50 protein-coding genes and 1 pseudogene (1 of these 51 running past the window's edge) are annotated in these 57671 nt (G+C 56.1%); 22 read left to right on the plus strand and 29 right to left on the minus strand.

Annotated features, from left to right (window positions below; translation table 11 throughout):
- Positions 1-114: 114 nt before the first annotated feature.
- The 3 genes from OKC27_RS09745 to OKC27_RS09755 are packed head-to-tail and all read right to left on the minus strand — an operon-like array spanning position 115 to position 3919.
- Complete coding sequence (locus OKC27_RS09745; RefSeq protein WP_270806198.1) at positions 115-1332, minus strand: TniQ family protein; 1218 nt, start codon at positions 1330-1332, stop codon at positions 115-117.
- Positions 1329-2237 (minus strand): TniB family NTP-binding protein, encoded by a 909-nt coding sequence (locus OKC27_RS09750; RefSeq protein WP_043851122.1) that lies wholly within the window; start codon positions 2235-2237, stop codon positions 1329-1331. Before OKC27_RS09750 ends, OKC27_RS09745 begins: the two co-directional genes overlap by 4 nt.
- A gap of 2 nt (positions 2238-2239) precedes the next feature.
- Positions 2240-3919 (minus strand): Mu transposase C-terminal domain-containing protein, encoded by a 1680-nt coding sequence (locus tag OKC27_RS09755; RefSeq protein ID WP_043851131.1) that lies wholly within the window; start codon positions 3917-3919, stop codon positions 2240-2242.
- A gap of 197 nt (positions 3920-4116) precedes the next feature.
- Between OKC27_RS09755 and OKC27_RS09765 the strand changes: the two genes are divergently transcribed.
- From OKC27_RS09765 to OKC27_RS09790, 6 genes are all read left to right on the plus strand, one after another.
- Complete coding sequence (locus OKC27_RS09765) at positions 4117-4665, plus strand: recombinase family protein (protein WP_043851123.1); 549 nt, start codon at positions 4117-4119, stop codon at positions 4663-4665.
- Between the two features lie 55 nt (positions 4666-4720).
- On the plus strand, positions 4721-7045 hold the full coding sequence (locus OKC27_RS09770) for a hypothetical protein (protein ID WP_043851124.1): 2325 nt from the start codon (positions 4721-4723) through the stop codon (positions 7043-7045).
- An 85-nt stretch (positions 7046-7130) separates the two neighbouring features.
- Positions 7131-7709, plus strand: coding sequence for a lecithin retinol acyltransferase family protein (locus OKC27_RS09775; RefSeq protein ID WP_052497078.1), 579 nt, complete (start codon positions 7131-7133; stop codon positions 7707-7709).
- A 50-nt stretch (positions 7710-7759) separates the two neighbouring features.
- A complete protein-coding gene (locus OKC27_RS09780) occupies positions 7760-8185 on the plus strand; it encodes a DUF2787 domain-containing protein (RefSeq protein WP_043851125.1) in 426 nt (141 codons plus the stop codon).
- Between the two features lie 111 nt (positions 8186-8296).
- Entirely contained in the window at positions 8297-8794 is a 498-nt protein-coding gene (gene radC / locus OKC27_RS09785) for a RadC family protein (protein ID WP_043851126.1), read from the plus strand.
- Between the two features lie 98 nt (positions 8795-8892).
- A complete protein-coding gene (locus OKC27_RS09790) occupies positions 8893-9237 on the plus strand; it encodes a type IV toxin-antitoxin system YeeU family antitoxin (RefSeq protein ID WP_024945959.1) in 345 nt (114 codons plus the stop codon).
- A 163-nt stretch (positions 9238-9400) separates the two neighbouring features.
- On the opposite strand, the gene OKC27_RS09795 is transcribed toward OKC27_RS09790, so the two are convergent.
- The 12 genes from OKC27_RS09795 to OKC27_RS09850 form a co-directional block, all read right to left on the minus strand.
- Entirely contained in the window at positions 9401-12460 is a 3060-nt protein-coding gene (locus OKC27_RS09795) for a type III restriction-modification system endonuclease (RefSeq protein ID WP_024945960.1), read from the minus strand.
- A 2-nt stretch (positions 12461-12462) separates the two neighbouring features.
- Entirely contained in the window at positions 12463-13140 is a 678-nt protein-coding gene (locus OKC27_RS09800; RefSeq protein ID WP_024945961.1) for a DUF4276 family protein, read from the minus strand.
- A complete protein-coding gene (locus OKC27_RS09805; protein ID WP_024945962.1) occupies positions 13133-14257 on the minus strand; it encodes an AAA family ATPase in 1125 nt (374 codons plus the stop codon). The genes OKC27_RS09800 and OKC27_RS09805 overlap by 8 nt, the downstream gene beginning before the upstream one ends.
- 10 nt (positions 14258-14267) lie before the next feature.
- Positions 14268-16148 (minus strand): site-specific DNA-methyltransferase, encoded by a 1881-nt coding sequence (locus tag OKC27_RS09810; protein WP_232093650.1) that lies wholly within the window; start codon positions 16146-16148, stop codon positions 14268-14270.
- An 84-nt stretch (positions 16149-16232) separates the two neighbouring features.
- On the minus strand, positions 16233-18935 hold the full coding sequence (locus tag OKC27_RS09815; protein ID WP_024945964.1) for an ATP-binding domain-containing protein: 2703 nt from the start codon (positions 18933-18935) through the stop codon (positions 16233-16235).
- Entirely contained in the window at positions 18932-19666 is a 735-nt protein-coding gene (locus tag OKC27_RS09820) for a DUF4391 domain-containing protein (protein ID WP_024945965.1), read from the minus strand. The genes OKC27_RS09815 and OKC27_RS09820 overlap by 4 nt, the downstream gene beginning before the upstream one ends.
- Positions 19666-22956, minus strand: a complete 3291-nt coding sequence (locus OKC27_RS09825; RefSeq protein ID WP_024945966.1) for an SNF2-related protein — start codon at positions 22954-22956, stop codon at positions 19666-19668. The genes OKC27_RS09820 and OKC27_RS09825 overlap by 1 nt, the downstream gene beginning before the upstream one ends.
- A 29-nt stretch (positions 22957-22985) precedes the next feature.
- The gene (locus tag OKC27_RS09830; RefSeq protein ID WP_024945967.1) at positions 22986-24860 is read right to left on the minus strand and encodes a GmrSD restriction endonuclease domain-containing protein; all 1875 of its coding nucleotides are present in this window, start codon (positions 24858-24860) and stop codon (positions 22986-22988) included.
- 139 nt (positions 24861-24999) lie between these two features.
- Positions 25000-26184 carry an NUDIX domain-containing protein gene (locus OKC27_RS09835; RefSeq protein WP_024945968.1) on the minus strand — a complete coding sequence of 395 codons (1185 nt, stop codon included), beginning with the start codon at positions 26182-26184 and terminating at the stop codon, positions 25000-25002.
- A gap of 113 nt (positions 26185-26297) precedes the next feature.
- On the minus strand, positions 26298-26789 hold the full coding sequence (locus tag OKC27_RS09840) for a hypothetical protein (RefSeq protein ID WP_270693718.1): 492 nt from the start codon (positions 26787-26789) through the stop codon (positions 26298-26300).
- Between the two features lie 103 nt (positions 26790-26892).
- Positions 26893-27330, minus strand: coding sequence for an ADP-ribosylglycohydrolase (locus OKC27_RS09845; RefSeq protein WP_231556950.1), 438 nt, complete (start codon positions 27328-27330; stop codon positions 26893-26895).
- A 15-nt stretch (positions 27331-27345) separates the two neighbouring features.
- Entirely contained in the window at positions 27346-27567 is a 222-nt protein-coding gene (locus OKC27_RS09850; RefSeq protein WP_182939011.1) for a hypothetical protein, read from the minus strand.
- Positions 27568-27669: 102 nt separating this feature from the next.
- Here OKC27_RS09850 and OKC27_RS09855 point away from each other — a divergent pair, with 102 nt between their 5' ends.
- Positions 27670-28584, plus strand: coding sequence for a WYL domain-containing protein (locus OKC27_RS09855; RefSeq protein WP_024945971.1), 915 nt, complete (start codon positions 27670-27672; stop codon positions 28582-28584).
- Between the two features lie 37 nt (positions 28585-28621).
- Here OKC27_RS09855 and OKC27_RS09860 read toward each other — a convergent pair whose 3' ends face one another.
- The 4 genes from OKC27_RS09860 to OKC27_RS09875 all read right to left on the minus strand — a co-directional run bounded on the left by OKC27_RS09860 (position 28622) and on the right by OKC27_RS09875 (position 32609).
- A complete protein-coding gene (locus OKC27_RS09860) occupies positions 28622-30037 on the minus strand; it encodes a DUF6880 family protein (RefSeq protein ID WP_024945972.1) in 1416 nt (471 codons plus the stop codon).
- 185 nt (positions 30038-30222) lie between these two features.
- Entirely contained in the window at positions 30223-31266 is a 1044-nt protein-coding gene (locus OKC27_RS09865) for a Fic family protein (protein ID WP_182939010.1), read from the minus strand.
- 122 nt (positions 31267-31388) lie between these two features.
- A complete protein-coding gene (locus OKC27_RS09870) occupies positions 31389-32030 on the minus strand; it encodes a YagK/YfjJ domain-containing protein (RefSeq protein WP_182939009.1) in 642 nt (213 codons plus the stop codon).
- Between the two features lie 402 nt (positions 32031-32432).
- On the minus strand, positions 32433-32609 hold the full coding sequence (locus tag OKC27_RS09875; RefSeq protein ID WP_182939008.1) for a helix-turn-helix transcriptional regulator: 177 nt from the start codon (positions 32607-32609) through the stop codon (positions 32433-32435).
- Between the two features lie 446 nt (positions 32610-33055).
- Between OKC27_RS09875 and OKC27_RS09880 the strand changes: the two genes are divergently transcribed.
- The gene (locus OKC27_RS09880) at positions 33056-33994 is read left to right on the plus strand and encodes a hypothetical protein (RefSeq protein ID WP_182939007.1); all 939 of its coding nucleotides are present in this window, start codon (positions 33056-33058) and stop codon (positions 33992-33994) included.
- Positions 33995-34003: 9 nt separating this feature from the next.
- Here the strand turns inward: OKC27_RS09880 and OKC27_RS09885 are convergent, their stop codons facing one another.
- Positions 34004-35329, minus strand: a complete 1326-nt coding sequence (locus OKC27_RS09885) for a tyrosine-type recombinase/integrase (protein ID WP_182939006.1) — start codon at positions 35327-35329, stop codon at positions 34004-34006.
- Positions 35330-35719: 390 nt separating this feature from the next.
- On the opposite strand from OKC27_RS09885, the gene OKC27_RS09890 reads away from it, so the two are divergent.
- The 4 genes from OKC27_RS09890 to OKC27_RS09905 all read left to right on the plus strand — a co-directional run bounded on the left by OKC27_RS09890 (position 35720) and on the right by OKC27_RS09905 (position 41550).
- A complete protein-coding gene (locus tag OKC27_RS09890; RefSeq protein WP_182939005.1) occupies positions 35720-36604 on the plus strand; it encodes a DMT family transporter in 885 nt (294 codons plus the stop codon).
- Between the two features lie 106 nt (positions 36605-36710).
- Positions 36711-38648, plus strand: coding sequence for a methyl-accepting chemotaxis protein (locus tag OKC27_RS09895; RefSeq protein ID WP_182939004.1), 1938 nt, complete (start codon positions 36711-36713; stop codon positions 38646-38648).
- A gap of 505 nt (positions 38649-39153) precedes the next feature.
- Complete coding sequence (locus tag OKC27_RS09900) at positions 39154-40581, plus strand: OprD family outer membrane porin (RefSeq protein ID WP_182939003.1); 1428 nt, start codon at positions 39154-39156, stop codon at positions 40579-40581.
- Between the two features lie 141 nt (positions 40582-40722).
- Positions 40723-41550, plus strand: coding sequence for an SDR family oxidoreductase (locus tag OKC27_RS09905; RefSeq protein ID WP_182939002.1), 828 nt, complete (start codon positions 40723-40725; stop codon positions 41548-41550).
- A 91-nt stretch (positions 41551-41641) separates the two neighbouring features.
- Here OKC27_RS09905 and OKC27_RS09910 read toward each other — a convergent pair whose 3' ends face one another.
- Positions 41642-41974: a DUF1904 family protein gene (locus OKC27_RS09910; RefSeq protein WP_139407990.1), complete on the minus strand. Its 333-nt coding sequence runs from the start codon at positions 41972-41974 to the stop codon at positions 41642-41644.
- 88 nt (positions 41975-42062) lie between these two features.
- Between OKC27_RS09910 and OKC27_RS09915 the strand changes: the two genes are divergently transcribed.
- The 4 genes from OKC27_RS09915 (at position 42063) to OKC27_RS09930 (ending at position 45651) form a co-directional block, all read left to right on the plus strand.
- On the plus strand, positions 42063-42965 hold the full coding sequence (locus OKC27_RS09915; RefSeq protein WP_182939001.1) for a TraB/GumN family protein: 903 nt from the start codon (positions 42063-42065) through the stop codon (positions 42963-42965).
- 121 nt (positions 42966-43086) lie between these two features.
- A complete protein-coding gene (locus OKC27_RS09920) occupies positions 43087-43266 on the plus strand; it encodes a DUF3149 domain-containing protein (RefSeq protein WP_182939000.1) in 180 nt (59 codons plus the stop codon).
- Positions 43267-43452: 186 nt separating this feature from the next.
- Positions 43453-44034: a DNA endonuclease SmrA gene (gene smrA / locus OKC27_RS09925; RefSeq protein WP_005338734.1), complete on the plus strand. Its 582-nt coding sequence runs from the start codon at positions 43453-43455 to the stop codon at positions 44032-44034.
- 138 nt (positions 44035-44172) lie between these two features.
- Positions 44173-45651, plus strand: coding sequence for a carboxypeptidase M32 (locus OKC27_RS09930; RefSeq protein ID WP_182938999.1), 1479 nt, complete (start codon positions 44173-44175; stop codon positions 45649-45651).
- Between the two features lie 132 nt (positions 45652-45783).
- Here OKC27_RS09930 and OKC27_RS09935 read toward each other — a convergent pair whose 3' ends face one another.
- The 6 genes from OKC27_RS09935 to OKC27_RS09960 all read right to left on the minus strand — a co-directional run bounded on the left by OKC27_RS09935 (position 45784) and on the right by OKC27_RS09960 (position 49649).
- Positions 45784-46185 carry a VOC family protein gene (locus OKC27_RS09935; protein WP_182938998.1) on the minus strand — a complete coding sequence of 134 codons (402 nt, stop codon included), beginning with the start codon at positions 46183-46185 and terminating at the stop codon, positions 45784-45786.
- Positions 46186-46279: 94 nt separating this feature from the next.
- Positions 46280-47899, minus strand: a complete 1620-nt coding sequence (locus tag OKC27_RS09940; protein ID WP_182938997.1) for a DUF7305 domain-containing protein — start codon at positions 47897-47899, stop codon at positions 46280-46282.
- On the minus strand, positions 47896-48456 hold the full coding sequence (locus OKC27_RS09945) for a PilW family protein (RefSeq protein WP_182938996.1): 561 nt from the start codon (positions 48454-48456) through the stop codon (positions 47896-47898). Before OKC27_RS09945 ends, OKC27_RS09940 begins: the two co-directional genes overlap by 4 nt.
- A complete protein-coding gene (locus OKC27_RS09950; RefSeq protein WP_182938995.1) occupies positions 48450-48842 on the minus strand; it encodes a type IV pilus modification PilV family protein in 393 nt (130 codons plus the stop codon). The genes OKC27_RS09945 and OKC27_RS09950 overlap by 7 nt, the downstream gene beginning before the upstream one ends.
- Positions 48839-49258, minus strand: a complete 420-nt coding sequence (locus OKC27_RS09955) for a GspH/FimT family pseudopilin (RefSeq protein WP_182938994.1) — start codon at positions 49256-49258, stop codon at positions 48839-48841. Before OKC27_RS09955 ends, OKC27_RS09950 begins: the two co-directional genes overlap by 4 nt.
- Position 49259: 1 nt before the next feature.
- On the minus strand, positions 49260-49649 hold the full coding sequence (locus OKC27_RS09960) for a type IV pilin protein (RefSeq protein ID WP_182938993.1): 390 nt from the start codon (positions 49647-49649) through the stop codon (positions 49260-49262).
- A 349-nt stretch (positions 49650-49998) separates the two neighbouring features.
- Between OKC27_RS09960 and OKC27_RS09965 the strand changes: the two genes are divergently transcribed.
- From OKC27_RS09965 to rbsK, 6 genes and pseudogenes are all read left to right on the plus strand, one after another.
- Positions 49999-51543 (plus strand): DNA-3-methyladenine glycosylase 2, encoded by a 1545-nt coding sequence (locus OKC27_RS09965; protein ID WP_182938992.1) that lies wholly within the window; start codon positions 49999-50001, stop codon positions 51541-51543.
- Complete coding sequence (locus OKC27_RS09970) at positions 51540-52040, plus strand: methylated-DNA--[protein]-cysteine S-methyltransferase (RefSeq protein WP_182938991.1); 501 nt, start codon at positions 51540-51542, stop codon at positions 52038-52040. The genes OKC27_RS09965 and OKC27_RS09970 overlap by 4 nt, the downstream gene beginning before the upstream one ends.
- A gap of 273 nt (positions 52041-52313) precedes the next feature.
- Positions 52314-52865, plus strand: coding sequence for a PfkB family carbohydrate kinase (locus OKC27_RS09975; RefSeq protein ID WP_270806200.1), 552 nt, complete (start codon positions 52314-52316; stop codon positions 52863-52865).
- A complete protein-coding gene (locus OKC27_RS09980) occupies positions 52807-53532 on the plus strand; it encodes a ribokinase (protein WP_270806201.1) in 726 nt (241 codons plus the stop codon). Before OKC27_RS09975 ends, OKC27_RS09980 begins: the two co-directional genes overlap by 59 nt.
- Positions 53533-53726: 194 nt before the next feature.
- Positions 53727-54593 (plus strand): annotated as a pseudogene (locus OKC27_RS09985) (GRP family sugar transporter); the annotation flags it as partial.
- A 15-nt stretch (positions 54594-54608) separates the two neighbouring features.
- Positions 54609-55529, plus strand: coding sequence for a ribokinase (gene rbsK / locus OKC27_RS09990; protein WP_270806202.1), 921 nt, complete (start codon positions 54609-54611; stop codon positions 55527-55529).
- A gap of 89 nt (positions 55530-55618) precedes the next feature.
- Here rbsK and OKC27_RS09995 read toward each other — a convergent pair whose 3' ends face one another.
- A complete protein-coding gene (locus tag OKC27_RS09995; protein WP_182938987.1) occupies positions 55619-57478 on the minus strand; it encodes a peptidase U32 family protein in 1860 nt (619 codons plus the stop codon).
- 143 nt (positions 57479-57621) lie between these two features.
- On the minus strand, positions 57622-57671 hold the end of the coding sequence (locus tag OKC27_RS10000) for a LysE family translocator (protein ID WP_182938986.1). It continues 559 nt past the right edge of the window; the window shows 50 of its 609 coding nt (coding positions 560-609); its start codon lies beyond the right edge, outside the window; its stop codon occupies positions 57622-57624.

A 57671-nucleotide genomic window follows, 5' to 3' on the forward strand; every position in this document is an offset into this window, starting at 1 on the left:
TTGGTGGACTGGGATCCGTCCGCCTTCGATACCCGCATGTAGCCGATCAGCACCTTTTCACCCGTCACGTATACGTTCGATTATGTGACATTGTGTGCCGGAAAGCTCAGGCCGTCAAAATTCGTTACTTAACCCGTCATTCTGTCTAAGACACGCAAAGGGTCCGTCAGGCTCATAATGTGACAGAAATTCCGCGGGGATACCTTCCTTCGCGAAGGTGGCGCGCAACTGTTCCAGGGAAGCGGGGTCGCGCCTACCATAGGAAGCCAACGCGAACAGTGAGCGTGCCGTCTCGGGGTTGTGCCGCGCTTCAATGATGGCCTCGTCGATGGCCTGGACTGCACGCTGCCAGTGATTGATGGGTTCGGGCTTCGGCGTTTTCGTCGGCAGGCCACTGGTGAAACCTGTTTGGGGTTCTGACCAGAACAGCTTTGCCTGCTCGCCTGGCGGGCTGATGTCCCTCACCTCAATCAAGCTGATTGCCGTTGCCGCCGCCTCCAGCATCTGTAACCGTATTACCGGGTTCAAGGTTTCATACGGTCGCCACAAACTTTGCCCAGCACGCAGCGGATGCCCGCAGCCTTCCCAGACTTGGCGGAGATACCCCGCGCAGGTTCCGCACGCGGAAAGCGGGGTGTTCAGCTCATCGAGCAGCGTGCGAAGAAGTCGAAACCACAATCCGGCGTGGATGCGTCGGCGCGGCAGCTCCACGTGACCGGTCGTCAGTGCCTGCCAGGTACGCTGATCCATCGCCGCAATCGCGTCGCTGGCGGTGCGCGGTTCGGCGTCGGCGTTCTCCCAGCCGAGAAACCGCCCAGGCACTCCCCAATAGGATTCCAGCCAGCAGCCATGCAGCGGGCAGCTCAGCATCAGGGGCAGCTTCCAAGCGAGCAGTACGGCTTGGTTCTCTGGATCGTTTAGGCAGAGCGGACAGGCGCGGTGTATCGGCTGGCCGGGCAGCCAGGCACGCCAGCTCGTGATGGATCGTGTCTTTCGGCGGAGTCTTGGCAGCAGCACCGAGAGCTGAAATGCATAGGTTTCCAAGGCGTCTGGAATCTTGTCATCAAGGCTGTCCAGTAGCCAAGGCACCCATCCGGCGAAACTCATACAGCGCAGCCGGTCCAGCTCGATGCCGCTCCGCTGGGAGAGCATCGTCAGCAGCGACAGTGGTGGCGCAGTGTCCAAGTCATCGACCTGACCGTAGCCAAGATCGTGCTCCAGCAGCTCGGACAGTTCCATGTGATAGCAAAGGGCCACGCGGTTGAGCCACGAAGACAGGGCTTCGCCTTCCCTGGGAGCCGGATGCAATGGCCAGCGCAGCGCTGGCTTCACATCAGTTCCCGCTCGAATTGCCGACGCCGCTCGCTGGGTCCGGTGTAATCGGCCATGCCGAGCGTGCGGTGGTTGATCGCTTCCTCTCCGCTCTCCACGGCGGCGACGGCCGCTGCCATCAACAGGTGTGCCAACTCGCCAATGGTGCCCTCGCTACGCGTGAGCAGGTAGCGGGCCATATCCAGCGTGGCAATCGACGAAGGTCGCCGTAGCGGGAGCGAAGCCGCGAAGCTGGCCAGCAGTGAGCAGCAATCGTCGTTGGCCTCCCATACCGGCAGCAGCATCGGCTCGAACCGGTTCTCCAACTGATCGTCCGAACGGATGACCAGATAGGCGTCGCGTGTGCCGACCCCGGCCAGCGGAATGCGCAGCTCGTTGCCGAGAAAGCGCAGCAGGTTGAGAAATTCCCGGCGGTTGACGCTATTGCCGGCCAGGACGTTGTGCAGTTCGTCGATCACCAGCATACGCACACCGACCTTGCGCAGCAGTGCCAGAGCCAGTTGCTCCATTTCCGGCAACCGTGGGCGTGGGCGCAGCGGCGCGCCCATCGCGGCGAGCAGCGCGACGTAGAAGCGGATCACGGACGGCTCGGACGGCATCTGCACGACCAACACTGGGATGTACTCCTGGTCGGCGTCGGAGCTGGCCGGGTGGGTGCGGCGGAACTTCTCGACGATCATCGACTTGCCATTGTTGGTCGGGCCGACCAGCAGCAGGTTGGGCATGCGTTGCTTGTTTGGCCACGCATAAAGGGCTTCCAGCCGGTTCAGCGCCTCGACCGCGCGCGGATAGCCGATCCAGCGGTCGGCGCGAAGGCGCTGGATGCGCTCGTCCGCCGGCAGCCGAGCCAGCCCCTGCGCCGCCGGCAGCAGGTGGGACAGGTCGATGATGGGATATTGGTCCACGGCTACCACTCCTCAATCTGGTCGAACGGTTTGGCGGGCGGCAAGTTGTCTGCCTGCGGGTCGGCAATATCCGTATCCGGCGGAACGGGCTTGTCCGGCCGAGCTGATGTCTTGAGATGCTGGCGGCGATCCGCGTCACGCCGCGCCTTGCGTGTGGCCTTCTGCGCGCTGGTCACAATCTCACGCATCTGGCCGATCATGCGGAACAGCGCCGACTCATCCACCTGTTCGCGCCCTTGCTGCCGCAGTTTCGCCAGCGCCTGCCGTTGTTCCCACAAGGTGACAGCCGGATGTGACAAGGTACGGTAGGGAATTTCCAGGTAGTGCTGCCCCTCCGGTTCCAGCACCCAGATGCGGCTGATGTCGCGCTGGTCGCGCCGGATCAGGAAGGCGGGTAAACGGTCGCGCCGAGCGATCCACGGTTTGAGCGCGTCAGCGTAGTAGTGGATGTGGTCGATGACGAAGCCAGTGCGGGTCAGGGTGCGGCGGAGGATGGGCAGAAAATCGACCAGAAAAGCTGTGGCGCGAGTGACGACGGCCGGTACGCCGGCACGCGCCACGGCCTCGGCCCAGCGCGCGGCCGGCGGTTGGAGCAGGCCGTTGTGCACCGAACCGTGGTAGGTGCCGACCGCCAATGTGAGCCAGCGCTCTAGCTCGCGCAGCGTCAGGGCGGCCTTGTTTTCGGAATCGTAGTCGCCGCGCTGGTCAGGGTTGGAGAAGGTCGTTCCCGGCAGTTCGTCGTGAATCATCTGCATCGCCGTGCCGATGATCCGTTCCACGATGCCCCCATAGTGGGGCTGTCCCAGCGGGCGATAGTCCAGCCGGATGCCATGCTGCTCGCAGCCACGGCGCAGCGCTTCGCTCTTGAACTCGGCCGCGTTGTCCAAGTAAAGCAGTATGGGCTTGCCGCTCATCGGCCAGTCCATTTCCACGTTCAGCCCTTCCAGCCAGGGACGCTTGTCGCAGGCGATATGCGCCAGGCACAGACCGACCGAGACGGCAGACGGCGCTTCCAGCGTGACGACCATACCGAGCACGCAGCGGGTGAACACGTCGATGGCTAGGGTCAGGTACGGGCGGCCAATCGGTTGCCGGTCGCGCTCATCGACTACGATCAGGTCGATGACCGTATGGTCTATCTGCACCTGCTCCAGCGGCGCGGTCACGGCAGGAGGCTCGCCGCCAACACCTTGTAGGTCACGAGCGGCATCCTGGCCTTCCCGTCGGCGAATGACCTTGCGCGGGTCAAGGCTAGCGATCCGTAAGGCCACGGTATTGCGCGCCGGCACTCGCAGTTTTTGAGCCTTGCACACCTGAGTGACTTCGCGGTGAAAGGCCGCTAGGCTGCGCTTCTGCTTGGTCAGGAACCGCTTTTGCAGTAGCTCGTGGATGACGCGCTCGACCGGTTCCGGCAAGCGCCCCTTGCCTTTACCTCCACCGGACTGGCCGGGCACCAGATCCGTCACGAGGCCGCTGCCTTGCCGGGCACGCCGGATCAGAACGTACACCTGCCGCCGAGACAAGCCCAGCGCCTGAGCCGCCATATCGGCCGCTTCGTGCCCGACCGTCTCCGACTGCGCCAACGGGCCGATGATCTCCGCACGACGGCGCGCACGCTCCCAAGCCTCATCAGGCAGAGTGGCCACGCCTTGTTCTGGAATCCGTGGGGTGTCCGTCGCCATGCTCACCTCGCTTTGGTGCACACGAGTATTGAGCATAGTCGAGATTGGTGCAGATCACTTCTGATATTGAACTGTCAGGAGCTGGCTGCACAACAGCCATTATGCCCAATCAACTGGTGCAGTCGTCTTCTGAAAATGACAAAGGTGCCTATTTCGTGAGTGTCACTAGGGCTTGCCCTATTGACCGGGAGGAGACCATGGCACTGGTAGGTTATGCACGCGTGAGCACGGTAGGCCAGAGCCTGGATACCCAGCTTCAAGCGCTGGCCGAGTGCAGCAAGATTTTCCAAGAGAAGGTGAGCGGCGCCAGCGATGACCGGCCCCAACTCGCCCTGCTGTTGGATTGTGTGAATGAGGGGGATGTGGTGATGGTGACCAAGCTGGATCGCCTGGCACGCAACACTCGCCACCTGTTGGAAATTTCGGAGTACCTGCAACAGCGACAAGTGGCCCTGCGCATCTTGAACCTAGGCGTCGACACCTCAACCCCGACCGGCAAGTTGATGCTGACCATGATCGGCGCCATCGCCACCTTCGAGCGGGAGCTGATGCTGGAACGCCAAGCCGAGGGGATTGAGCTCGCCAAACGGCGTGGGGCCTACAAGGGCCGCAAGCCCACCGCGATGGCAAAGGGGCGCGAGGTGCTGGCGCTAGCCAAGCGAGGGTTACCCAGGGCCGAGATCGCGAGGCAGACGGGGATCAGCATTTCCAGCGTGCAACGCATCCTCAGGACAACAGAAAAATAATGCCGGGGTATCTCCTGGCGCATCGGATTCGTATTCAACACAAGGAAGAAAAATAATGAAAAAACATCATCATCTCTCGTTAATTGCCGCGTTGGTCCTCAGTGCTTGCGGCGGTGGCAGCGACAACAGCAGTAGTGATAATGGCGGCAATGGCGCTCCTGCCGATATCACCCTAACCGGTCGCGCCCTCTCCGGCGACTATCTGGCTGGGCAAGCCGCCTGCCTGGACCTCAACGCCAACCAGCAATGTGACAACGGCGAACCGCAGACCACCACCGACAGTCAGGGGCGTTTCAGCTTCACCCTGCCAGAAACGCAGCAAGCCGACGCCCGTCAGGCATGGGCTATTCTTGCTGCTCCTGCCACCTCGCTGAAGGCTGCTGCTCGGGCCGCCGCTACCCCAACCCTGTTCGGTTACGTTGACGGTGCCGAGTTTGTGGTCAGCCCCTATACCCACGATTTGGTCACCCGAACCGACCCTGAGCAGCGCAAGACCCACTATCAATCCAGCATCGCCACCAAGGAGAAACAACTGATTGCCAGCGAGCTGGGACTGACGACTCAAGAGGCCAGCGAACAGAAGCTGTTTGGCGACTATCTGGCGGCGGGTGACGAACACAGTGCGGCCCTGGCTGAAGAGGCAGCCACCAAAGAGCAGCAACTCGTTGAGGCAAGCACCCTGCAAGCCAAGCTGGCGGCGGCCCTTGCCACCAGCAACCCGCAAGGATGGCAATCGGTCACGGTTAGCATTCGCAACCTGCGCGAGTACAACCGCAATCAGGACATCTGGCAGCTAATCCGCCTGCAAGAGGTTGTCTACACCAAACGGGTTGAGGCCATCGAGACGACCCGCACCGAGAGCACCCGCTGGCTGCTCGATGAGCAGGGAGGCTACGATGCCCAGCAGCCACTGCGCCGCTTTATCGACGAGGAGCACAAGAACTGGGACAGCAAGCAATATAGCCTGCACTCCGCTTGGGACTGGACCTACGACGAGAGCGGCAATGCCACCGTCAAAGGCGAGAGTATCCGCAGCGGCACCTTCAGTCAGGATGCGAATGGTCTCTACAGCTACCACACCACGGAGTTCACCAACGAGGGCACGCCCGTTCCCCATGACACGGCCCCGTTGCCTGAGGATAGTTATTGCGAAGGCTTCGACATCCAGGCCGAGTTCGCCCGCTGGCAAGCCAATCCAAGCCTGACGGCGCTCGACCAGTGTGTAGGCAATGTCCTGCAAAGCGATGACCAGGAGAACCTCGACAGCCAGGGCGCATGGACACAGCACCGCGCCCTGACCTTCTGGCTCAGAGGGGAAGACCCCATCAATCCCAATGGCCCCCCCAGCAGCTACGAAACCCGCACCAGCGTTGTCACTGTGCAAGGGGATACGCAGTTTGTGAACCAACTGGATAACCAGGCTCTGACCATCAACGCCCCAGCGTTGGGTCAGTCTCCCTTCAACCTCACCCGCGATGACAAGCTGAGCCATACCGGTGACAGCGCCATCAAATTGGCCCAGCCGATTTGTGGCGGGTGCGCGGCGACCGAACTCGACAGCAGCATCCCCGGCTTTGGCAAGGTCGAGCTGCAAAACTACAACCCGACCCGCTGGCGCTCGCTGGCCGGGGCCTATCTGGAGCAGGATCACCAGAAGCAGGCGAATGGCTTCACCCTCGCTAATCGCTTCTACCAGTTGGATGTACAGCAGCCTGATGGGCTGACCAAGCCATTGTTCTTGAAATACGCGGGCAATAGCACGCCGTTTATGACTCAGGACTGGCAGTTTGATAGTGCCAGCCAGACCCTGACTGCCACCCATCACTACACCCCCGTTGCCGACCTTGCCGATGTCTGGCCACTGCCACACCAGGTCATGCAAGGTGACGCGTTGGAACTGAAGGCAACCGTCAAGCTCGTGCAATCCAACGGCTTGCCCAGCGCCACGCAGACCACGGCGGTTGATGGCGGTAATGCCATCAGCACGCCCACTTTCGCAGAAGGGCTCTTCAGCTCGCCGCTGCGCTGGAGCGTGCAGAGCAGCGATACCAGCCCAGATGGCCAAGAGTTCGCCGAACTGCTGTTTGGCACCGCGCCGCTGAGCTTCAAGGCCAGCCGTGAGGCGGGTATCAGCCAGGGTATCTGTGGCGGCGACCCCGCCACCGTGCGTCAGGAATTGCTGTTCGCACCGGTTGGCGGGGACATGGTAGTGAGCGTGGTCTGCGATGGTGTCGATGTGGCGCAGCAATATCTGCTGCGCGTGACCACACCGTTCAACGGCACAACCTTCCAGGCAGAGCTGCAATTCTTTGCCGATGGCGCCAACATCTACCGGGAGGCCCCATTCGAGCGTACCCAGCTCACCTTCACCAAACAGTAAGCCTCACTCGTTCGACAACATAAATCCCACAGGGCGTCACCACATGGTGACGCCCTTTTTCATTTTCAGTTCATAAGGAACCGCTATGACCATGCCCCCTCTCAACCTCGGCGACCACCTCGCCGTCCAGCGCCTCGGCTACAGCCACCACGGTCTCTATGTCGGCGACAGGCAGGTGATCCACTACCAGGGACCGTTTGCCAACGATGACCGGACAGGCCAAATCGTTCTGTGCTCGCTCGATGATTTTCACAGCGAGCAGCCGCTACAGGTGCTCTCTCACCCAAGCCGTCCGTTCAGTCCGGAAGAGTGCGTGGCACGGGCGTTCTCCCGCTTGGGCGAGCAGGACTATCACCTGCTCTTTAACAACTGCGAGCACTTTGTGCAGTGGTGCATTGAGGACCGGCACAGCTCACCCCAGGTGAACCAGGCCACCACCGCCCTCGCGGCCACCGGCAGCCAGTTGCTTAAATCCAGCCAAGGCAGTCAGGCCATCACCAGCGCCTTGATGGGGGCCTCCGCCAGCTTGGCCAGCGTTCCGGCGACCAGCAGCACCATCTTGTCTGTCACCGCCATCAGCGCCCCGGCATGGGCACCGCTGGCCGTGGGCGTTGCGGTCGCCTATGGCACACACCGGTTATTTAAATGGCTCACCGATGACTAACCCCTTCATTCATCGCTCAACCACTTCATCACCACGCAAGGAAAAATCCCATGACCATCATCTTCAACCAGGACGGTATCAGCCTGCCCGTGAGTCAGGCGCTGCTGATCCTGCTCAACCAAGAAGCAGAGCGTACCAACCTCGACCTGGTGCGTTGCACCCAGCTCACCTTCCACTTCCGCAACCCCGGTTACAGCGCCGAGCAAGGCGGCGTTCATCCGGTCGAGATCCGCTTGGTACGTGGTCTCGACGATTGGCTGTTCGATTACGTCACTGATTTCAGCTATCAGGGGCTGGGGCAAGATGCGGAGCTTTGTAAAGAGCTTGATTTCAACTTCCTCGACGGCGAGCACGTTATGCAGGGCTGGGGGCCGCTCCGGCTGGCAGAGGCGCGAGAGCTGTTCGCGCTGTGGCAGCGCAACTTCATCGCCTACTGCGGACTGGAGTGCTTCAGCGTCACCGTCAGCGGGAACTAGGAAGTATCGGTAATCCGCTGACCCACTCACCGCAATCCCCCCTTTATCGCAAAAAAGCACACCCCACCGGCCCCCATCGGCCAGTGGGGCGAACGCTTTGGAGGATCAATCATGTTGCATCAGAAACTCACCGCCGGGGAGCAACCCGGCACCTATCGGGTGACCGACTTAGTCACCGACGACGACTTGCTCACCATCGCCCAGGCGTTGGCCCGCCAGAAGCTCGCCAAAGGCGTAGCCCTCACCGACAAGCATCTGGCCCACCAAGCGCTACAAGGGCTGCTGCAAACGCGGGATCGCGAAGTGTTCGCCGCACTGTTCCTCGATAACCAGCACCGGATCTTGGCCTACGAGGAGCTGTTTCTCGGCACCCTCTCCGCTGCGACTGTCTACCCCCGCGACGTGGTCAAGCGGGCGCTGCACCACAATGCCGCCGCGCTGATGCTGGTCCACAACCATCCCTCAGGTTACCCAGAACCCAGCCGTGCAGATATCGAGACCACTCAGCGACTGCAAAGCGCCCTAGCGCTGGTCGATATCCGCACGCTGGATCATCTGGTGGTGGGGGCGGAGGGCGTGGTGTCGCTGGCAGAGCGTGGGCATTTGTAACGGTTACGCCAGTCAAGAGGTCCGCTTGGGACACGGGTGATAAACCAGGGTCCAGCGGTGACCTGTATGACGACCGAACATCAATTGGAGTAAAGAACATGAGCACGATAGGCAGTTGGGGATTACATACCCAGGTTCAACCCCGTTTTGGCGCACGGGCCATTGTCGAACGAAGCGGAGTCTCCCTACTCTGGGATCGCAGCGGCGTCTATGGCAATGCTGACGACCAGTGGCTCACCGACATCGACACCGTTTTACCGGGGTTTATTGAGCGCCTTGGCAGCCTCTTTCGGCAAGGGGAATTGCTGAGCGACCAGGACAAATTGGTGACATTGAGGCAAGGGGAATGGGTCTGCCTGGCCAATCCAAGGGCCAGCTATGGTTACCTCTATCTGGATGTCTACCGGCAAGCAGACGACAGTGCTCGAGCCACAGAGGCGTAAAGCCGACACAGAGGGTGCCCTTGCACTGAAACTGACTAGCTGAAATTCAACCATTTAGCGGTAGCAACTACATGAGAAGAGCCAGACCGATTGAACTCGGTCTGGCTCTTCTTTTTTTCACCTGCGCGATGCGCGGCTCAGTAAATGGGGGGATCTAGCCCAATTACTTCACCACCGCCATCAACTTGCCGAAACTATCGACCACGTCGTACTTCACATTTTCCGGAGCGAAGCGGCGGTTCATCTCGTCGAAGAACTTGCGGGCGCATTTGATCTTGGTTTTCTCGATCTCCCGTAGATCCATTGACGATATAGATCCCTTGGTTTCGGCCACGAAGTAGATGTGCTTGACCGACCCTTCCTTGAACGAGATAGCCCAGTCGGGGTTATAGTCGCCGACTGGCGTCGGGATCAAGAAGCCACGGGGCAGCTTGGCGTAGACCACCACTTCATTACTCGCATCCAGTTCTTTGACGAACTCCCGTTCGATGTTGGAATCCGTCACCACATAGTCGTAGATATGCCGCTTGAGCTTCTCTCCGGCCTTGCTGAAATCCTGCTTGCTCTGGCCGGTCGTGAAGATATCCAGCTCGAACTTGTCTTCCGTCGGGTCATAGGCCAAGTGCTCGATGATCACCGTGGCTTTCTGCTCGTTGATGAGGCGAATGGCCTCAGCGATAAAGCTCTCCGGGTTGGTCCTAAACTGAGCAAACACATCGGCATCGAGTCCCTTGAGCATCTGTGCGACAGTGCGACGGGTGAGCTGCGTCCCCTCTGCCAGCTTGCCGATCAGGTCGTATTTCACCGCAGAATGGATAGAGGTGTGGTTGGCCTGGGTTTCTGTACTCTTCAACTTAAAAGCGGTGCCTTCCTGAAGACCATCGTAGGTAACCGAACCAATCTGCTCACCCTGCTGGATGGTGTATTGCAACGGCGTGACCTTCAATCCGTTTGAGCCCTTGCTGTTAAGCACCGCAATCGTCTTCTGCACCAACTCGTCCGAATCGAACTCGACGGTGTAGGCTGCCTTGCGGTTGATGCGATCCCAGAGAGCCTTGAATTCCTGCTTCTCAAAGTTGGCGTTGAGTGGATTCTGCTTCGGGCGGCGGTCATCCCCAATATCGGGCAACTGGCTCTCGCTAAAGACACCGTCCACCAGCTTGAATACCTGTTCACCGAGCGGGGCCAGCTCCTCTGGCAAATCGGCCAAGGCGTGATTTTTTTTGGCTTGGTGGTACTTCTCGGTCACGTTGCGCTTCTTGTCCACATAGCCGTTTTGGATCAGATAGAACTCGATATCGCTCGCCTGGTCTTCCGTCACGACAACCGACCCCGTTGGTGTAGTGACCATTTTTCCAGTGAAGAATGCCTTATCCGCAATGCGTGGTCGTGCCGACAGAGATTCACTGATATCTCGTTGCAACGCTGCCACGAAGTCTTTGTAACTCTCACTGGCCACCACCGTCAGCACGTTGATGTCGTGAACGGTGGCCGGATGATCCATCCGGTCCCCATTCTGATTGACCGCCAGGCGCAAGCCACGGCCCACTTCCTGACGGCGCGAAATCGTATTGTCGCTGTGCTTGAGGGCGCAGATCACAAACACGTTGGGGTTGTCCCAACCCTCGCGCAGGGCCGAGTGCGAGAAGATAAACCGCACCGGCTCAGCCAGCGACAACAGCCGCTCCTTGTCTTTGAGGATCAAATCGTAGGCGTCCACATCATCGGACTGGCCCGCATTCTCGCCGCGAGCCGCCACCTTGGAATCAACGTCACGTTTGGTCTTCTTGTCGATAGAGAAATAGCCGTTATGGGTTTTCTCAGCCGGAATGCCTTTCAGATACTGGGTGTAGGGCGTCTCATAGCGCAGCAGATCCTTCAGATAGAGCGCGTACTCTTCTTCAAAGATCCGGGCGTACTCGCCTTTCTCATCGCTGGCACTGTAATCACGATACTTGGCCACCTCGTCGATGAAAAAGAGCGTCAGGACTTTCACCCCTTGGCTAAACAGCACCATCTCCTTGTCGAAGTGGGCCTTGATGGCTTCGCGGATCTGGATCTGGCGCAGCGTTCTTTCATCCACATCACCCATGGCATCGCCCACCACCAGCTCAACACCATTGGTAAAGCTCAAGGTATCGCTGTTGGCATTGATGTCAGAGACCACGAATCCATCGCGATACTGCTCAAGCTCATTGGACAGATCGAACAGGTTGTCGCCCTTGCCGAGCTTGCGGGTGACCCGCTTGATATTACCGCCAGCCAGCTTTTGCTCGAACTCCACCACCGCCACCGGCGGCTTTTTGTTTGAAATCTCAATGGCCTGCAAATAGAGGTAAGCATGGGTGCCCGCCAGCCCCTTCACCGAGATACCGCGCACCGCTATCTTCTTCACCAGTTTCTGGTTGTAGGCATCGAGCGCATCGAGCCGGTGGATCTTGTTGTGCGTGGTCTTGTGTGTGGCGGAGTAACGCAGCACCATCAAGGGGTTGAAATTCACCAGCGAATCCAGCGTCTTGCCGCCTTCCATCTTCTGCGGCTCATCCAGGATCAAGATGGGGCGGTTGGCGCTGATCACATCGATCGGTCGGCGCGACTGGAAATCATCGAGCACTTCGTAAATGCGGCGGTTATCCTTGCCGGTCGCATTGAACGCCTGTACGTTGATCACCATCACATTGATACCGGCGTCCGATGAAAAGCTCTCCAGATGATGCGGCTCTTTGGAGTTGTAGATAAAGAAGCGGGCCTTCTTGTGATAGGTCTCCAGGAAGTGATCTGCCGTTATCTCCAGCGACTTGGCCACCCCTTCGCGAATGGCGATGCTGGGCACCACGATGATGAACTTGCTCCAGCCGTATTGCTTGTTGAGCTCAAACATCGTCTTGATGTAGCAGTAGGTCTTGCCCGTCCCGGTTTCCATCTCGATGTCGAGGTTCAGCTTGGCTACCTTGGTCTTGACCAAGGCATCTGACAGCGGCAAGTTCTGTGCCCGCTGCACCTGATGGATATTGTCCAACAGAGCGGTATCGCTAAGCGTGAGATCGGCGTTTTTGAAGCCACCGCCCACCGCAAAGAGATCTTCTGTTCCTTTCTTGGCTTTACCAGGATCGATACGGTAACTCATGGCGGCAGCGGAGGCCGGGAGTTGTCCCTTAAAGATATCGACGACCGCCTGCACCGCATGGGCCTGATAGGGCTGGTGTTTAAATTTGAGTTTCATGCTTATCCTACCAATGCTTCAAGCTCACCGAGCCAGCCGTCAAACAGCGGGCACTGCGCCCGCATCTGGGGAATACCGATCCGCTCGGCAATGGCGATCCCTTTCGTGGTTTTGGCAAACGCCCCCTTTGGGGACCAACCATCCAGCCGTTTGGAGGGGGCGGTGGTCGGGCCGTTATTGATTGCCTCTGGTTCACCACACTCGGCGAGCACACGCCGGACCTGCTCCTCGGCAATGCCCAACTCGTCAGCCAGAATGGCGCTGTCACTAAACAGCAGCGCCTCAAACTCGTGCATCGCCATATAGGGGATAAAACGCTGTTCGGCTTGCTGGGCCGCAAACTTACCGATCACCTCGGCCTTGGTCGCTTGGTTCAAATGCGCGGCGATGATGGCTGGGGACTGCCGCTTGGGTACGTTCTCAAGACCGGGCCACTCCTTGATACCGTAGTAATCCACCAGCGTGGTGACGTAGGTATCGGGCCGCTGCTTCAGAAAGCCCTCAATGTCATTGATGGCACGGCTAAAACGTACATCGCCCCCTTTCTGGCCCGGTTTGCTTACCTGGGTCGCCTGAATATAAATCTGCTTATCGGCCAGATAAGGCGCTAGCAGCTTCTCAACGAAGATCTGCTCGCTGCGCCCCTCCACCACCGCATAGACCTCAATGTAATCACTCATAGCGCGGGCCTCCGGCGATCACATTCTTGGTCCAAAGCTCACCCACCGAGTAGTTTTCCAGCCAGTGGGCATAGTCCTGCTCGCTCAGGCGCTCGAAGGTCGAAGCGCCCCCTTTACGATTGGCGACCACGATATCCTCAATGGCAAATTGATCGAGCAGAGCCGGAGATTGGGTCGCCACGATCACCTGGGTACGCTGGGCAGCCTGTTGGATCAGCTCCGCCAGAATGACGATGGCTGCTGGGTGCAGCCCAAGCTCAGGCTCGTCGATGATGATGGTGGAGGGAGGATTGGGTTGCAGCAGGGCCGTCGCCAGACAGATAAAGCGAATAGAGCCATCGGAGAGATGGTAAGGCTGCATGGGGTAGTCAGACCCTTGTTGCAGCCAGCTCAGATTAACCTCTTCCCGTGCGCCGCTAGTGCGTGGCTCAAGAATAAAGTCATCAAAGAAAGGGGTGACGAGGCGCACCGCCTCGACGATCGCCCGATAGTCATCCCCATGCTGATCGCGCAATTTAAGCAAAAAGGCGCCGATATTGGCGGCGTCCATGCGCAGCACCTTGTTGTCCTGCACGATTTCGTAATTGCGCATCCCCGCGCTCTGGCTAGTGTCATGGAAGTGATAAACCTGCCAGGAGGAGATCGCGTTATACACGGGACGCGAGAAAGGCGCATCCGCCTTATTTTCCAGCACTTCGGCAACCATTTTTGACTTGCCGTCGTTACTGTCCCCCAGCATCCACCAGCCGGAAGAACTCCCGGCGTAGTAACGAGCCTCGGATTCAAGCGCACAGTCATCACCGGGGGTTGGCACCAGGGTAAAGCGGTAGCCACGAGTACCAAAATGGGTCTCAAAAAACATCGACGATGTGACTTTGCGGCCATTAAACAACAGGTCACCCGCCCCGCCGCTATCGCGGACAAAACGGTTGAGGTTGCCATCCATCAGGGCACGCAGCATCCGAAAGAAGGCGATCAGGTTGCTCTTGCCTGCGCCGTTGGCCCCGACAATCACGTTAAGGCGTTTGAGCTCAAGCTGCTCCAGTGCCTCAATGGATTTAAATCCCCGAATGGTCAGACGATCCAATGCTGTGCCCGTCGTCGGATTAGTTGGCATGTCGCCCTCCTTAAATACACTTCACGTCGGTGGCGGGCGACAGCAGCTTGAAGATCTGCTCCACGTTGATCTTGACCGCACTGCTGTTAAAGCCCGCATCACGGAACACCACCCGCAGCGGCTGACGCTGGGCCAACGCCTTCACAAACGTCTCATCGATACCGCCGTTAGCGTCGAAGCAAGCCGCTAGCGCCATCTGGGTGTCATTGCCATCGACCAAGAACACCTCTTTGCCCTGCACCACTTCCTTGATGATCGGTAGCGCCAGATCAACGCCCCAATCCAGCATCACCTGGAACAACAGATCTTCCGTCGTGCGATCCGGCTTGATGTTCTCCACAAACAGATCGAGGTTGGCTTTATCCAGCGCATCGGGCGTGTAATAGACATCGGCCATATTGGAGGAGTCGATCTTGAGGACACGGAATCCCAAATCACGCTTATCACCATTTTCTTGCGCACGAAGCTCTTCTGCGACATTTCGAATCCGTTTAAGCCCCATTTCGAAAATGGAGGCCATACCCTTTTCGGGCGTGGGCAGGGGCTCGGCAATTTGCACCCCGATAAAGCGGCGGTTACCGCCATCTTCGGCGTTCTGCTTAAGCACTGCGTGCGCGGTGGATGCACTACCGCTGAAAAAGTCGAGCACGATGTCACCGTCATTGGGCTGCCCTGCTAGTTGCAGCACCCGTTGCAGCAACTCAACAGGTTTTACCGAATTCAGCACGTTTTCGGTGTGCTCAAATTGCACGTATTTAAGGAGCGCCTTCTTGGCATCCTGTGTGTGGCCAACTTCTTTGTATGACCAGAAGGTTTGTGGGGTTCGACCTTGTTTAACTTCAGTCAAGAAACGCTTGAGACGAGGCATATTGTTGCCGTCAGCCCCCCACCAGATACGGGCTTCCTGATCAAGCCGCTCAAAGTTTTCTTTGCTAACGCGCCAATACATTCCTTTACCAGGCCCTTCGATAACACGGCCTGATGGGCAGACAACAGAATAGGTTCCATCGCCATAATAATTACGCGCTTGCAGATCTCCCGAAGTCCAAGAGCCGCGTGGATCGTTATCCGGGTTCTTGTACCGAGCAATCATCTCATCCGTCTGTGGCAAAAGATTTGGAGCCCAATTTTCAGCTGATTTTGCGTATACAAGTACATAGTCATGGTCTTCTGAAAACCAACGAGCACTATTTTTGGGTGAGAAGACCTTCTGCCAAATTACTTGCGCAATAAAGTTATCTTCACCAAAGACTTCACTGCACACCTTGCGCAGGTTATCGACTTCGTTATCGTCGATGGAAAGGAAGATAACGCCGTCATCTTTGAGTAGGTTACGTGCCAGCCGAAGCCGGGCATAGATCATGCTCAGCCAGTCAGAGTGAAACCGGCCGTTGGCTTCCGTGTTCGCAACCAGTCGTGCGCCCTGTTCATTGACCTGATTGGATTGCATCAAGTAACTGCCCACGTCGTCGCTGTAATCATCGTCGTAGATAAAATCGCGCCCCGTGTTGTAGGGCGGGTCGATATAGATCAGCTTAACCTTGCCAAGATACGTCTCCTGCAACAGCTTGAGCGCATCGAGGTTATCTCCCTCGATAAACAGGTTCTGGGTGGTATCAAAATCGACGCTCTCGTTGCGGCAGGGGCGCAGTGTCTTGGCAATGGGCGCGTTGGCTGCGAGCAAGGCTTCGCGCTTGCCCGGCCAGTTAAGGTGATAACGCTCCTGCGGGCCTTCAATAATCGACTCGGAAAGCTCTTGTCGCAGCTGATCAAAATCCACAGTCAGCTTTACGCTGCCATCTTTACCCTTAGCTTCAGTGACGCACCCCGGGAACAGATCGCGAATGCGGGTGATATTGTCCTGCGAGAGATTGGGCGAGTGCATTTTCATTTTTTCCAAGTTCTTTTCCTCTTGACGCCGCCCTTGTTAGAAAAATGCTCGGCGGTTCACTTGTTCAATTTCGTTTGTGTATATTCAGTCGTCTTGTTGCCAGTCCTGGCAAAAGTGCGTGCGCAGACTCTCAATGGCAGATGGCAAGGTGCCCTGGCAGGTCACGCCCAAGTAGGTGGCCGCGCGGGTGGTGCCGACGTACAGGTATTTGTCGAACAGCGCCGGGTGTAGTGTGGCGAGCTGGTCAATGCCGACAAAAAACACCGCCTCAAATTCCAGGCCTTTGATGTGCTGGATGTCGAACACGCGCACGTTGCTTTCCTGCCCCACAGCCTGGCCCTCTCGACAGGCGATGACCTGGATGTTGTGCTCCGCCAGGGCGACGTTCAGTGCGTTGGCCACCGGGGCAACGTCGTCCTCGGTGTTCACAAAAATGGCAGTGGATGGCAACTGACCGACAAAGCGCTCAATCTCGCGAATGCGATCCGCCAGCCAACTGACAATGGATTCTGCGTTGGTAGCGTGTTCCAGCAAGGCTGGCGCAACGCCCACACTGTCCATATGCGCAGGCAAGCTGGCGTCTTGCTCGGTTCCTCCGACTGCGCGGATCATGGCGCGGGCCAGATCGTTCAGCTGCTTGCTCTGCCGGTAGGAGACGGTGATCTCCTTGATATCGAAATCGGCGAAGACCCACTTCAAGTCGTCAGCAGAGCGTGCGCCCCAGGTGGTCAGGCGCTGATTGAAGTCGCCACAGGCAAAGAATGAGCGCAGACGCGGATGCGCCAGCGCCGCCATGCTCGCAAGCTGGATGGGCGAGAAGTCGGTCGCTTCATCCACCAAGATCTGGTTGCGGTAATGCCCAAGGATGGTCTGGAGTGATGACCACGCGGGACTATCGATGTCGCGCTGGACGTTGGGCCGACTGATCAGGTCGCCTGCGGCGCGCAAGATCGCGAGCAAGACGATGTCCAACTCCAGCGGGTGGATGTCGCGTGCCTCAAAGCCTTCGTGGCGATACCAGGTGCTTGCCGGTTGGCGTTCGCGCCTGAATGCCCGGTAGCGCTTGGGGATGCCGTCGAGGTAGCGCTTGACCGGGTTGACGAAACGGCGGGCACTGGCCTGCACCAGAAGGCTTGCACCCACCTCGGCGCGATCCGCTTCTGTCAGACCACGATCCCCCAACCACTCGATGATCTTGCCGTTGCGAGATGCCTTGCTGACTGTGCGCTTGGATGCAGCCGCGCGAGCTTGGGCACGCACGGCTTGCATATAGGCATTGAGCGCGGCGGCACGGCCTGTGCGTGGTGCGGTGGCGTCTTCCTCCTCATCAGCGTCGGGGTCGTCCTGGTCGTCCGTATCCGTTGCTTGCGCCTGTTGCAGGCTGTCTATCACGCGGGCCAACTCATCCAGAAAGGCTCGGTTGCGGTTGAGCTGCAGGTTGAGCGCGGCCTTGATCTTGCCGTCGGAGCCTTCCTTCAGGCTGCTGACGAGTGCCTGTACTTTGGCAATCTCCACCGCCAGCGAGCTAAACATCGCCGCCAGTGCGCCATCGACCGCCCGCGACAAAATGTCTTGCAGGCGAGCACCGAGATTCAGAACTTCGGGAGATTTGGCTTCGTGGAGCTGGGTTGCGGCATCATGCAGCTCCTGCACATAGGCCTTGCGCTGCCATGCGTCGAAATCGTCAAACCATTGAATGGGACGCTCCAGTGCTGTCTCGCTCAGGCTGGCCAATCCGTCTTTCAGGACAAAGGTACCGCCGCCAGAAGCCGTTCTGAGGACGCCGAATGCGTTTCGGGCCAGCTCGCGTCGATAGTCTTGCCACGTTCTGATGCGCAGATCCGAGGCGGGAACACCTTCACGCGCAAATGCCTCCTTTAGGTATTGCTTGAGCAATTCCGTGGGCGTGAACATGAGCCAGCTGTTTGCGTGCGCAATGCCTTGGACTGAGGCGACTGTTTCAACCAGGCGTTGTTCGCCTTCTTCCAGGAAGGCCGTGTCGAGTTTTTGGCCGAGGCGTCGGATCAGGGTGGTCGTCTTGCCTGTACCGGGGGGGCCCAGGATCAACAGGCGCTTGTCGAGAGGGAGGCGGAAAATCTCATCCTGGTATTGATCGAGGATGGGCTGATCCCGAAGTCCCATCTTGGTGATGACGCTGCGGCGAACGCCATCGATGATGTTGGCCTTGACGTTCTCTTCGGCCAGCAATTGACCAAGAATGTCTTCGGTAACGTCTTCCCCCACAACCTGGGTCAGCAGAGCGCGCAGCGACTCTATAGTGAACGGCCCAAAATTTTCGGCTTCAATAACTGTGTCGCGAGAGTCCCACCCATCAGCAAGCAAATTTGGCCTCAGCTGGGCCCGCTCAAGAACCTCAACGACGCTCCCATTGGGTAGTGTGAACTCTGCGCCAATTGCCAACGAGGCCAAGCGTCCAACTGGCGCGCGGTAGCTGGCCAAATAGGGAAAGCCCGATACCGGCGTTGTGCGACAGATGTAGTAGATTTTCTCTTTGCCCTCTTCATCGGCAACTACTACGCGAGCGATTGCGGGCTCTGACACCAATACCTGGTAGCTTTCATGGTTCGCATGGTTGATCTGATCCAGCCTCTGCATGGTTGAGCTGGATGTCATCGTGTTGATGCTTGCCAGTACATCGGAACCCAGTGTTCGCCCAGCGCTCAGCTTCCCCTTGGCCGTATCAGCGATGCTCTCGAGTTGTGCTAACGCTTCGCCAGCGACCTGCTCGATATGCTTCCGCGGTTCCTCATTCAAGCTCTGCGTCATGCATTATCCCTCCCAGTCAATTCTTCAAGTTCGTTTTTAAGCTGCCGCAAGTGCGCGTTAATCTCTACCCGGCGATTGAATTGCTTCTCGCGGGCCATGCGCGCTTGGGCCTTCTCGATAACGCGGCGTTTGGCGGCAACCTGCTCCACTCGGACAATCAGATCGGCCAGCGCCTCTTGTGGTTGGGCACCGAGTGGGAGCAAGCGCTGTAGCAAGGCCTCGTATAGTACCGCCATATCGATGCCCAGTGGCAAAGAAGAACGTGCTGCCGTCGCTGGCAACCAGTTGGTTGCGAAGTAATCCGATAGCACCCAACTGCTAGTGTCCGCCTTCCCACTCGTTCCCCGACTCGATATGGCCGGGCGCTTGTACGCAGCCACTACTTGGGTCTGTGCTAGCTCTCCTTCACCTTGGTGCAGCTCGAAGATGATGGGGAAAGGCACCGCACCGTCGATACAGCGCAATACATCCTGGTGCAATTCAGCGGTTTTCAGTTGAATACTGAATACTTGGATTTCAGGGACTGCTGCGCGGGACGGCAGATTGATGGTTTCCGGCGCCAGCTTATATTGCCAGACGATTTGCTCCACCTGTTCGACAAACAACTCTTTGAGCCGGGCGTTCGCGCCGCTGTGTTCGTAGATCTTGCTTTTTGGCAACACACGGCCAAAAGCAGCCTGCTTAGGGTACGCAATCAGCGCGGGATGCTGACAGCTGGCGTTTTGGCTCATTACTCCTCCTGAATAACGAGGAAGCTAATCAGCTCGAAATCATCTAGGCCGGTGATGGTATTGGTCAGTGCCGTGGTCTTGCCACCCCCAAAGAGGCTGTCGAGGTCCTTCTCTTCCTTTACCTCGATCATCGAGCGAATGGATGCGCCCAGAAGATCGGAATAAGCCTGCATCTTGCGCCCATCGGCAGTGTTTTGATTGAAGCGATCGCATACCGCCGTCATGGGTTGAGCCTGCCCCTTACAGCAGGTTCTCACCAGGTCGAGCAGGCGCTTGATCTCGGTATGATCGTGGACGACCTCTCCTTCGCTATCGATGTACACGAGGTAGTAGGGATGCAACCGATTGTGCTGGTTAATGCCGATATCGGTGTTGCGATTGCGCAGCGTGAAAATCACCCCAGGTCGGAGCCCCATGTCGGGATTGGCGGGCACGACGGCGTGCATCCCACTCGGTACATTACGCAAGTCACCGTGGACTTTGACGTAATTGAGCAAGTCCATCCGAAAATCGTTGAGACCCAGATCGGTGATGGATACACCGGTCTTCAACTCTTCCAGTTCGATCACTTCTTCTTGCAACCGACGCAATTGTTCTTTGCGGTATGAAACATCGTTGGCCTGTGCTGAGAGGACGTTATCGTCCCCCGTTGCCGTCACATCGGCAATCATCATGCGGCTTTCGACGCGCTCTTTGAGGTTGATGTATTCATCGAGCGAGATATCGGGCCAGTAGTTAACTAGCTGGATGCAGCTATTAGGCGAGCCGATACGATCGACCCGGCCAAAACGCTGAATGATGCGCACCGGGTTCCAGTGAATGTCGTAGTTGATCAGGTAGTCGCAATCTTGCAGGTTTTGCCCTTCGGAGATGCAGTCGGTGCCTATCAGCAGATCCACCTCGGCGGGTTCATCTGGCATCACTACCGCTTTCTCCTTGGACCGTGGCGAAAATAGGGTTAGCAGCTCTTGGAAGTCATAGCTACGCCTTTGCCCACGATGTTTAACGGTCGATTGAGGCGCTCCTGTGCCAGTCACTTTGGCGGTGTGAATCGAGAAACGGGCAAGCATCTCGGGCGCAAGGTTGGCGTAGAGATAGTCGGCAGTGTCAGCAAAGGCGGTGAAGATCAGAATTTTCTTATTGCCGGGGTTAATGGGGTTGGCAATCTTCTCCAGCAAGTGGGCCTTCAGGTGTTGTAACTTGGCATCGTCTTTGGGCGTGATTTTGCCCATTTCTTCCAATAACACACCGATGATCTGCACGTCCCGCTTGAGTTCATGTTCCCAGGATAGCAGGTCCATATCCGCCAGACTGATCTTGACCTTGCCGCCAATCTCCCCGGCTTCATCGCTCAGCGTCGGCAGTTCGTCTTCTTCAGCATCCAGTCTATCCAGGATATCGGTAAGGTCACCCACCGTTGCAACCCCGCCAGTTTGGTTGAATGCTGCAATTCGGGCGAGCATTGCATCGTGGTTGGTCCGCAGTGATTGGAGAGTCAACCGGAAAGACTCTACTGAGCTCTCCAGCCGCTTTAGCAGATTCACTGTCATCAACGCCTGTAGACCTTGTTCTCGCCCAACCAGACTTAGGTTGCCATGCTTACCGCCAGATTGATCGTTATAGCGATCAATGTATTTCTGGACTCTGCTTGGCAACAGGTAAGCCGCTGGCGTGTAGACGGCCAACTTAAGCTGGGAAAGTTGCTCGAAAATCTCGTTAAAGCCCAACACATTTGGGCGATCAGTCAACTGGCAACGGAACGACAAAGGCTTGAGTCGTTCAGGGAATTGACCGATGTCTTTGGTGTCGTAGAAGGTTTGGATATGTTTGCGTGAGCGAGCAATGGTGACACTGTCGAGCAACTCGAAAAAGTCGAAATCCAGCGAGTCCAAAATGGCCCGTGCGGTGCGCTCTTCAGGTGGTAGTGTTGACCACGCATTGAAGGCTTTTTGGGCATTACGGAAGATCTCTTCCACCGATTTGCTCGTGCGCAGTTTCTTACTCAGGTTTTCAGAGTCACCCTCGTAGGCCAATGCTAACTGGTTGCGGAGATCGGCAAAGTGGTTGTTGACTGGTGTGGCCGACAGCATCAGCACCTTTGTCTTCACCCCCTCTTGAATCACCTTGCGCATTAACGCCTGATAACGGGTCTCTTTTTCTTTGTAGGCGTTGTTGTTACGGAAGTTGTGAGACTCATCGATGACAACCAGATCGTAGTTGCCCCAGTTAATCCGATTCAACTGCGTACCGAAAGACTCACCACTGGTACGGGAAAGATCCGTGTGGCAAAGGACGTCGTAGTTAAAGCGATCACGGGCGAAGAGGTTGGTCTTGAGATTGCGGTTGTAGTTGAGCCAGTTGTCGGCCAGCTTCTTCGGGCAGAGTACCAGCACTGAGCGATTACGCAGTTCGTAATACTTGATGACGGCCAGTGCCGTGAAGGTCTTGCCCAAACCAACGCTGTCGGCAAGGATGCAGCCACTGTAGGTCTCAAGCTTGTTGATGATCCCGGTGGCGGCATCTTTCTGGTAATTGAAAAGCTTGTTCCAGACCAGGGTGTCCTGATAGCCGGTGCGATCATTGGGCAGGACATCTTCATCGATGTCGTCAAGGAACTCGTTGAAGATGTTGTAGAGCATCAGGAAGTAGATGCTCTCGGGCGAGTTCTCCTGATACACCGAGGCTATGTGTTCACAAATTTGAGCAGTCACGTCCTCCAGCTTCTCAGGATCATGCCAAATCTGGTTGAACAGACTGAGATAAGTGGCGGCAAAGGGGGCCTCATCCATCTTGTTCACCAGATTGGAAATGGCATTGCCCGGTTGGTAACCCAGATCGACGGCGGTAAAACCATGCAACGGCATATAGGCCATGTCGGCGTCGTTGGCTTGCACGCAGGCAAACTGCTGCATAGGTGCTTTGGTGCGATTGCTCTTGAACACCGCCTTGCGTCGTATCCAGTCGGCACACTCCTTGGCTACCGCTCGTTGGGTGAGTTTGTTGCGCAACTGGATTTCAAACTCACTACCGTAGAGACTGCGCTCACGGTCGAGCTTGGGGATGTGGAATTCCTTACGCTCCTTGCGGATCTTGTCGGTAACTTCGTTGGCAACAAAGGTGGGAGAGGTGAAGATGAACTCTAGCTCGTCGATTGTCTCAAGTTCAGCTTTCAGCGCCTCAAAGGCGTACATCGAAAAGCAAGAAGCCGCGATCTTCAGTCGAGCCCCAGGTTTGAGAGTTTGTTTAAGGTCGTCACCGAGCAGGCGGTTAATGTTGTCAATAAGCTCCATCAGTCTCTTACCTTGGCTGCTGCGATCGGTCAGGCATAAGCGGCTTCACTTAAGCGATCCGGAGACCAGATCAATTCCACTAGCCCCACAACGAGTTCACGCCGCGTCTGTTGCTGAGTTTTGTCAAATACTTCGGCGGCTTTGAAAGGCAACTGGTTTTGGGTTGCAAACTGCTGAAACTGTGGCTGATGTTCATACGCGCTGGCATCTAGGCTAGCGGCGTAAAAATTCTGTTTGGCGTAGTGCATCCGCTTCTGAGGGAACGGCTTGTCTTGTAGGCTCCGATTAACATCTGCAGGCAATAACAAAAGCGAAGCAACATGGTTGCGCCAATCCTGAAACTCTTGCTCAGTGCTGAACTGCTCCTTCAGTACGTCGTAATCGTCTGCCCAAATGTGCTCGATATCGAATGGATTCTTAAGAGAGCGATCCACCAATTTATCAAATGTCTCGGTACGCCCCGCTCCGACCTCGGTCGCCTCTGTTAGCCGTGCCAACAGATGGTAAATATAACGACGACTGAACTGATTGAGTCCCAATCCATCAATGCCAGTTCGCCCTTTTGCCTCATAGCCGGAGAATGTCACTTCATCATCCGCCAGTTTCTTTTTGAGAATGGTTACTAATTCCGGTAGTGCTTTGCGCCGGATCTCTCGACACAACAACCACATGGCGTAAGACACGCTGGAGTACCCAACCCGGACGTAATTCACTACTCGACGCATCAACCAAATGTCCAGATAGGTCGCTGTCACTGCCAACTTGCGTTTCACTGTATCGTCATCATCGGTTTCAACTAGCGGAGCGAGCAATACCGTGCTCTGCCAAGTGAAATCATTGTGCGCGTTGTAGTAAACCGCCTTCATACCTGGTGTGTAATTCTTGCTGGCGTGCAGGATGTGCCGATAGGCCTTGGCGAAAAACGGGAAACTCTCAACCATCAGTTTCTGGTTCCCCTGGGACTTACCAAGCCCCATCTGGTCACTATGGTCACGCACCCAACGGTGGAATGCAGAACCAATCAACTCCCAGTCTTTGTCTACTGAGCCAGCCTTGCGTTCGCGGATACTCTCGGCATACTGCGCCCGCAACCAGGCTTTAATACAATTGGCATCTCGCTCAGGTTCGTGGTTGCCATCCCAAGAGATTAGCTCCAGCACCTCTCTCTTCCATGTCTGATTAGCTTGCTGTCGCTCTTCCGGTTCTTCAATCGGCGCAAGCAGATAGGCCTTCAACATATCTACCGGACTCAGAGGTTTGCCCCGGTCATTCATCGTTTCAAAGATAGCGTAGGCATAGCTGTCGTTATCCGTCGCTATCTCGATCAAGCCTACCTGGGTCAACAACCAGTAGATGAAATGTGGCAGTGCATCACCCAGATCTGCGATCAGATCGTTCGATTCAATGTCGCTGTAGCGGGCGTACATGGTCTGAATGGACTCATCTTTACCATCTGGATTAAATTCTTGGCCTTCAAACAGCGCCTTGATGACGGGCAGTCGCTCGGGTATGTCGAGGTTAAATTTGGGTTTGCCCAAGTTATCGCTAAAGATAAGCGGGGCAACTGTTCCTCCCACCGATAGTTTCTGTATCTTGGCTGCACGATACAGGCATATGAGCAACAGGGTCAGAGAAGTTACCCGCTGTTGGCCGTCGATTAGATAGTTTTTACCGTTGCGCTTGCTGACGATGATGGATCCGAGGAAATATTCGCCATAGCTGCTGACTGCTGTGGTTTCGTCGCCTAGCTTGTAGTGGCTAAAAAATTTGGCCTGCAAGTCAGACAACAGCTCTTCGATATTCTCCTTTTCCCACTTGTACTCACGCTGGTACTCGTCGATGGCAAAAGATTGGCTTTGCAGTAACTGCTGCACACTGCGGTAGTGCGGAGTGATAGTGCTCATGTCAGACGAAACATTCTCAGTAAGTGATTCTACATTATGCTTTTTTTTAGAAGGAATGTCTTGACGAGCCACTCCAAACGCCCCCCCACCAAGGAGGTCATCGGGTAATCCCCCCAAAACTTATTTCCACTTAAACCGACTAGATGGGCCTCATGAGCCGCAGCGCGTCCATGATTGATTCCAATAAAGCCAAATTCATGCTGTCATTTGACTCTGTGTGCTGCCCTGGGTGTCGGTTGATTTCTACCTGGCTGGCCTGCCACCCTGTTGCAGTTGGCTGGAAATAAACCCGATATAGGCAGATGCCTGTCGCACTGCGGTGGCAGTGCAATACACCATCCTCATAGAAGATAAACCACTTGTCATCCTGACTTATCGACAATGAACCGCAGACTATCGCGGCCATCTCCGAGGGGGAGTAACACGTCTCCAGCGGCACGGTTATCCGGCTTGCGGGCATGGGCAGACTGTGCCAGTCGGAGCGACACGCCACGGGGCGAGCCAACGGCAACATCTTCGGAAGGCTATCTTGAGCGGCCTTGAGGATCGCAAGGTCACGCGAGCGGCCAATAGGGTTGCTGGTTTGAGCGATCAGGCGTTCTGCCTCTGCGGGTGTCGCCCAACATAAGCGTTCGGTCTCATCGTTACCGTAACCGAGGTTTACCGTCCCTCTGTCCACCACCATCAAGAAAAAGCGATTGAGCGTGGTGCCACCCGCAAACTCACCAGCGATGGGGATAAGGATAGTGGCATCGACCCCCATCTCTTCCCAGACCTCCCGCAGCGCGGTTTCTCTCGGGCTTTCCCCCTTGTCCTGCCGACCTTTGGCGAACGTCCAGACGTAACCATCGAAATGATTTTTCACTTCACGCATCAGCAAATAACCATGGGGATCGATCACCACCCCGCCATAGGCCACCGCTTTGCTCTTGGACGAACTGGGGGGCGACCAGGGTAGCCCCTCAAAATCGGTCGCATGGGGTTCGGGTAGGTCTTCCGGCATGTCGTACATCGCTGACCAGACTTTGCTATAGCGCTTGGCACGCGCATGGCCGGTGCTAAGCCCGACCTCGCTCTTGAAATTCGAGTAATCAATCTCTTGCACTATGGTGCTCATCGCCTCCTTCAGGGCCGCAGCGCTTGCGTTGGCCCGCCAGGGGTAGTCGGTTCCCTCATGTGCTCTGGAAGAGGAAAGCGAAGGCAGGTAGTGATTACGCAGGCGATCGAGATCCCCTCTAGTGCGGCTGCGAATGGTGAGAATATTGTCCTGATCGTGATCTTTCTGGACGATAGAGAAAAAGCCGAACTTGGTGAACAGCCACATGATCGAGTCCTTTCTTGATGGCGAACAAAGGGATAAATATCTTTCTATATCAGCTCACGAGCGGTCAGACCATGGCGTGGGTCACAGGCCTGTATCATGCGCAGCGAGCGTGCTCATTTGGTCTGTAGAACGGCAGGCGGCGTGCCATTGCCATCACAGCGCAGCGTGCCCAGTGAGTCGGTGCGACAGACGGTGCCACCAGAGGATCTCATGTTGCCCAAGCTGTCTTTGCGCCAGGTGACAGTATCGCCGGTGCCGGGATTGCTGACGCGCACATTGCCCAGACTGTCTTTGCGGTAGGTGGTGCCTTCGCTGCTGCGAACATTGCCAAGGGAGTCTTTGCGCCAGGTGGTGCCGCTTTGCGAGTCTCTGACGTTGCCGAGACTGTCCTTGCGCAGGGTGCCGCTCTTGCCATCGTCACACTGGTAGCGGGTATTACCGAGGCTGTCTTTGCAGTAGGTACAGTCGGTAGCCTGCACTGTTTGAAACAATAACCCCAGCAGCAAAACAGCCACTAAGGTACAGGATGGGAAACGGGCAGCCTTGATGCGATAACGCTTGGGACCTTCGCAATCACAGCTAGTATTTTGAGTGCTACAGGTCATATCTCCCCCTGATCGTTGACTGATAGACTGCCGATTTCTTTGGGTTGACTATATCCATCCCGCCTGACCATCTCGATACTGTGGTTTTTCACATGTCGTGTTTTCAGGCAGATGAAGATGAGGGATTCGCAGAGATGGTTGCCGTATCTGCTAGATAGAAAGCCCCGGCAAGCATACCGTAGACCAAGCGCACTCGGCTATCTGACCCCAGCAACACGCCTAATAGAGCCTCCCCACCTCTCAGGTCATCGCTGTGCCAAAAACACCAGAGCGCGGCTTCTACCACATCGAGCCAACTTGCATGGCCAAGCTGGTTGCGTGTTTTTCGCCGCCAACTTCCCCGGACTACAGAACCAGTGTTCAGAGAGTTGGCTGCCAATGCGCGGCTTTCCATGGCTGTGAGTGTGAGCCCATTGAGCTTGGCCTGCTGGCTACCACGCCCGCCCCGCAGCAACTTGTCGAGCAGTAGCGCCAGCAGCCGCAGGGCATCCTGGCATTCGAGGCTGCCATCCTCACCCAGCAAGGCGGCAGCGCCAGCCATCAGTTGCTCCCTCCCCTAGTAGACAGGCAGGTCCGTGCGATCCAACCGATTTTGCTCGATATGCATAGCCAACCGTGCCAACCTGCACACTTCAGACTCTGCTCTGGCATGCACTATCTTGGGTAAGCCAATTGCTAACTCTTCCCTTGTGACCACCGTGATGAGCTCGTGAACCTGCTCGGCAGTGGCCAGACAACAAAGTCCTTTGAGCAAGGCAGTATCCTGATAGCGGCTCATAAGCAGGCTCCTTTGGCACAGACTTCAGATGCGAGCAGTATATGTAGCCTGTATACTCATGACGATACTGATCACATAAACATGTCGCATTTTGGAGCACGTATGACCCCCAATGAGCTCACCTGGGATCAGACCCTGCGCTTTCGCCTGCTGGAAATCGTGTTGCAGTGGGAAGGCCGCCTCACCACCAATCACCTCTGCACCGCATTCAACATCGGCCGTCAGCAGGCATCGCGAGATATCAACCTCTACCTCAACGACTATTCGCCAGAGGGGCTGGTGTATGACAAAAGGCTGAAGGGATACAAACCTACCGCTCAGTTCGCCCCCCGTTTTAGCGAGGGCAAGGTGGATGAGTACCTGATGCTGCTGCACCGGGAGAAACAACATCAACGCCAGCATGTAGCTGGGGTTTTGAGCCTACCTCTGATGGATCTGCGTTACGGCCATATCGAGATCCTGGATGTGCCCCATCGCCATATCGAGCCCGTCATCGTGCGCGGTCTGGTGCAGGCCGCCCGCAGCCAGCTGCGGGTGGATGTGGACTATGTGTCGCTGAGTTCAGAAGAGAGAAGTGGCCGCAATATCGTGCCGCACACCCTGGTCTATGACGGCATTCGCTGGCATGTACGCGCCTACTGCGAGAAGAAGGGAGAATATCTGGACTTCGTGATGAGCCGTTTTCGGGGGACTCCCGAACTGCTCAATGCGTCGGAACATGGCCGCAAGCAAGATCGGGAATGGAATACTCAGGTCACTGCAGTAGTTGTGCCCAACCCCGAGCTCAGCACCACTCAGCAAGCCATCATCGCCAGCGATTACGCAATGGTGGAGGGGAAGCTGTTGATCACCCAGCGCATTCCCTTACTGCACTATGCCCTAGAGCGATTACAGGTGAGCTATGACGGTGAACATCGTGATCTGTCCCTGCAACACCCCCTGGTGTTGGCCAACCGGACCGAGTTAATTGAACAGGGATGTCGCTTCAAGCTAAAGCGCACCGATATGCTGTCATGAACTGGCTGAAATAATGAAGGGGCCGATGCCCCTCCACTTATTTCCCCGCCTGATACAGCACACCGCTCGCCGTGATGGTGACGGCCGGTAGCTTTTGGCGAACCAACTCCCAGAGGCTGCTTTTACGCTTATGCTGCTGATACAGCTGATTTAAGTAATCCTGTGGCGAAGAGAGTGCACTCAGCCCATCCCCCTCCATCAGGGTCGCTTGATAATCCAGGCTCTTTTTCAGATCCGACACAGCCCCCGTATAGTAGGTGCTCTTGCCCTGATTCACGACATAGGTCACCAATAGGCGACGCAGACGCACAGCCACCGCCGTAAACCCCTGTTGATAGAGGCGGCTCGACCAGGTGCGCACCGTGGAGCAGGTCAGGATGGCGAGCACTTCCAACAAGGCTGTATCTGGGGTATTTGCGAGCCGCTGTACCAGTTGCGGCCAAGCTTCTATCTCGTCCAACAACAGCAAGACCCCGTAGAGATCCCACTGTTCAGCAATTGCTACAAAGCGGGCCAATGCCACCTCTCTCGGCTCATCCCCACTTTGACAATAGCTTGTAAAAAATTCGCTACTCCGAGTCGCGGCAAAGGCACTCAATGCCAAGGCGTGGGCATCGTTACGACGTCCCTCTTCCTGATAGGCCTGGATCAGCACCTGATGCCAGCCCGTCAATTGACGATGGCGCTGCAGCTGTTCCGGGTCCATTGCCTGCAACACGGTAATGGCCTGCTCGGCCCGCAACTCATCAATCAACAAACGTGCATAGTCGATCTGCTGACGGGGATGGGTAAATCCCCCTTGTTGCTGTACCTGATCAAAAAACGCGATATCGCTCAAGCTAAGACTCAAGCCCAGCGCTTCAGGCAACTGGCCTGCAGCTGCATAGTCATCCCGCAAGGCCCGCACCAGCGGGGTGCCCAGCACCTCGCGGTAATCAAGCAGGTAGGTGATGCTGATGGCGGGGTCGATACTGGTCCATCCCTCACGCAACCGATGCGCCAGCATTTCAGACGATACGGACTCACGTTGAGCACCGATAGCCATTAGCCACTGCTCGACCAGCGCTAGATGGTAATCCTCCCAGCTCCCGCTGGAGGTATCCATCTTTTCATACAGCTCACTGGCTTGCCCCAACAACGCGAGTGCAAAGGTTTCTCCTTCCCTGGGTGACGCTGTAATCCCCTTGCCCAGCAGCGGAATAAACTCCGTGCACAAGGTAGCGAAGAAGGCATCGACTTCTTGGTAATCCCAGGAAGGAAGACGACGGGTGAGTTTTTTGTACTCTTTTTTGGCCAGCTCCAGCAACGCCTCTTCAGCGGTGAGGTACTGGTTAATCAGGTGTTTCTTGGCGAGGGGGACGTGCTGTGCCAGCTCAAGCACGATAGCCAACAGTTCGGCTTGGCTCTTGCTCTCGAGTTTACTCAATTGGGCCTTTGTGAATATGCGAGCCATCAGTAGTGTTGTCTGTCATCAGATCCATGGATGTGGGCATTGTGCCGAAGCCCAGCACGGATGGCTATCCACGGCTGCTTCAGCATCCCGACCACACTGCAATAATCGCAATTGAGTTATCCATTATCCCCTTCTCACCCCTCCAGGGGCTTACATGGCTGTGTAGCTCACCTTTCGTAGAACCATCATTGCGTAACTGTTTCTCCTCCCACTGGCAGCACTTCCCAATGTCCCCCCTTACGCGGCCCGACAAAACGCAACCGCCCTTCCTTGACCAAGGCAGAAGTTGCCCGCTCAACGGTGCTGGTTGATTTGCCTATCCGCTCAGCCACTTGTTTGAGGGTCAAGGTTGGCTCAACAGCTAAAACACCCAAGATCAAGTCCGGCGTTTTTACCCGCATTTCTACCTTCGTTTTTGCCTGATTTTCTACCCGCGTTTTTTCCAACTGAGTGGCTTGCGATGCAGGTTGAACAGCAATCGCTTGAGCTAAAGCATCCCTTAATGCCTCAAGCAGAAACAGGATGAAGTCGGTGCAGTCACTCAGTCTGTCGGCTTGGCTTAGCTGTTGGTAATAGTGTTCCTGTCGCTCCTTGATGACTGTTTCGACCGGCAAGAAGGCCAGAACAGGCTGCCAGCGACTCAGGATCACCGTCTGCCATAAGCGTCCCATACGCCCGTTCCCATCAGAGAAGGGATGTATGAACTCCAATTCGTAGTGGAACGCACAAGAAGCGATCAAGGGATGGGCTTCAGTATCTGCCAACCATTGCAACAGTTGTCCTATCAGACGTGGCACTTGATTGGCTGGCGGTGCCATATGTACCAATTGCTCACCACGATAAATACCGACTCCACCACTGCGCCATGCCCCGGCATCATCACAGAGTCCGAGCATCAGTCGCCCGTGGGCACTGAGCAAATCTTCCGCAGACGCAGGATCCCAATCAGGCATTACCTCATAGGCAGCAAACGCATTACGGACCTCTTGGATTTCCCGTGGAAGCCCAAGTACCGTCTTCCCCTCAATCACTGCCGTCACCTGCTCAACACTCAGAGTATTGTGCTCAATAGCTAGCGAGGCTTGGATGGTGCGGATCCGGTTCTCTCGACGCAGCATCGGCACCTGGGAGCTCTGAGCAAACCGCCACTGCCCCACCAACTCGGCGATGTCCGCCACCCGGCTCAACATGGCGTGGGTCAGGGTGAAGGGAGGGGAATAGGCTGCCATGGGTTACTCCAACTGATGCGATAACAAATGAGGGTTAGCTTAACAGATCCGGGTGCAGAAACTCCCGGATCAGATGCCATCTAAAGCTGCAGTAAAAGTCTTTTATCAACACTAATAAGCCTTCAAAGGTTACTCCCCCCAAAACACTGATATCCCTGCCCACGGCGCTTGGATTCCTTTTTGGCAAGGTATGCCGCATGGAGCAGCACTTTTTTTATAGCCACAGGATCATCTGAGAAAACTTCGTGCTGTCCCTCCTCTGACAGTTGAACCAACCCTCGCCTCCTGCAAAAATCAATTGATAAATCCGCTTCAAAGACGGCTCGATGCCAAGCCACTCTAAGCTTGTTTGCCAGATTCATATTCTCAGACTTAAATCTTCCCAGAGAGCAATAGGCATCCCCATTTAAGAAAAACATCAAGTGATAGTGAGGAACGACAGCCTCTGCTGTTTGCTCCCTCGCCCAAACATATCTGATTGCTGTTTTGCGAACTCTTTTCCCATTTGTAGCTTGGCGTATCTGATCCAGAACAAACAGTTTTTCAAGTTCCGCAAAGAATGCTTTCAGCACAGCGCCATGATAACGTGAACTGCATTCTGATAAGATCATAGTAAAAATATTATCAGGGAAGCGAAGGTCAACTCTAAAAGCAAAGACTCTAGAGTATTGAGCAAAAGCATCATTCATCACAGTAACAATTTTACTGAGGTTATCCTTATCAAAAGTACACCCATTTTTCTGGTAGTGGCGTTCAGCCGCCATTCGATACTCATTAAGAGTGCCAAACATATTAAACCCCATTGGTAGAAGAAGGACCACACTCTGCGAATGTATGCCTGTGTTAGAATTTAGGTAGCAGTTTTCGAGTGTGCACTAGCACACTTTCATTGAAGATTTGAAACAGAGATATCAACATAACGATATAATAGGTTATGAATTCCGGCATGCTGATGGTTATGAAATCTACATGTTTGTACTGTCGAGCTGCATACTGCGTATGCAGTGTTATTCGATGTTTACTTGCACTCCTTATTTATATATTACTATTGCCGACACCAAAGTGTTGAATATAAAACCAACCGAATGACTCTAATCCCAGATAGGACAAGACTTGTAGCCTGTACAACGAGCCAATTTATTTCAATTGCTCGTCAGAAATTAGCCTTAGCGAAGATTTCTTTTCTCTTCAATCCACGACTCTATTTCAGAGCTAACCCAAGCAACAGATCTTGGGCCGATCTTAACTGATGCTGGAAATGTCCCGTCATTCATCTGACGATAAACTGATGCCTTAGATAGTGATGTCATTGCGATGACAACTTTCAATTTAAGTAGTTTCATGATGAGCTCCTTTGTCGTCCATAGGACGTGGCGCTCGTGTAAAAAAGTAAGTAATGCTCTTCAGAACGTCGTAGAAACTGAGGCATGTCACGAGAGAAATAACAAGCGCTCCTCTTACGTTCTGCACCACAGCTAGCAAGTTGTAAGACTGGAGAATCACCTCTATCCAACTTCTACGTTAAATTGACCCAGCTAGAGATCATAGTATTTAAAATGGTATCCTCACTAAATGCCGGAAAATTTCTCACAACTACCTCTATCACAGCTTAGATGGGGGAGGCCTCATGTACCAAGCATCCGCTTACTCTCAATTACGTGAGACAAAGCAAATTATTGACAATAAGATGTTGAAAAACACTCGCAAATCACTCATAAAATGACATTTGTGCATCAAAAAATACTCACCAAATGACTAAGTCATACACCTAAAACCAAAGAGGTTTTATATGCCAGAGATCATAGAGTTAATTAATTTAGATCAGAGAGGGATGAGATTTATATCCAAGTTGCTTAGCTTATCTATTAGTCCAACAAGCACGAAATCTATTGTCTTGGGAATGATTAATGAAAAGAAGCTACATATTGAAAATAGACTAGCATTCAATAGATTTGGTTTTTATAGCAACAATGATATTAACGAGGAACAAATTATTTCTTGGGTTGGGAATGAGTGTATAGATCTTCCTCTATTTGATTGGATTGACACCAAAAATAGCAGGCTGTGTATCTATGCTTGGTCTTATATTCGGTTATTAAAAGAATCATCATTAAAACAAATACTAGCCAATCACACTCCATCGCCAAGTAGAAGTGACATATTTAAAACACAAGCATCTTCTTTAGGCGGGCAATATTTTTACGAAATAGCTAACATAGAATCACTACCGAAAGATAATAAAACAAGAAAAGAAAATATCATTGAGTTCTTTGATTTAATTGATTGTAAAACCTTACAAAAAAAAGAACTATTGGAGCAGCTTAAATTAAAATGGATGCGTTGCACAGAAAAAAACGAGGTTTTAAATTGGACAAATAAAAATAATCAACAATGGGCATGGCATTATCTATTTAAAGACAATCCTCCTATATGGTTTATCAATAACAACCAACCCGATAACTACTTAAATGGAGTTGTTGCGACGTTCGATCTGCTGAACGACGATCCAGACAAAAGAGAGCTCCTAATATCAAAAATGAAGTCTGCTTGGTCGCAAAAGGCATATCGGGATAAAAACAATGGCAAGAAGGCTGTCAGTATTGTTCTATCTGAGGACATTATAAAAAAGCTAGATTTTATTTGTGAAAACACTGATAGAAGAAAAAATGAGGTCGTCACAAGATTGATTAGAGAAGAATATGAACAAATAAAAAAAGGCGGACACTAGTCCGCCTTTTTATTTTAATTTTCTTACGAATTCAATAACATTGCTATGAATATTAGTTTTTTGCGGATCATTTGCCACCTCTAGTTCGACCAACTCGCCCCAACGTTGCCATAGCATTTTTTTCTTATCGTCATGTTGTGAACGATGATAGGTTCTAACCAATTTATTGAGTGGAAGGTGATTCAAACACAATTCGATTACTCTCTCTTCTGCGTCTAATCTCTCAGCCCAATTAGTTGCAGCACTACGTCGTAAATCATGTACGGTAAATGGTTCCATATCAGATAGCGAACGAGAAATGAATCGCCTTAAAGCTCTGGTTATCGAGTCAACTAAAATTGGCTCTATTTCATCTGTTTTGGGGCGATCAGATTCGAATACGAAATCACCATTGGCATACTGCGCCTGCTCTTCAATGACTGATTTCGCCTGAGGGGAAATAAAAACAGTATGAGCTCTACCATTTTTTGTTTCAGGTATAGTCCATATATCATCTTTTATCTGTGAAAAACGCATATTAGCGACTTCGCCTCTACGACATCCGGTCAGTATCAATAGCTTGATCGCATTCGCCGCTGGCAGAGAAATAGTGGCATGGCGAGAAACGCCACGCCCTCCGGCCGCCAAGCTACCACCACTCCCAAGATCCTCATCTATCGCCTTCCACAGCCTGCGCAATTCGGGAACTGTCAGCCATCGCTCTCTTGGCGAACCGGCACTGGCACCAAAGTCCTTTGGTCGCAACAGTCTCGCAGGGTTGGCCTCGATCAAACAGTGAACCACTGCATAATCCAACATCTGGTTCAGCGTTCCCAACCCTTTACGGGTTTCGTCTTTTGTTGCGCGCCTGGTTATCTCTAACGCTTGTGCCAAGTGGGCACGAGTCAGATCGATTAAGCGAATATTGCCCAGAGTCTTCTTGAGATGACGATTCCAACGCTCCTGATGGCATTGGAGGGTTTTGGGTTTGACGGCCTGAGCAACATGCTGTGCTTCGAGCCATCGTCCAAGCAACTCATCCATCGTCAGGGCTGTTTCATTTTTAGCCTTTTCTTGTGCCGCAAACTTGGTAGGATCAATGCCCCGCTTCACAAGCAGCACCGCTTTCCCATGCTCCTCTCTGGCTTTAGCCAGAGTCAGAGCAGGATAACTCCCCAGCAACAATTCGCCTTCACTACCACCAATCTTGAAGCGATATACAAAACGCTTGAGGCCACTTTCACGGATTTCTATTTTGAGTCCGCCACCATGCTTCGATTGAATCGCATAGCGTTTCACTTTAACCCCTTCGACTGGCTTGAGTGACGAGATCTCCAAGTCTTTACTTATCGCCATCGGTACCCCTCTCTGTACCCCTCCAGTGCAGTGCATTGGAGTGAGACTTTATGAAACAACTTGATACAGACATATTATGTAAACAACTGTTTTTAATCAAAAAAACATTTAATATAAAACCAACTGATTCTATATGAAACTAATAATTTCTGGACTCCTAAGGGACAGGCCACTGGTTCGACTCCAGTCGGGAGCGCCATATAAAACAAGGGGTTGGCATCATCACGACGCCAACCCCTTGGTCGTTTTTGGCGACAATGAATCTGGCCTGCCAACCTGCGGTGATGACCCTCTCCTTTCTGCGTTCAGAGCATGCGCTCTCTGATAGACTGCTTCTCTTCGGCTTGTCTGTGAGGCCAAGCCCTGTTTCATCTTGCAAAGGAGTGTTGGATGTCCGGATGTTCCTGGTGGGATAGATCCACCGGTTTTGCACTGCTGACCATTGTGCTGTGGGCCTCGCTGGCGGCGCTGACGTCACGGGTCACCAGCGTGTCACCACTGGTGCTGGTCGGGCTGGTGCTGTTTTTCTGCGGGGCCGGGACCTTGCCGTTCTGGCGCCAGTGGCGTGCTCGCCCAACTACCTGGCTGGTGACGATTGCGGCCTTGCTACTCTACCATCTGCTGCTCTTTATGAGCTTTCGCCATGCCCCTGTGCTGGAGGCAAACCTCATCAACTACCTCTGGCCGCTCTGCATCATTCTGTTCACCCCGCTGTTGCTGCCCGGCCACCCACTCCATGCCCGTCACCTGCTGGCTGGCGCCTTTGGTCTGGCGGGCTCCATGCTGGTGATGGTCAACGGCGAGCTGCAACTGCAGCAGGCCTATCTGCCGGGATACCTGCTGGCGCTGGGCGCGGCTGTCGTCTGGAGCGCCTACTCGGTGCTGTCACGCCGTCTGCCACCAGCACCCGCCGTGGTCACTGCAGCAGCCTGCCTGCCCGCAGGTTTGTTGGCGCTGCTGCTCGCTCGTCTGCTCGAAGGGCCTCTGCCGCTCGCGCAGATCCCCACCAGTGACTGGTGGCTGATCATCGGGCTGGCGCTGGGCCCGATGGGGGCCGCCTTTGTCACCTGGTATCTGGCGCTACGGGATGGGGATCCACGGCGGATTGGGGCGCTGGCCTACCTGACACCGCTGCTGAGTACCTTGCTGCTGGTGTTGCTCAATGGAGAAACGCTGACCTCGCGCCATCTGCTGGCCGGCGCCCTGATCATGGGAGGCGCCCTGCTCGGTATGCTGGGCCCACGCAACAACGCGCAAGCATCCCCAGCCAGTTAACTCGGCAACATGGGGCCACCTGACCCACGCTGTCATAAAAACGCCACCATCCCTGTTTAGGCTCGGGCCATGCTCCCCCATGGTCTGTGCTGACAGGAATCACCCCGTGAAAATCGCCCATTACGCCACCCTCTCCTCTCTGGTTCTGTTACTTGTCGCGGGAGGGCAGGCGCTGTCCCTCTACCACGGCTGGCAACAACTTGCCCGAACCAGTCAGGCCCAGCATCAGCACGAAACGCTGCAACAACTGGTGACCGTGACGCTGCAAAACAGTCTGCGGGACTACCTCAACAGCGGCGATCCGCAGCAACTGACCGCGGCAGAGAAGATCCGCCAGCAAGCGCTCTCCTCGATGGCCGCTCAGGATGATGCCGTGGCGGCCCCGCTCAGGCAGCAACTCGAACAGATGGCGCAGCGTATCGCGCACGACTATCAGGCCGCAGGCAAGCTCTCGGGCAACAGCCAGCTGCTGCTGCAAAATGCGGAGAGTGAGCTGGGCAGCCAGGTTATGGCGCTGATCCGCTATGGGGAGCAAGGCGCCAGCAGCGAACAAGCTGCCGTAGCGCAGCAATATCGCAGCGGTGCGGCCGAGATCCTGGCCAGCCTGCCGCGCCTCGCCCATTTGCGGCAAAGCTATATGGAGCAGGGCAACGAGAAGCTGCTCGAGGGGATCCGTTTCGAACTGGAGGCACTACAAAAACAGACGCAAGCGCTGCAAGCCTTGCCGCTGCTCGGCCTTTATGAAGAGGCGCCCACCGATGAGTTCACGCTGGGGGAGCCGGTGCGCAAGGAGCTGGGGGATCAACCGCGCAGTGAATTACGCTCGCTGCTGGGCCGCTATCCGCAGGAGCTGGTCAACAGCCGCACGGCGCTGCAACAGCAACAGGCTGGCCGCCAGGCCGTGCAGCAAGACATCATGGCGATGTTGCAAGCGACCAGGCAGATGGGGGAGCAACTTGCCCGCGAGCGGCAAGCTGTCAATCAGGAGTTGGCCACCATCCTCGGCACGCTGGCGCTCTGTCTGGTGGTGGTCGCCCTGCTGTTTGCGCTGGTGCAACGACGCTGGCTGCTCACCCCCTTGTTGCGACTGCGCCGTGCCTTTATGCAGCTCGATCAGACAGGGCAGGCCGAGCCGTTGCCTGCCGGGCACGATCGCAACGAGCTGGCCGATATCGTTGCCAGCTACAACCGGCTGATCGGCCGCCTGCAACTGGATCAGCAACAGAAAGAGGGGCAGCTGTCAGCGGTATCCCTCAGCCTGCAAGGAATGGTCAGCCAGGTTGACGAGATCCACCACAGCACCCGCACCACCGAACAGGTGGTCGACGAGAGCGGTCAGATGATGGATGAGCTGAACCAGCTGGCCGGAGAGGTCCATCAGGTCGCCGCCGACATCGCCCGGCATGCCCACCATAACGAACAAGCGATGAGCCAGAGCGAAGATCTGGTGGGTAGTATGCTGCACGCCACTCATCAGACCGGACTGGCAATTGATGAGAGCGATGAGGCGCTGCAAGCCCTCACCCGCTCGGTTGCCGATGTGACGGCCATTGTCGATGTGATCGGTCATATCGCTCAGCAGACCAACCTGCTGGCCCTCAACGCCGCCATTGAAGCGGCCCGCGCGGGGGAGCAGGGGCGCGGCTTTGCCGTGGTCGCGGATGAAGTGCGCCACCTCTCGGCCAATACCCAGCAATCCCTCAACCAGATCACCGATATTCTGGGGCGTCTGACCCAATCCGGTGAACAGCTTGGCACCGTGCTGAACCGGATCACCAGCGAGTCAAGCCGCCAGCGGGCACAGGCGGAGCAACTGCGCCAGACCACCCGGGCGGTACGGGAGATCGCCCGCAACACCGCAGTCATCGCCCTGCAGGGGGCCGACAACGCCAAAAGTCAGGAGCACAAGCTGGCCAGTTTTGCTGATCTGATCGCCCGTATCCATCAGCATGCCCGGCAGGTGAGTCAGCTCTCGGTGCAGGTTTCGTCCCATATCCATCATCAGGCGCAGCAGATCCCACGCATCCTCGGCCAGCAAGGCTGACCTTGCTTCTTATCGCCCACTTCCCTGCCAAGCGACTTTCCCTCCCTTGGCGGGAAAGTTTTTTTGCGCCACAAAATTATCTGTTACCTGCCGGTTAACTACGCCCTTCCCCGCTGCAGTATGAAAACCCGCACTGGCGCTGGTCGCAGCCACAAGAAAACGCTTTCATTACCGTAATACCTGCCGCTAGGCTGTTTACGACCTTGCCCATGATTATTTGCACTCGGTCATACTTTTGAAACGTTGAGGGAACTTTTCATTGATATTTCGCACCGCGAACGTACTCTTGGAGTTGTCCGATAGCCAAGAATCGGAACATAAAAAAACAACATGTGATGATCAGGACTGCGAACTACAGATGTGCCAAGACATCCGGATTTGCAGGTAACCAAGACAAGATTTTTTGCCCTTCGGGGTTTTGATTGCAATGCCAATACCGAGCGGTAGGCCTGATGCCAACTGCCGGAAAAAAAAAGCTAAGTCCATAAAATCAGGAGCAATAAAAATGGAAAAAGTGATCTTCAAGCGCGCCGCTTTGAGTGCCGCTGTGGTAGCCGCGCTGGTCGCCCCCGGCATGGCATTGGCTGCTCAGGACATGATGAGCCCAAACTACGGCAAATCCTATGAGGCCTTTGCCGATGATGCCAAGCTGAGCGGTGGCCTGTTCTACTTCCAGCGTGAGCGTGATCGTAAGAATGATGAGGGTAAGTACCAAAGCAACCTGAGCCACTCTACCGCTCAAGCAGCCCTTAACTTCAACTCTGGCTACGCGTGGGATGTTGTAGGCCTGGATCTCGGTGGCTATGGTGCCTACGACCTCGCCGTTGACCAGACTAACGGTGCCAACGAAGAAAATGAATTCTCCTTCTGGGGCAGTTCTTGGGGCACTAGCGATGGCTTGTCCGAGAACGGTGCCAGCCTGACCAATGCGGCTCTGAAGTTCAAATTTGGCAACAGCGTGACTGCCAAAGGCGGTTACACCCAGCTCTATGTTCCCGGTATCATCGGTGTGAACTGGTCCTATCAGCCGGGTACCTATCGCGGTGGCCAGATTGAAGGCAACTTCGGTGGTCTCTACCTGACCTACGCCATCGCTGACGAATACAAAGCCCCTTGGTTCAAAGAAACCCAGATGTTCTCTCGTTCCAAGTCCAAGCCTTGGGTGTCTGGTTACAGTCCATTGGAAGATCAATACAAGATCGATTACATCCACGGTATCGCAGCCCGTTACACCTTCGAAAATGGCACTGCTGTGACAGGTTCATTTGGTCAATCTAAAGACTACATGGACAGCTATCACTTCAAACTGGCCCACAAGTTTGACGTAATTGGCGGCCTCTCCACCAGCTACCAGTTCTACGGTTCTGAAACCTCTGATTTTGTCGCTACCGCAGGTGATGCAGGCAAAACCTACGATGGTATGGCATGGCAGCAAGCGCTGACCGCCGCATGGAACTACGCCCAGTACGGTTTCCGCCTGGAAGGTCTGTGGACCAAGGCTGAGGGTGATGAAGGCAACTACCTGCCCCGTCTGACCCGTGGCTACGGCAACTCACAGGGTGCCAACGAAATTTGGTGGGATTCCCGCTCCGACTGGAACGCCAACAACGAAAAAGCGCTGTTCTTCGGCGTGACTCGCTCGCTGGATGATTTGGTAGGTGCACCTGGCTGGTCTGTCGGTGTCTCCGGCGCCTACGGTTGGGATATTGAAGACGGTTACGGCCAGAAGCATGCTTCCGGCGAAGATACCGAATGGGCAGCCAACTTTGATGTCAGCTATACCGTGCAGGATGGCAAGCTGAAAGGCACCCTGTTCAAACTGCACTACACCGACTACAACAACGATCTGCCAACCAGCTGGGCATATCCGAACGTGTTCGCCTCCGAGCAGGACGTCAAGTTCCACATCATCATGCCGTTTACCATCATGTAATCAGGCAATACGATGTCAGCAAACCGGGCCACTTGGCCCGGTTTTCTTTTTTCCGGTTGGCAGGCTAACATGCGAGCCGGATAAGGGTTTTATCCGCTCACCAGCCCGCACGCTTTTGTCAGCAGTCACAAGGACGCCATCATGCCCCGTTTTGTTCTGATCACCGGTTGTTCCAGCGGTATTGGCCTCACCGCCGCACAGGCGCTGGGGCAGCACGGTTTTACCGTGATCGCCTCGGCGCGCAAGGCGGAAGATGTGGCCCGCTTGCAGCAACAGGGATTGCTGGCAGTACAACTGGATCTGGCAGACCCCGCCTCCATCGAGCTGGGTGCCAGTGCGGCGCTCCATCTGGCGGGCGGGCGCCTCTATGGCCTGTTCAACAACGGCGCTTATGGCCAACCCGGTGCGCTGGAAGATCTGCCCACCGAGGCGCTCAGGGAGCAGTTCAATACCAACCTGTTTGGCTGGCACCATCTGATCCGGCAGGTGCTGCCGCCGATGCTGGAGGCCAAAGAGGGCCGGATAGTGCAGAACAGCTCGGTACTGGGGCTGGTTGCCATGAAGTATCGCGGCGCCTACAACGCCAGCAAATTTGCGCTGGAAGGTTATAGCGACACCCTGCGCCTCGAACTGGCGGGCAGCGGGGTACATATCAGCCTGATTGAACCGGGCCCCATCGATACCCGTTTTCGTGCCAATGCCCGCAGCGCCTTCTTGCGTCACATCGATCCGGCCCAGAGCCGCCATCAGTCGGCCTACCGCCAGACCCTGACGCGGCTGGAAAAAGAGGGGGCCACCAGCGGCTTTACCCTCTCCAGCGAAGCCTGCATCCCGCCACTGCTCCATGCACTGACCCACGCCCATCCCAAGGCGCGCTATCCGGTGACCACTCCGACCCGGCTGTTTGCCTTCCTGCGACGGGTATTGCCCACTCGCTGGCTCGACAAACTGCTGGCCAAATCGGCCTGATCCGGTGATTGGCGACAAGCATCCTGCCGCCCGGATTGGGTTAGCTGTATAGAGGCGTAATCCAATCCGCCAACCTTGTTTATCCCTCTCTTCAATAGTGTTCACCGTTGCTGTAGTAGGCGCTCTTGACCAGGGGGATCACCTGCACCACCACATAGGTCTGCTCCCCCAGTACCTGCTTCAGATGGCGCGTAATAAGGCGCGCGGCGGCATCCTGCATCTCCTGCGGCCGTTCGAACCAGTGCAACTCGACAAACGGAAATCCCGCCTCTGGCTCGCCGTTACGGATCCAGCAACTCTCCACCCGCTCCATGGTGACAAACTCCGGCTTGCCGCCGGTCAGCTCGCAAAGCTCGGCCAGCAGCGGGCCGCTCAGCTGTTGCAGGGTATCGAGCGTCACGGCGCGAAAACGAAGATGGGGCATGGCAAACCTCTTGGTTATCTGAAATGAGGACTTATCATAGGAGTTATTGTCAGCAAGAGAAGTCACCCGGCGCATATTAAGGATCCCCATGAGATTTCATCGCACCCTCTTTGCCTTCCTGCTCTGCCTGCTGCTACCGCTGCACGCCTTTGCCGATCCCGCCTTCTATCGGGTGAGCAAGGGCAACCAGCAACACTGGCTGCTGGGCTCCATCCATGCGGGCAAGCCTTCCCTCTATCCTCTTCCCGAGCCGGTCGAGCGCGCCTGGCTGCAGAGTCGCGCACTGGTGATGGAGGTGGACATGAACAGCATCACGCCGGATCAGTGGCAACAGACCGCCTCCCTTACCCGACTGGTGGATGGCAAACCGCTCAAGGATCATCTGCCTGCCGAGCTCTATCAACGCACCCTGATGGCGGGCGCCCGCTATGGCATCGACGAGGCTACCCTCGCCACCCTGCGCCCCTGGTTTGCCGCCATTACCCTGACCCAGGCCGCCATGGCCCGCTCCGACTTCAAGAGTGAACTAGGGATAGACCAGCACTTTGCTACCCGGGCCGACAAAGAGGGCAAGCCGGTAGTGGGCTTTGAAACCCTGCTGGAGCAGCTCGGTTATCTGGCCAGCGTGGGTGACAACCAGACCCTGATGCTCGCCAGCACCCTGGATGAGCTGCCGATGCTGGAGAGCGGGTTCGCCGCCGTGATGAAGGCGTGGCAGCAGGGGGATGAGGCGACGCTGATCAATCTGCTCAAGGAGGAGATGGCCCCGCCCGCGCTACAGAGCTGGATGGAGCAGACCCTGCTGGCCGAGCGCAACCACAACTGGCTGAAAAAATGGTCCACCCTGCCCAGCGAGAGCTTTATCGTGGTAGGCGCGCTGCACCTTTACGGCGAACAGGGATTGCTGGCGTTGCTTGAGCAGCAGGGGTGGCACATTACCCCGCTCACCACCCCGGGCCCGGTGCAGACTCAGGAACAAGGAGTCCAGTGAGAACGATCACAGAACACACTGGTTATTAAACAACCTGAAAGGGAGTTGATCGGGATCATCCCGGACGGGGCAAAGAGGTATTTATCATGCCTGTCATCAACCGGGTGACAGGAGCAATAAAATGGACTTTTGGCTGGACCTGATGTTTGGCAACAGCGTGGGATTGATGTCGATGCTGGTGATTATCGGCACCTTCTTGCTCATCAGCTCTTACGCGGCTTACTTCATCTACAAAGTGATGCACTCGCAGCCACCTCATTCACAGCAACCCTATTCTCAACAACCCAAAGAGGGAAAATAATCCTCTGACACAGGCGGTCGCTCACACTGACCGCCTGTGCTGTTTTATGGTTCGCGACTGTGCTTCCCGGGCCAGACTGCACTAATGTCCATGCTTGGCGCCCCTTATCCCCTCCCCCTTTCCCCGTTTTCTGTGCCGGTTACGGCCGTTATAATGGCCCCCACTTTTTCTTATGGGGAGCCTGCCGTGTCTCATAACGACGAACTCTCGCTATTCATGAATGAAGTGGCCGACGTGCGGCCCATTCGCAGCGACAACATCCATCCCCATGCGGCCAAATCCGCCCCGACCGAGGCGCAGCTCGCTCGCCGTCAGGCTGCCACCGCCGAGCAACTCGCCCTCGACCACCTCACCATGGAGGCCATCGAGATGCGCGATCCGCACGAAATCGTCGGCTTCAAACGCGATGGGGTGCAGGAGGGGGTCTACAAGAAGCTGCGGCTCGGCAAATACGAGCTGCAGGCCAGCCTGGACTTGCACCAGAAAACCCTCAATGAGGCGCGCCAGACACTGGTGCAGTTCATTGCGGATTGTGAAGTCCGGGATATCCGCTGCCTGCTGATCCTGCACGGCAAGGGGGAGCGCAGCACCCCGCGCGCCCTGCTGAAAAGCTATGTCAGCGCCTGGTTGCCGCAACTGCCCGCCGTCATGGCGATCCACAGCGCCGAGCGTCGCCACGGCGGCAGCGGTGCTCTATACGTGCTGCTGCGTAAAAGCGAACGCAAAAAAGCGGAAAACCGCGAACGGCACCAGAAGCGGCTCGGCTAATCCGCGTTTCGCCCCCACGCCTTTGGCCCGCCTGCATGAAGGTGGTCAACTATACAGCGGCGGTGTTAGCATCGAACGGCCCCGAGCATGCCAGGTACGGGGCGGCATACCATCAGGGACGATAACAAGGACAATCCCATGTCATATCAAAAGCTTGAACAACATCAGCAGCAGATCCACCGCTTTAGCCACCTCGCCGCCATCTGCGGCTGGGATCAGGCGGCCATGATGCCGGAAGGGGGCAACGATGCCCGCGCCGAAGCGATGGCCGAACTCGGTCTGCTAATCCACCAGAAGCGTACCGCTCCCGAGCTGGGTGACTGGATTGCCAGGGCCGAGAGCGAGCCGCTGGATGAGGTGCAACGGGCCAACCTCGGCGAGATCAAGCGCCAGTGGCAAGATGCCAGCCTGCTGCCCGGTGAGCTGGTCGAAGCGCTATCGCTCGCTGGCAGCAAGTGCGAGCACGCCTGGCGCAGCCAGCGCAAGAACAACGACTGGGCCGGCTTTGCTCCCAATCTCGAGGAGGTGGTGAAACTCTCCCGTGAAGTGGCGCAACTGCGGGCCGATGCGCTTGGCGTGCGCCCCTACGACGCCATGCTGGCGCTCTATGAGCCGGGCATGACCAGCGCGCGGCTCGATCAGATCTTCGGCGATCTCACCAGCTGGCTGCCGAACCTTATTCAGACCGTGAGCGAACAGCAAAAGGGCGATGCCCTGCTGCTGCCGCAAGGCCCCTTCCCTATCCCGCCCCAACAGGCGCTCGGTCAGGAGGTAATGGGACTGCTCGGCTTTGATTTCGCCCACGGCCGCCTCGATGTGAGCAGTCACCCCTTCTGTGGCGGCGTGCCGACCGATGTGCGGATCACCACCCGCTATAACGAGCAGGAGTTTGTCTCCAGCCTGATGGGCATAGTGCACGAGACCGGCCATGCCCGTTACGAACAGGGGCTGCCGCGCCATCTGCTGGGTCAGCCGGTGGCCGAAGCGCGCTCCATGGCAATCCACGAGAGCCAGAGCCTGTTTTGCGAGATGCAGCTGGGCCATCATCCGGCCTTTCTGAGTCTGCTGGCACCGCGCATTCGTCACCACTTCGGCGAGCAGGCGGCGTTTGCGCCGGACAATCTGGCCAAGCTCTACAGCCGGGTCGAGCCGGGCTTTATCCGGGTCGATGCGGACGAGGTGACCTATCCGGCCCACGTCATCCTGCGCTACGAGCTGGAGCGGGATCTGGTGGAAGGGAAGATCGAGGTGGCCGACATCCCCGAGCTGTGGGACGCCAAGATGCAGCAGTGGCTGGGGCTCTCCACCAAGGGCAACTACCGCAATGGCTGCATGCAGGATATTCACTGGACCGACGGCTCGTTCGGCTACTTCCCGAGTTACACCCTGGGCGCCATGTATGCCGCCCAGCTACGCTTTGCGCTCGAGAAAGAGCTGGGCAGCATGGGTGAGGTGATCGCGGCGGGCCGTCTGCCGGAGATCTTCGGCTGGCTCGGTCGCCACATCTGGTCACAAGGGAGCCTGCACAGCACCGACGAGCTGGTGCGCCGTGCCACCGGTGAAGCGCTCAACCCGCACTGGCTGCGCCAGCATCTGGAACAGCGCTACCTGAAGTAATGAGCGCAGTAAGCTAACAGCAGAACGGGGCCCTTTTTAGTTAACCACTACAGGGCCCCGTTTTTATGGCGGTTCATTTTTATGGCAGTGCATGGCACAGCACGCCATCACCATGTAGTAAAAAGAGAGGATTCAGAGGGGATCAGGGGAACCCAGCAACTCGCGCAGTTGCAGGATATTGCCCTCAGGGTCGAAGGCATTGCGCACCACGAAACCGGGCCCTGTCCACTGCTGTGGCAGCAGGCCGCCGCCGAGATCCGCCGCCTTCGCTTCCGCCCAGGCAAGGCTGGAGACGGTGAAGAACAGCTTGATGGCCCCCTCTTCCCGTAGTTCTGGCGGGCGGTTGATAACGACCTGCTCGGCATAGGGCTCTGGAATGGCGTGGATCAGCAGCTGGATATCGCTGTTTTCCAGCACCACCAGCTGCTCATCCTGATTGCAGACCACCATCTGCAGCAATGTACGGTAAAACTGGGTCAGCAGGCCCGGATCCTTGGCATAGATCAGGGCACCGGCACGAGCGGGGCCTGGCATGGAGCACTCCTCAATAGTGAACGACCGGGTGGACAGATCTCCACCTTCTCACAGTTGCGCGCCCCGTTCGATCCTTTTTAGCGGCTCGTCAGACTCACTGCACAAAGTGCCACTGCCGCAGCGCCAGCGTCGGCGGCGGCCCCTGATCTTCGCCCATATCCGCCATGCCCAGCGCCTCGTCATAATGCACCCCGCCAGCGCCGCTCTCGGTCAGATGCTTGGCACGCACCGCCCCGTACAGACCGCCACTCCCGGCAATCTTCATCTCGGTGAGCGGAGCATAGAGGGCGGCATAGAGCGGGGTATTGCCCGACAACTTGACCCCATCCTTGCCACTGTATGCGGAATAGATGGAAATCGCCGGATTACCTGCCGGTGTCAGTCCCTGCTTGCCTGCCGTGACCTCGGCTCCGGCCCCGAGATCGATCTTGCCGCTGACGATCAGGGTCAGGCTGCTGCCCGGCTCGACCGTCAACTGGTTGCTGCCGCCCATGGTGAAATCCTTGCCGATCAGCAGCACCACATCCCCCTTGATGGTGAGCTTGGCATCCGACCCCATATTGAGGCTATCGAGCTGATACACGGTCTGCTCCTTGCCAAACAGCTCCCCCTTGCCGGGCAGCGGCAAGGCAGGCTTGTTCTGGTTACTGCTGGTGACCGAGCCGGTAGAGGGATCCGTGGTCAGCACCATCTGCTGGGTGGCCCCGAGCGTCAACGGGCCATTGATGGGCAGTGTTGCAGGGGGGAACGATTTGGCCAGCGCGGCCACATTGAGCGGGTCACACACCTGCCCGGCTACCGGTGGCAGCTTGGGGTGGGTGCGGTACTGGGGATCCAGATACTTCTGGTTTTCAGGGTCATTGAAGCTGCCAATCCCGCCATAGCTCAGCTGTCCACTGTCAATACTCGTCTTCCAGCCCATAGCAACGTCACCATTGACCGCCACCTGGCCACCGATGCGTCCCCCTTTCAGAGTCAAACTGCCGCCCCCTTTCACATTACCGGAGACCCGGACAATCTTGTCCGAAGAGGGGGAGATAATGACGTCGCTCCCGGCATTCACGTTGCCGGAGATGGGGGAAGATCCGTTCAGGGTCACCGAGCCGGTCGCCCGTACATCGCCCCAGATGGGGGAGTGCCCGGCGAGCACCATATTGGCCTTGTCGCTAACGGTCGCCACCTTGGCATTCTGGTTGATGTTGGTGCCGCCATATTTGCCCTTACGCGAGTCATAGCTATCGATAAGACCGCTGCCGGAGAGGCTCAACCCTTCGCACGCCACCACCGAATCCTGGAAGATCAGATTGCCCGGTTCACGCTTGAGGGCAAACAGCGCGTTGAGGCTGGCATTTCCCTCCAGATAGCGGCCATGGCTCTGCAACGCCAGCTTGCTGTCGGCTTCAGTATCCAGCTGCTCGATGCTGAAGCGGCTACCCGCCATCGCCCCTTCGCCCTTGCCCGGCACCTTCTGCACCAGCCGATCCCACTCGATGCGCGGCTCGGCGCCAAGCGCCTGACGCAGGGCGCGATAACTCTCGTTCATTCCCTGCTCGGCACTGAGCTGCGCATTGATCTTCTTGTGAAAATTGCCGCTCAGGCGAGTCTGCAACTGGTTCTCCTGAATGCTGGTAAACACCAGCAGACTCGACAGCAGGCTCACTACCAGCACTACCAGCAATACGGCTCCCCGCTGCCTCTTCAATCCCTTGTTCATCCTGCTCCCCCAGTTGTGGCGTTGGCACCGGATGTGGCCAGCGCTGCCGCCCAGACCGCCTTGCGACGGGCCACCTGCACCTCTACCCCCGGCTCCAGATAGCCGGGCAGCCCTTCGGGCAAGATACGGATATTGACCAGCGTCCCCTGCTGGCCGAATTCAAGATCCTGAAGATGCGCCAGCAACAGGCGCGCGCCGTCCCCGTCATCGCAACTGAGTACCGGCGGCGTGAAGCGGTACTGCTCGGTAAAATCGGCGGTTTTCTGGTTGCCAAGGCAGGAGAGCACCTGACTGCCCCCCTCCACCTTGAAGGCGAGCGTCAGGCGATCAGGGGTGACGGCAATCAGCTGATCCGCCTGCTTGATGCTGTTGGTAAAGGTCAGCGTGGCAAAGCGCAGCACTTCGTTTGCCTGCTCCAGCGCCTTGCTCTGCTCGACCGTGCTCTTGATGGGCACGTACCCGGCAAAAATCGCCAGTATCAACATCAGACCGAGCACCATGGAGATCATCAGCTCGACGAGACTGACGCCTCGCTGTCGGGAGGGAACGCTCAGCATAGGGGGGGAAATCCTGCGTTCAGCGCCACCCGCTTGGCACCGGAGACCCGCTTGTCCTGCCACTCGATAGCGACCACAAAGTTATCGCTGTAGCGGTTCGGCAGCACCAGCCGGTGGCCATCATGCAGGGTGAAACGGGCGAGAAAATCGGCCTGGGTGAACCGCTCCGGCTTGCGCTGCACTTCGCACAGCGAGCTCCAGATCTGCTCCACGCTGTTGCTCGCCTCTATGGTGGCCAGCGTGCTCTGCAGGCTGTAGTGTGCCTGCTGCAACGAGACCACCTGCCCCTTGGCGAGACCGAGAAACACCATCACCGCCAACACCATGGAGACCATGATCTCCACCAGATTGAAACCCTGCTGGCGAGCAGGCGCGGCGTGTCTCATGAGCAACTCCCTTGCAGCAGCTGACCGCTCGGCGCCACACAGAGCACGCGCTGATCACCGAGTCGATTGGCCAGAGTGATCTCGGTGTGGCGGCTGCTGCCGGTTGGCGCGATCCGGATCGGCTCAAACGGCTCGATCACCACGCCGCCAGCGGGTGCTGCCGCCTGACGCAGCAACTTGCTATCGACCATCACCTCCCAACCGCCGCTCTCGGTGCCCTGCAGCACCACCGGCAGAGTCAGCTTGACCGCCTCGCTACGGGCAAAACGGTAGGCAGAAGCGAGCTCGGTAGCAGAGCGCTCGAGCCGCTCGGCCGCGAGGCGCTGACTCATGGAGGGCACCGCAACCAGCAGCAAGATGGCGGCAATGCCGACCGTGACCATCAACTCAATCAGGGTAAATCCGCGCACGTTCATCTTATGATCCCCAGCAGTCATGACGGTTGGCCGCGCGATAACCGGTGTGATCGAGCGTCAGAGTGCCGCACTCATCCTGTTGTCGCGTCGTCGGAATGGCTTTGAGCAGGTAGTCGCCAGCGTCTTGCTGGCTGTAGTTGAATTGGTAGAAATCCGTGCAGGGAGGAGGGACAAACGTGTCGGGATAACGGCCCTGTTGGGTATAGATACGTTCGAGGGCGAGCGCCTGCTCCAGCAGTTGCTGCTGTGCTTCGTAACGACGCCCCTGTTGCAGATACCCCTGATACGCTGGCAGCACGATGGCCGCGAGAATGCTGACAACCGTCATGGCGATCAGCAATTCGATCAGACTAAACCCCCGGCAATGGGGCCATGCCGTACAGTCGTTCACTTATCATCCTTGGCAAGTGTTGTTGTTATTGGTCGGCCGCTGGCCGCAAAGAGCATGACTTAATAATCACGAAAAATTAACTGACTCGATTGAACAACACAAAACCGTTCCCCTCAATCGCAAAAAGATAATTATGTGATCTGTTATCAGTTTTTAATCAGCTTGCAACACCACTAATCTCGCAAGGCAAATAAAGTTGAGCCAATCCCCCTGCCGAGTCGCTCGGGGTGAAACGACGGGGTAGCCGATTTTTGCTATCCCTGTCCGCTTCTGGCTAGTCACAACCCCCTCGCCCCCTTACTCTCTTGCCATCTATTCCAACAAAATATCCCAGCAAAGGCGCCATGCAATGAATGCGAAGCCAAGCCCAGACCCATCACCGGATGATGTGATCAACGCCCTCAGCCGCGAACAGTGCCACGCCGCGCGGCTCGCCCGCGATGCGCGCTTCGATGGCCGCTTCTTTACCGGCGTGATCTCGACCGGCATCTACTGCCGGCCCGTCTGTCCGGCACGGCCACCGCACGAGCACAATGTGCGCTACTTCCAAAGCGCCGCTGCCGCCGAGCAGTATGGCCTGCGCCCCTGTCTGCGCTGTCGCCCGGAGCTGGCCCCCGCAGCCCGTGGCGATCTGCCTGTTGAGCTGGCACGCATACTGGCCCGCATCGATCGCGGCGAGCTGGCGGACGGCACGCTCGCCGAACTGGCTGCAGAGGCCAGGATCAGCGAACGCACGCTGCGCCGCCAGTTCGAGCAGCACCTCGGTGCCTCGCCAAAACAGGTAGAGCAGACGCGCCGCCTGCTGCTCGCGAAACGGCTGCTGACCGAAACCGGGCTGCCCATCACAGATATCGCGTTTGCGGCAGGCTTTGCGAGTATCCGCCGCTTCAACGACGCTTGGCTGAACGCTTACGGGCTGGCCCCGCGCACCCTGCGCCAGCAAGAGCAGCACGATGACGCGACAGAACACATTGGCTCGGAGCCGCGCGGCGCAACCCTGACGCTGCAACTGCCCTACCGCCCTCCGTATGATGTGGCGGCCATGTTGGCGTTCTACCGGCTGCGGGCGATCCCGGGGCTGGAGCGGGTGGATAGTGAGGTGTATGAGCGGCGCTACCGGGTCGGCGATCAGGTTGCGCTGGTACGCATCGCGCAGGGCAAGGGGCATAGCCTGCAGCTCACCGTCCATGATCTGCCGCTCGCGGCGCTGCCTGATCTGCTGTATCGGGTGCGCCGGATGTGGGATCTCGATGCCGACATGCAGCGGATCGGCGATCGGCTCGGTCAGGATCCGCTGCTAGCCCGTTTGCAGGCGCGCTGGCCGGGCGTGCGGCTGCCCGCCGGCTGGGATGAGTACGAGGTGATGCTGCGCGCCATCGTCGGCCAGCAGGTGTCAGTCAAGGGGGCCATCACCCTGCTCGGGCGACTGGTGGCCCGCACCGGGGCGCAATTCGGAGTGGCGCAACTGCCGACCCCCGCCCAGTTGTGCGAACTCGATCTCGACGGCATCGGCATGCCCGGCAGCCGCATTCGCACCCTGCGGGGAGTGGCCGAGGCGCTGGCCAGCGGCGAACTGACCCTAACTACGGCCAATGACGAGCAGTTGCTGGCGCTACCGGGCATAGGCCCCTGGACAGTTTCTTACTGGCGGCTGCGCTGCGGGCTGGATACCGACGCCTTCCCCGCCTCCGATCTGGTGCTGCAAAAGGCGCTCGGGGGCGGCACCAAGCTGCCGGTGAAGGAGGTGTTGGCGCAAAGCGCAGCGTGGCAACCGTGGCGCAGCTATGCGGCCAGCTGGCTGTGGCACGCCATGAGCGAAGCACCCAATTTGCTGCTCCATGCCACCAGCAACGAAAACCAGCCAGATAACCAACAACAGGAGATAACCCCATGATCCGCTACGATATCCTGCCGACCCGCTGTGGCGATCTGCTGGTCGCCATCAATGAATCTGGTCTGGTACACGTGGACTTTGTGGTGGGCCTGCGAGCACTGCCAGATATGAGTGGCTGGCAACAAGAGCGCGAGGCGCTGGCCCCCTTCCTCGCCGAATTTGACGCCTATTTTGCCGGTCGCTTGCAGCGCTTCTCCCTGTCCCTTGCGGCTCGCGGCACCGCTTTTCAGCAAGCGGTGTGGCAATCATTGTGTGATATTCCCTACGGCGAAACTCGCAGCTACAGCGATATTGCCCGAGCCATCGGCAAGCCCGATGCGGTACGGGCAGTGGGGGCGGCAAACGGTCGCAATCCACTCTCGATCATCGTTCCCTGCCATAGGGTGATCGGCCAAAACGGCAGCCTGACCGGCTATGCGGGGGGATTGGAGATCAAAAAGATGCTGCTGGATCTGGAAAATAGCCCTCGTAATACCGCATCAAGCCACGCTACCTGAATATCACACGTTATATGCTATACCTCGTCATAAATGATAATTGAGAGCGCATGGCGTAACGTTAAATAACAAAACAGGTATGATAGCCTTCACATTAAGGTAATGGCGCAACATTCAACAACCATGACCCAACGAAAAAACAACAATTGAAATGGAAATTTCCTTTCCGTTCCAGATTATCAAGTGTGATTGCCATTCATTTTTACCCTCTGCTCAATTAGTATTATGCTGACCACAAACCACTTTTAATGACCGTTAGCGAATCCATATTGAATGAATAAAAATGACCGACAACGCCTGATCAAAACGCGCCTGATAATTGATAAGGAAGTCAGTGTAAAAGCGTTGGCCGGTACTTTTTCTGTGACCGAAAGAACGATCCGCAATGATTTACAAGCGCTAGCTGACAAGCATCTTTGCGAAATGTTCTATGGCGGTGCCAGATTGATCAAACATGATGAAGACATCTATTTTGAATCAACATCCATCAACAATATATCGACTCTGCTTGAGACGTCCTCCACCACCAAGGCCAGGAGTTACCCTGCGGTAAGCAGGGCCAATGAAACCTCTCCAGAGATTTATATATTGGGATCATTCAATATTGACATTGTATTAGAAGTAAATGAATTTCCAAAAGTTGGGGAAAGTGTGCTGGCACACTCTACTAAATATTATGGTGGTGGCAAGGGAGCAAACCAGGCAATTGCGGCTGCAAAAATAAATGATCAGGTTCACCTGACAATCAAGGTAGGTCAGGACCTGTTTGCCGATAGAGCCAAAAACCCTGGCGAATGCCAATATTGCCTCATTGAATATTCTTGAGGATGCAGAGCACCCAACGGGTAATGCCATCATTCTGGTATCACAACCCTCTGGCGAAAATAAAATTGCAATTAACTTGGGTGCCAACAGCCACATCACAGTGGATGATATCATTCATGATCTCGATTATATTCGTGACTGTCGCGTTTTTTTGACCCAACTGGAAAACAACTTCGACATCATGTCACTTGCGATAACTTATGCAAAGAAAAGTGGTGCGACGACCATTCTCAACCCGACTCCATATAATGATAGCGTGAAGAAAATATTGCCTTTTGTCGATATCATCACCCCCAATGAGATTGAGGCTTCAGATTTGTCTGGCATTGTTATCAATGATCATGAATCAGCCAGACTGGCGGCAAAGAGAATATATAAGCTGGGAGTTAAACATGTCATCATCACGCTGGGCGATAAAGGGTGCCACTATTTTAACGGGAACCGTCACTTTCATTTGGCTGGGCACAAGGCAGCCGTAATTGATAGCAGCGGGGCCGGCGACTCATTTAATGGATCGCTTGCTGCCTCTATTGCCAATGGTAAGTCGATTGAAGATTCACTGATATTTGCCAATGCATTCGCATCATTGAAAGTCGAACGTCGTGGTGCATCAAATATGCCAGACACATCTCTGGTTGAAGCAAGGTTATCCACAAATAATTTGTAACAACACACTGTAAACAAATTAACTGCCAATCTATTTACACTATTACTGACAGAGGTATTTATGTTAGTCATCCACTCGTACTCCATTGCGATTATCATGTGTATTATTACAATGATATGTTGGGGCTCTTGGGCCAACACCACCAAGCTGGTTGATGAAAAAAATGGCCTTTCCAGTTATATTATTGGGACTATTCAATCGGCATCCTGTTGTTTACCTTGCTGCTGGCGTTCACGTTAGGCTCGTCCGGTGATGAAGGTCGCCACTTTATAGCCGATTTACAGCAAGCTGATTGGCAAAACTTTGGCCTGGCCATCCTCGGTGGCATCATTTTCAACCTGGGTAATATCTTGCTGGTGGCCGCTATTGCACTGGCGGGAATGGCTGTTGCGTTCCCGGTTGGCGTCGGGATTGCACTGGTACTTGGCGTTATCGTCAATTATCTGGCCGTACCGGTTGGCGAACCTTATGTGCTCTTTATCGGCGTTGCCTGTGTCACCGTTGCGATTATCTTGACCGCTATTGCTTACGGCCGTCTCAAGCAGCAACAGAGTGCAAAAATGCGTGGTTTGATCACTGCCATCATTGCCGGTGTGGTCATGGGCTGGTTCTATCGCTTTGTCGCAGCCTCTATGGCCGTTGATTTTTCTGCACCGGCAGCCGGTTTGCTCACTCCTTATTCCGCGCTGGTCTTCTTTGCCATTGGTGTACTCCTCTCCAGCTTTGTCTGGAATACCATCATGATGAAGAAGCCAATCTCTGGCCCGGTCATTAATGGTAGCGATTACTTCAAAGGGACCGTCAAAGAGCATGCGGTCGGTATTCTCGGTGGCGTTATCTGGAGTATTGGCATGAGCTTCAGCATTTTGGCCTCTGGCCCGGCAGGCTACGCTATTTCCTATGGCCTCGGTCAGGGTGCCACCATGATTGCCGTTATTTGGGGTGTCTTTGTCTGGCGTGAATTTGCCAGCGCACCTGCCGGAACCAACAAGCTCATCAACGCTATGTTTGCTTTCTATATTCTTGGCATTGCTCTGATCATCGCCGCGAATAGCATTTAATACAGGATATCTATCATGTTGAATAATAAAATTGTCGTTCTGGGTAGTACCAATCAGGATCTGGTTAACAAATCCAGCCATCTGCCAAAAAAAGGCGAGACCATCATCGGCTATGAATTTTTCAGCGCTCGCGGTGGCAAAGGCGCCAACCAGGCAGTAGCTGTCAGCAACATGGGCGGTAAACTCAGTTTTATCTCCTGCCTGGGTAAAGATGATTTTGCCAACCAGTTGATCGCGGATTATCAGCGATCTGGTATGGATACCAGCAAAATGGTTCAACTGGACGATGTGGCCACCGGCTTGGCCCTTATCATGGTCGATGAGCAGGGCTGCAACTGCATCAGTGTTGCCCCCAACGCCAATGCCATGCTGACCAAAGCATTTGTTACCGAGCAACTCGATAGCCTGCGCCAGGCAGACTACCTGCTGATGCAGCTGGAAACACCGATTGATGGGGTGGAGCTGGCGGCCAAAGAGGCCCACCAGGCCAATACCTATGTGATTATCAACCCAGCACCCGCCAAACCCTTGAGTGATGATGTCTATCCCTATATCGACCTTATCACCCCCAACGAGACAGAAACCGAGATCCTGACTGGCATCAAGGTGACTGATCACGCCAGCGCAGAAGCGGCCGCTACCCTGTTGCAGCAAAAAGGGGTGAAGAATGTGATCATCACGCTGGGTGAGAAGGGGGCGTATCTGCAAAGTGCCGATGGCATCAAGGAGATCATTGCGGGCTTCCGGGTCGATGCCAAAGATACCACCGCTGCTGGCGATACCTTCAATGGCGCATTAACCGTTGCGCTGAGTGAAGGGAAATCCCTGCGTGATGCCGTGCTCTTTGCCCACCGTGCCAGTGCCATCTCGGTCAGCCGCATGGGGGCGCAAAGCTCCATTCCGAGCGGGGAAGAGGTCGAACAGTTCAACCATTAATGCCACAAACAAAAGCCCCGGAGCCATGCTCCGGGGCTTTTTTATTTCTTCCCGACCCGCGCTGATTTAACAGAACTGCAGTTCGGCAATCACCTCTTCAAACTCCCCATCACATGCATTTCGCAGCGGTTGCAGTCAAAGCGTAGGCGGAAGGTGTCTTTACCCATCTTGAGCTCCAGCGGCTCGGCCTTGAGACCGGGCACCTCGTTCGGGCAGAGGTTCTGGCTGTAACGGATACAGTGCTTGGTGATCATCAGCACCACTTCCCGCTCCTCCTTGTTTGCCTCGTAGGCGGGGGCAATACGCTCGACCCCGTGTTCGCGGAAGAACTGCTCGGCCGCGCTGTTCAGTACGTTGCCAAGATAGGAGAGACGGTGCTGGGGATAGCTGATATCCCGCAGGGCGATGCGTCGATCGGGACGCTGGTAGCTGGCCACGCGCGCGGCCTCCAGCGCGGCGATGCCATCCCGGCGCAAGCCGTTGAGCTGTGATGCCGCGATGAATAGCGGGTGAGTGAATACCAACTCAATCTTTCGCGCCACAAACAGGGTATTGCCGAGTTTGCCGAGCTGGTCACGCGCCTGTTGCAACGCCCGCTCCGGGTTGTCGGCAGGCTGCTTGTCGCAAGGCAGCATCACCGCTGCGCTGATGGCCTGCTCATCGGTAAGCGTGAGGCTCACGCCCTCATCGCACTCTGCAAGCACCATATCGACCCGGATGCGGCGATCCGCGCTCGCCTTCTCCAGCATCTTGCTGAACGCCTGATCGTGGTTGCGGTAGATTTCGGTGCCCACCTTCAACCCCAGCATGCGCTCTGACAGGAGTAACTGCTTACCTTCCACTTTATTGAGGCGCATCCCCACCAGCTCGTTATTCGGCTTGAAGAAGCCGAGACCGTCGCCGTTGTTGAGGGTGACCTGTTTGCCGTCGATCTCGATGCCATCCTTGGTCACTCTGGTGACGCGCCCCAACGGCTCGCCCACATACTTCGGGCTCTTGGTGGAGTCGATCCCTTGCTGACGACCATTGAGGAAGTAGTCGGTGCTACCGCGGTTGAAGCTCTTTTTCGGATCCGGCGTGAAGCTGTAGCTGCAACGACCCGCCGAAGCGGCCACCAGATCGGAGCGACTGTCGAGAATGGCGTCGAGCTTCTGGCGATACCAGGCGGTGACGTTCTTGACGTAATCGAGCCCCTTGAGGCGCCCTTCAATCTTGAAGGAGCGGATCCCCGCGGCGATCAACGCCTCCAGATTGTCAGTCTGATCCATGTCCTTGAGCGACAGCAGGTGGCTGTCGGCCACCAACACTTCGCCGTCCGGCTTTTGCAGCGAGCAGGGCAGACGGCAGAGCTGGGCACATTCACCGCGGTTGGCACTGCGGCCGGTGCGGGCGTGGCTGATGTTGCACTGGCCGCTGTAGGAGACACAGAGCGCGCCGTGGATAAAAAACTCCAGCTGCACATTGGTCGCCGCACTGATCTCGCGGATCTGCGCCAACGACAGTTCGCGCGCCAGCACCACCTGAGAGAAACCCACATCCTGCAGAAACTTCACCTTCTCCGGCGTGCGGTTGTCGGTCTGGGTACTGGCATGGAGCGCGATGGGAGGCAAATCCAGCGCCAGCAGCCCCATGTCCTGCACGATCAGCGCATCGGCACCGGCTTCGTAAATCTGGTGGGTCAACCGCCGGGCCTGCTCCAGCTCGTGATCGTGCAGCAGGGTGTTGAAAGCGACAAAGACCTGGGCACCGAAACGGTGGGCGTGACGCGCCAGCGCTTCGATATCTTCGAGGGAGTTGCCCGCCGCACTGCGGGCGCCAAAGGCGGGGCCACCCATGTAGACGGCATCGGCACCATGGTTGATGGCTTCGATGCCGTAGGCGAGGTTCTTGGCCGGAGCCAGCAGCTCCAACCGGTTGTTGTGGCTTAACGGGTGCTTGTTCTGGTGCATGGTCTCGGGATCAGGGCGGACAGCAAATGGCCGCTACTCTAGCCCATTCACCACCCGCGTGCCTTGATCCCGCTTAAGGTATCCAAAAAATGCAGGATTAGAGAACCACCTTGATTGCCAGCAACAGATCGCCCACGAGAGGACTAAAGCACCACCTTCAAGGCCAACCCAAGCAGCACCAGGCCGCTCACCT

The organism is Aeromonas sp. QDB62, from assembly GCF_027705695.1.
Taxonomy (GTDB): domain Bacteria; phylum Pseudomonadota; class Gammaproteobacteria; order Enterobacterales; family Aeromonadaceae; genus Aeromonas; species Aeromonas allosaccharophila.

Bases quoted from the DNA above. Each gene is read 5' to 3' on its own strand.
- OKC27_RS09755 (WP_043851131.1), bottom strand. From the start codon at position 3,919: ATGGCGACGGACACCCCACGGATTCCAGAACAAGGCGTGGCCACTCTG.
- OKC27_RS09765 (WP_043851123.1), top strand. From the start codon at position 4,117: ATGGCACTGGTAGGTTATGCACGCGTGAGCACGGTAGGCCAGAGCCTG.
- OKC27_RS09770 (WP_043851124.1), top strand. From the start codon at position 4,721: ATGAAAAAACATCATCATCTCTCGTTAATTGCCGCGTTGGTCCTCAGT.
- OKC27_RS09775 (WP_052497078.1), top strand. From the start codon at position 7,131: ATGACCATGCCCCCTCTCAACCTCGGCGACCACCTCGCCGTCCAGCGC.
- OKC27_RS09780 (WP_043851125.1), top strand. From the start codon at position 7,760: ATGACCATCATCTTCAACCAGGACGGTATCAGCCTGCCCGTGAGTCAG.
- radC (WP_043851126.1), top strand. From the start codon at position 8,297: ATGTTGCATCAGAAACTCACCGCCGGGGAGCAACCCGGCACCTATCGG.
- OKC27_RS09790 (WP_024945959.1), top strand. From the start codon at position 8,893: ATGAGCACGATAGGCAGTTGGGGATTACATACCCAGGTTCAACCCCGT.
- OKC27_RS09795 (WP_024945960.1), bottom strand. From the start codon at position 12,460: ATGAAACTCAAATTTAAACACCAGCCCTATCAGGCCCATGCGGTGCAG.
- OKC27_RS09800 (WP_024945961.1), bottom strand. From the start codon at position 13,140: ATGAGTGATTACATTGAGGTCTATGCGGTGGTGGAGGGGCGCAGCGAG.
- OKC27_RS09805 (WP_024945962.1), bottom strand. From the start codon at position 14,257: ATGCCAACTAATCCGACGACGGGCACAGCATTGGATCGTCTGACCATT.
- OKC27_RS09810 (WP_232093650.1), bottom strand. From the start codon at position 16,148: ATGAAAATGCACTCGCCCAATCTCTCGCAGGACAATATCACCCGCATT.
- OKC27_RS09815 (WP_024945964.1), bottom strand. From the start codon at position 18,935: ATGACGCAGAGCTTGAATGAGGAACCGCGGAAGCATATCGAGCAGGTC.
- OKC27_RS09820 (WP_024945965.1), bottom strand. From the start codon at position 19,666: ATGAGCCAAAACGCCAGCTGTCAGCATCCCGCGCTGATTGCGTACCCT.
- OKC27_RS09825 (WP_024945966.1), bottom strand. From the start codon at position 22,956: ATGGAGCTTATTGACAACATTAACCGCCTGCTCGGTGACGACCTTAAA.
- OKC27_RS09830 (WP_024945967.1), bottom strand. From the start codon at position 24,860: ATGAGCACTATCACTCCGCACTACCGCAGTGTGCAGCAGTTACTGCAA.
- OKC27_RS09835 (WP_024945968.1), bottom strand. From the start codon at position 26,184: ATGTGGCTGTTCACCAAGTTCGGCTTTTTCTCTATCGTCCAGAAAGAT.
- OKC27_RS09840 (WP_270693718.1), bottom strand. From the start codon at position 26,789: ATGACCTGTAGCACTCAAAATACTAGCTGTGATTGCGAAGGTCCCAAG.
- OKC27_RS09845 (WP_231556950.1), bottom strand. From the start codon at position 27,330: ATGGCTGGCGCTGCCGCCTTGCTGGGTGAGGATGGCAGCCTCGAATGC.
- OKC27_RS09850 (WP_182939011.1), bottom strand. From the start codon at position 27,567: ATGAGCCGCTATCAGGATACTGCCTTGCTCAAAGGACTTTGTTGTCTG.
- OKC27_RS09855 (WP_024945971.1), top strand. From the start codon at position 27,670: ATGACCCCCAATGAGCTCACCTGGGATCAGACCCTGCGCTTTCGCCTG.
- OKC27_RS09860 (WP_024945972.1), bottom strand. From the start codon at position 30,037: ATGGCTCGCATATTCACAAAGGCCCAATTGAGTAAACTCGAGAGCAAG.
- OKC27_RS09865 (WP_182939010.1), bottom strand. From the start codon at position 31,266: ATGGCAGCCTATTCCCCTCCCTTCACCCTGACCCACGCCATGTTGAGC.
- OKC27_RS09870 (WP_182939009.1), bottom strand. From the start codon at position 32,030: ATGGCGGCTGAACGCCACTACCAGAAAAATGGGTGTACTTTTGATAAG.
- OKC27_RS09875 (WP_182939008.1), bottom strand. From the start codon at position 32,609: ATGAAACTACTTAAATTGAAAGTTGTCATCGCAATGACATCACTATCT.
- OKC27_RS09880 (WP_182939007.1), top strand. From the start codon at position 33,056: ATGCCAGAGATCATAGAGTTAATTAATTTAGATCAGAGAGGGATGAGA.
- OKC27_RS09885 (WP_182939006.1), bottom strand. From the start codon at position 35,329: ATGGCGATAAGTAAAGACTTGGAGATCTCGTCACTCAAGCCAGTCGAA.
- OKC27_RS09890 (WP_182939005.1), top strand. From the start codon at position 35,720: ATGTCCGGATGTTCCTGGTGGGATAGATCCACCGGTTTTGCACTGCTG.
- OKC27_RS09900 (WP_182939003.1), top strand. From the start codon at position 39,154: ATGGAAAAAGTGATCTTCAAGCGCGCCGCTTTGAGTGCCGCTGTGGTA.
- OKC27_RS09905 (WP_182939002.1), top strand. From the start codon at position 40,723: ATGCCCCGTTTTGTTCTGATCACCGGTTGTTCCAGCGGTATTGGCCTC.
- OKC27_RS09910 (WP_139407990.1), bottom strand. From the start codon at position 41,974: ATGCCCCATCTTCGTTTTCGCGCCGTGACGCTCGATACCCTGCAACAG.
- OKC27_RS09915 (WP_182939001.1), top strand. From the start codon at position 42,063: ATGAGATTTCATCGCACCCTCTTTGCCTTCCTGCTCTGCCTGCTGCTA.
- OKC27_RS09920 (WP_182939000.1), top strand. From the start codon at position 43,087: ATGGACTTTTGGCTGGACCTGATGTTTGGCAACAGCGTGGGATTGATG.
- OKC27_RS09930 (WP_182938999.1), top strand. From the start codon at position 44,173: ATGTCATATCAAAAGCTTGAACAACATCAGCAGCAGATCCACCGCTTT.
- OKC27_RS09935 (WP_182938998.1), bottom strand. From the start codon at position 46,185: ATGCCAGGCCCCGCTCGTGCCGGTGCCCTGATCTATGCCAAGGATCCG.
- OKC27_RS09940 (WP_182938997.1), bottom strand. From the start codon at position 47,899: ATGAACAAGGGATTGAAGAGGCAGCGGGGAGCCGTATTGCTGGTAGTG.
- OKC27_RS09945 (WP_182938996.1), bottom strand. From the start codon at position 48,456: ATGCTGAGCGTTCCCTCCCGACAGCGAGGCGTCAGTCTCGTCGAGCTG.
- OKC27_RS09950 (WP_182938995.1), bottom strand. From the start codon at position 48,842: ATGAGACACGCCGCGCCTGCTCGCCAGCAGGGTTTCAATCTGGTGGAG.
- OKC27_RS09955 (WP_182938994.1), bottom strand. From the start codon at position 49,258: ATGAACGTGCGCGGATTTACCCTGATTGAGTTGATGGTCACGGTCGGC.
- OKC27_RS09965 (WP_182938992.1), top strand. From the start codon at position 49,999: ATGAATGCGAAGCCAAGCCCAGACCCATCACCGGATGATGTGATCAAC.
- OKC27_RS09970 (WP_182938991.1), top strand. From the start codon at position 51,540: ATGATCCGCTACGATATCCTGCCGACCCGCTGTGGCGATCTGCTGGTC.
- OKC27_RS09975 (WP_270806200.1), top strand. From the start codon at position 52,314: ATGAATAAAAATGACCGACAACGCCTGATCAAAACGCGCCTGATAATT.
- rbsK (WP_270806202.1), top strand. From the start codon at position 54,609: ATGTTGAATAATAAAATTGTCGTTCTGGGTAGTACCAATCAGGATCTG.
- OKC27_RS09995 (WP_182938987.1), bottom strand. From the start codon at position 57,478: ATGCACCAGAACAAGCACCCGTTAAGCCACAACAACCGGTTGGAGCTG.